Origin of the sequence: Alcaligenes sp. Me129, assembly GCF_050487245.1 — a bacterium.
In the GTDB taxonomy this organism is placed as follows: domain Bacteria; phylum Pseudomonadota; class Gammaproteobacteria; order Burkholderiales; family Burkholderiaceae_B; genus Alcaligenes; species Alcaligenes phenolicus.
The window spans coordinates 1-57,671 of the sequence record NZ_JBKQGX010000013.1 but is presented as its reverse complement, the minus strand read 5'-3'; the positions used below and the strand labels follow the sequence as shown (position 1 = coordinate 57,671).

General features: G+C 56.3%; 46 protein-coding genes (1 of these 46 running past the window's edge). 22 read left to right on the top strand and 24 right to left on the bottom strand.

From position 1 onward, the window contains the following. A protein-coding gene (locus ACLPGZ_RS13850) for an amidase (RefSeq protein ID WP_137431185.1) crosses the window boundary here: on the top strand, positions 1 to 1,263 show its 3' portion. It extends 150 nt beyond the left edge of the window; the window shows 1,263 of its 1,413 coding nt (coding positions 151-1,413); the start codon falls outside the window, past its left edge; its stop codon occupies positions 1,261 to 1,263. A gap of 372 nt (positions 1,264 to 1,635) precedes the next feature. On the opposite strand, the gene ACLPGZ_RS13845 is transcribed toward ACLPGZ_RS13850, so the two are convergent. Continuing rightward, a complete protein-coding gene (locus tag ACLPGZ_RS13845; RefSeq protein WP_137431186.1) occupies positions 1,636 to 2,982 on the bottom strand; it encodes an aminotransferase-like domain-containing protein in 1,347 nt (448 codons plus the stop codon). 219 nt (positions 2,983 to 3,201) lie between these two features. Between ACLPGZ_RS13845 and ACLPGZ_RS13840 the strand changes: the two genes are divergently transcribed. From ACLPGZ_RS13840 to ACLPGZ_RS13830, 3 genes are all read left to right on the top strand, one after another. Continuing rightward, positions 3,202 to 4,398, top strand: a complete 1,197-nt coding sequence (locus tag ACLPGZ_RS13840; protein ID WP_035272025.1) for an MFS transporter — start codon at positions 3,202 to 3,204, stop codon at positions 4,396 to 4,398. A 327-nt stretch (positions 4,399 to 4,725) separates the two neighbouring features. Then, positions 4,726 to 5,088, top strand: coding sequence for a hypothetical protein (locus ACLPGZ_RS13835; protein WP_060186354.1), 363 nt, complete (start codon positions 4,726 to 4,728; stop codon positions 5,086 to 5,088). Next, positions 5,085 to 6,344, top strand: coding sequence for an FKBP-type peptidyl-prolyl cis-trans isomerase N-terminal domain-containing protein (locus ACLPGZ_RS13830; RefSeq protein ID WP_429641554.1), 1,260 nt, complete (start codon positions 5,085 to 5,087; stop codon positions 6,342 to 6,344). Before ACLPGZ_RS13835 ends, ACLPGZ_RS13830 begins: the two co-directional genes overlap by 4 nt. Positions 6,345 to 6,548: 204 nt before the next feature. Here ACLPGZ_RS13830 and ACLPGZ_RS13825 read toward each other — a convergent pair whose 3' ends face one another. The 11 genes from ACLPGZ_RS13825 to ACLPGZ_RS13775 all read right to left on the bottom strand — a co-directional run bounded on the left by ACLPGZ_RS13825 (position 6,549) and on the right by ACLPGZ_RS13775 (position 21,816). Next, entirely contained in the window at positions 6,549 to 7,301 is a 753-nt protein-coding gene (locus ACLPGZ_RS13825) for an SDR family NAD(P)-dependent oxidoreductase (protein ID WP_021446930.1), read from the bottom strand. A 109-nt stretch (positions 7,302 to 7,410) separates the two neighbouring features. Further along, the gene (locus ACLPGZ_RS13820) at positions 7,411 to 8,163 is read right to left on the bottom strand and encodes an SDR family NAD(P)-dependent oxidoreductase (RefSeq protein ID WP_060186352.1); all 753 of its coding nucleotides are present in this window, start codon (positions 8,161 to 8,163) and stop codon (positions 7,411 to 7,413) included. Positions 8,164 to 8,200: 37 nt separating this feature from the next. Continuing rightward, positions 8,201 to 10,948: a DUF3141 domain-containing protein gene (locus tag ACLPGZ_RS13815; RefSeq protein ID WP_429641552.1), complete on the bottom strand. Its 2,748-nt coding sequence runs from the start codon at positions 10,946 to 10,948 to the stop codon at positions 8,201 to 8,203. A gap of 25 nt (positions 10,949 to 10,973) precedes the next feature. After that, on the bottom strand, positions 10,974 to 12,158 hold the full coding sequence (locus ACLPGZ_RS13810) for an acetyl-CoA C-acetyltransferase (protein WP_429641550.1): 1,185 nt from the start codon (positions 12,156 to 12,158) through the stop codon (positions 10,974 to 10,976). A gap of 70 nt (positions 12,159 to 12,228) precedes the next feature. Further along, positions 12,229 to 12,975, bottom strand: a complete 747-nt coding sequence (phbB, locus tag ACLPGZ_RS13805) for an acetoacetyl-CoA reductase (protein ID WP_270116767.1) — start codon at positions 12,973 to 12,975, stop codon at positions 12,229 to 12,231. Positions 12,976 to 12,980: 5 nt separating this feature from the next. Next, positions 12,981 to 13,421 (bottom strand): phasin family protein, encoded by a 441-nt coding sequence (locus ACLPGZ_RS13800; RefSeq protein WP_230940634.1) that lies wholly within the window; start codon positions 13,419 to 13,421, stop codon positions 12,981 to 12,983. A gap of 54 nt (positions 13,422 to 13,475) precedes the next feature. Then, positions 13,476 to 14,600, bottom strand: coding sequence for an ABC transporter permease (locus tag ACLPGZ_RS13795; RefSeq protein ID WP_353639703.1), 1,125 nt, complete (start codon positions 14,598 to 14,600; stop codon positions 13,476 to 13,478). A gap of 1 nt (position 14,601) precedes the next feature. After that, complete coding sequence (gene rbbA, locus ACLPGZ_RS13790; protein WP_035272018.1) at positions 14,602 to 17,340, bottom strand: ribosome-associated ATPase/putative transporter RbbA; 2,739 nt, start codon at positions 17,338 to 17,340, stop codon at positions 14,602 to 14,604. A gap of 3 nt (positions 17,341 to 17,343) precedes the next feature. Continuing rightward, a complete protein-coding gene (locus tag ACLPGZ_RS13785) occupies positions 17,344 to 18,423 on the bottom strand; it encodes an HlyD family secretion protein (RefSeq protein ID WP_009459316.1) in 1,080 nt (359 codons plus the stop codon). Then, the gene (locus tag ACLPGZ_RS13780) at positions 18,420 to 19,925 is read right to left on the bottom strand and encodes an efflux transporter outer membrane subunit (protein ID WP_083053180.1); all 1,506 of its coding nucleotides are present in this window, start codon (positions 19,923 to 19,925) and stop codon (positions 18,420 to 18,422) included. The genes ACLPGZ_RS13785 and ACLPGZ_RS13780 overlap by 4 nt, the downstream gene beginning before the upstream one ends. A gap of 136 nt (positions 19,926 to 20,061) precedes the next feature. Further along, positions 20,062 to 21,816: a PHA/PHB synthase family protein gene (locus ACLPGZ_RS13775; RefSeq protein WP_239054557.1), complete on the bottom strand. Its 1,755-nt coding sequence runs from the start codon at positions 21,814 to 21,816 to the stop codon at positions 20,062 to 20,064. A 466-nt stretch (positions 21,817 to 22,282) separates the two neighbouring features. Here ACLPGZ_RS13775 and ACLPGZ_RS13770 point away from each other — a divergent pair, with 466 nt between their 5' ends. The 3 genes from ACLPGZ_RS13770 (at position 22,283) to queC (ending at position 24,602) form a co-directional block, all read left to right on the top strand. Beyond that, entirely contained in the window at positions 22,283 to 22,948 is a 666-nt protein-coding gene (locus ACLPGZ_RS13770; protein ID WP_429641547.1) for a TetR/AcrR family transcriptional regulator, read from the top strand. Positions 22,949 to 23,199: 251 nt separating this feature from the next. Then, on the top strand, positions 23,200 to 23,874 hold the full coding sequence (locus ACLPGZ_RS13765) for a 7-cyano-7-deazaguanine/7-aminomethyl-7-deazaguanine transporter (RefSeq protein WP_022983354.1): 675 nt from the start codon (positions 23,200 to 23,202) through the stop codon (positions 23,872 to 23,874). Then, positions 23,871 to 24,602, top strand: coding sequence for a 7-cyano-7-deazaguanine synthase QueC (queC, locus tag ACLPGZ_RS13760; protein WP_429641545.1), 732 nt, complete (start codon positions 23,871 to 23,873; stop codon positions 24,600 to 24,602). Before ACLPGZ_RS13765 ends, queC begins: the two co-directional genes overlap by 4 nt. Before the next feature lie 89 nt (positions 24,603 to 24,691). Here queC and glyA read toward each other — a convergent pair whose 3' ends face one another. Beyond that, positions 24,692 to 25,981 carry a serine hydroxymethyltransferase gene (gene glyA, locus ACLPGZ_RS13755; protein WP_026484641.1) on the bottom strand — a complete coding sequence of 430 codons (1,290 nt, stop codon included), beginning with the start codon at positions 25,979 to 25,981 and terminating at the stop codon, positions 24,692 to 24,694. A 73-nt stretch (positions 25,982 to 26,054) separates the two neighbouring features. Further along, the gene (serC, locus tag ACLPGZ_RS13750) at positions 26,055 to 27,137 is read right to left on the bottom strand and encodes a 3-phosphoserine/phosphohydroxythreonine transaminase (protein WP_429641543.1); all 1,083 of its coding nucleotides are present in this window, start codon (positions 27,135 to 27,137) and stop codon (positions 26,055 to 26,057) included. A 126-nt stretch (positions 27,138 to 27,263) separates the two neighbouring features. Here serC and pdxR point away from each other — a divergent pair, with 126 nt between their 5' ends. Further along, entirely contained in the window at positions 27,264 to 28,769 is a 1,506-nt protein-coding gene (gene pdxR, locus ACLPGZ_RS13745) for a MocR-like pyridoxine biosynthesis transcription factor PdxR (RefSeq protein WP_429641541.1), read from the top strand. 11 nt (positions 28,770 to 28,780) lie between these two features. Here pdxR and ACLPGZ_RS13740 read toward each other — a convergent pair whose 3' ends face one another. After that, positions 28,781 to 30,076, bottom strand: coding sequence for a serine hydroxymethyltransferase (locus tag ACLPGZ_RS13740; RefSeq protein ID WP_429641539.1), 1,296 nt, complete (start codon positions 30,074 to 30,076; stop codon positions 28,781 to 28,783). 665 nt (positions 30,077 to 30,741) lie between these two features. Between ACLPGZ_RS13740 and ACLPGZ_RS13735 the strand changes: the two genes are divergently transcribed. From ACLPGZ_RS13735 to ACLPGZ_RS13715, 5 genes are all read left to right on the top strand, one after another. Continuing rightward, positions 30,742 to 31,695 carry an AurF N-oxygenase family protein gene (locus ACLPGZ_RS13735; RefSeq protein WP_429641537.1) on the top strand — a complete coding sequence of 318 codons (954 nt, stop codon included), beginning with the start codon at positions 30,742 to 30,744 and terminating at the stop codon, positions 31,693 to 31,695. Further along, the gene (locus ACLPGZ_RS13730) at positions 31,692 to 32,744 is read left to right on the top strand and encodes a 2Fe-2S iron-sulfur cluster-binding protein (protein WP_239054561.1); all 1,053 of its coding nucleotides are present in this window, start codon (positions 31,692 to 31,694) and stop codon (positions 32,742 to 32,744) included. Before ACLPGZ_RS13735 ends, ACLPGZ_RS13730 begins: the two co-directional genes overlap by 4 nt. Before the next feature lie 32 nt (positions 32,745 to 32,776). After that, on the top strand, positions 32,777 to 33,499 hold the full coding sequence (locus ACLPGZ_RS13725) for a glutamine amidotransferase (protein WP_021446939.1): 723 nt from the start codon (positions 32,777 to 32,779) through the stop codon (positions 33,497 to 33,499). Further along, positions 33,496 to 34,365, top strand: coding sequence for a pyridoxine/pyridoxal/pyridoxamine kinase (pdxK, locus tag ACLPGZ_RS13720; protein WP_239054562.1), 870 nt, complete (start codon positions 33,496 to 33,498; stop codon positions 34,363 to 34,365). Before ACLPGZ_RS13725 ends, pdxK begins: the two co-directional genes overlap by 4 nt. An 85-nt stretch (positions 34,366 to 34,450) precedes the next feature. Next, entirely contained in the window at positions 34,451 to 36,442 is a 1,992-nt protein-coding gene (locus ACLPGZ_RS13715) for a BCCT family transporter (RefSeq protein ID WP_035271998.1), read from the top strand. Here the strand turns inward: ACLPGZ_RS13715 and soxR are convergent. Then, positions 36,439 to 36,915, bottom strand: a complete 477-nt coding sequence (soxR, locus tag ACLPGZ_RS13710; RefSeq protein ID WP_009459330.1) for a redox-sensitive transcriptional activator SoxR — start codon at positions 36,913 to 36,915, stop codon at positions 36,439 to 36,441. The two genes, ACLPGZ_RS13715 and soxR, sit on opposite strands and share 4 nt — an antisense overlap. A 102-nt stretch (positions 36,916 to 37,017) precedes the next feature. On the opposite strand from soxR, the gene ACLPGZ_RS13705 reads away from it, so the two are divergent. Genes ACLPGZ_RS13705 through ACLPGZ_RS13690 form a run of 4 tightly spaced genes read left to right on the top strand, consistent with a single transcriptional unit; the run spans position 37,018 to position 42,813 of the window. Beyond that, a complete protein-coding gene (locus tag ACLPGZ_RS13705; RefSeq protein ID WP_143241159.1) occupies positions 37,018 to 37,200 on the top strand; it encodes a hypothetical protein in 183 nt (60 codons plus the stop codon). After that, complete coding sequence (locus tag ACLPGZ_RS13700) at positions 37,197 to 38,270, top strand: efflux RND transporter periplasmic adaptor subunit (RefSeq protein WP_009459332.1); 1,074 nt, start codon at positions 37,197 to 37,199, stop codon at positions 38,268 to 38,270. Before ACLPGZ_RS13705 ends, ACLPGZ_RS13700 begins: the two co-directional genes overlap by 4 nt. Further along, positions 38,267 to 41,383, top strand: a complete 3,117-nt coding sequence (locus ACLPGZ_RS13695) for a MexW/MexI family multidrug efflux RND transporter permease subunit (protein WP_035271993.1) — start codon at positions 38,267 to 38,269, stop codon at positions 41,381 to 41,383. The genes ACLPGZ_RS13700 and ACLPGZ_RS13695 overlap by 4 nt, the downstream gene beginning before the upstream one ends. Continuing rightward, entirely contained in the window at positions 41,380 to 42,813 is a 1,434-nt protein-coding gene (locus tag ACLPGZ_RS13690) for an efflux transporter outer membrane subunit (protein ID WP_060186341.1), read from the top strand. Before ACLPGZ_RS13695 ends, ACLPGZ_RS13690 begins: the two co-directional genes overlap by 4 nt. A 2-nt stretch (positions 42,814 to 42,815) precedes the next feature. On the opposite strand, the gene ACLPGZ_RS13685 is transcribed toward ACLPGZ_RS13690, so the two are convergent. The 4 genes from ACLPGZ_RS13685 to ACLPGZ_RS13670 form a co-directional block, all read right to left on the bottom strand. Then, positions 42,816 to 43,244 carry a hypothetical protein gene (locus tag ACLPGZ_RS13685; RefSeq protein WP_429641534.1) on the bottom strand — a complete coding sequence of 143 codons (429 nt, stop codon included), beginning with the start codon at positions 43,242 to 43,244 and terminating at the stop codon, positions 42,816 to 42,818. 170 nt (positions 43,245 to 43,414) lie between these two features. Continuing rightward, positions 43,415 to 44,104, bottom strand: coding sequence for an ANTAR domain-containing response regulator (locus tag ACLPGZ_RS13680; protein ID WP_026484656.1), 690 nt, complete (start codon positions 44,102 to 44,104; stop codon positions 43,415 to 43,417). A 3-nt stretch (positions 44,105 to 44,107) separates the two neighbouring features. After that, positions 44,108 to 45,283: a transporter substrate-binding domain-containing protein gene (locus ACLPGZ_RS13675; protein WP_429641532.1), complete on the bottom strand. Its 1,176-nt coding sequence runs from the start codon at positions 45,281 to 45,283 to the stop codon at positions 44,108 to 44,110. A 111-nt stretch (positions 45,284 to 45,394) separates the two neighbouring features. Continuing rightward, positions 45,395 to 45,877 carry an AmiS/UreI family transporter gene (locus ACLPGZ_RS13670; protein ID WP_429641530.1) on the bottom strand — a complete coding sequence of 161 codons (483 nt, stop codon included), beginning with the start codon at positions 45,875 to 45,877 and terminating at the stop codon, positions 45,395 to 45,397. A gap of 677 nt (positions 45,878 to 46,554) precedes the next feature. Between ACLPGZ_RS13670 and ACLPGZ_RS13665 the strand changes: the two genes are divergently transcribed. Further along, positions 46,555 to 47,415, top strand: coding sequence for a DMT family transporter (locus tag ACLPGZ_RS13665; RefSeq protein ID WP_429641528.1), 861 nt, complete (start codon positions 46,555 to 46,557; stop codon positions 47,413 to 47,415). A gap of 1,089 nt (positions 47,416 to 48,504) precedes the next feature. Here the strand turns inward: ACLPGZ_RS13665 and ACLPGZ_RS13660 are convergent. From ACLPGZ_RS13660 to ACLPGZ_RS13650, 3 genes are read right to left on the bottom strand one after another with little or no spacing between them, the layout of a single operon-like run. Beyond that, the gene (locus ACLPGZ_RS13660) at positions 48,505 to 49,095 is read right to left on the bottom strand and encodes a c-type cytochrome (protein WP_137431200.1); all 591 of its coding nucleotides are present in this window, start codon (positions 49,093 to 49,095) and stop codon (positions 48,505 to 48,507) included. Beyond that, positions 49,092 to 49,700: a cbb3-type cytochrome c oxidase subunit II gene (locus tag ACLPGZ_RS13655; RefSeq protein WP_035271983.1), complete on the bottom strand. Its 609-nt coding sequence runs from the start codon at positions 49,698 to 49,700 to the stop codon at positions 49,092 to 49,094. The genes ACLPGZ_RS13660 and ACLPGZ_RS13655 overlap by 4 nt, the downstream gene beginning before the upstream one ends. A gap of 4 nt (positions 49,701 to 49,704) precedes the next feature. After that, positions 49,705 to 51,357, bottom strand: coding sequence for a cbb3-type cytochrome c oxidase subunit I (locus ACLPGZ_RS13650; protein ID WP_376910620.1), 1,653 nt, complete (start codon positions 51,355 to 51,357; stop codon positions 49,705 to 49,707). A 233-nt stretch (positions 51,358 to 51,590) separates the two neighbouring features. Here ACLPGZ_RS13650 and ACLPGZ_RS13645 point away from each other — a divergent pair, with 233 nt between their 5' ends. Both ACLPGZ_RS13645 and ACLPGZ_RS13640 read left to right on the top strand, forming a co-directional pair. Beyond that, the gene (locus ACLPGZ_RS13645) at positions 51,591 to 53,018 is read left to right on the top strand and encodes an aminotransferase-like domain-containing protein (RefSeq protein WP_226349819.1); all 1,428 of its coding nucleotides are present in this window, start codon (positions 51,591 to 51,593) and stop codon (positions 53,016 to 53,018) included. 116 nt (positions 53,019 to 53,134) lie between these two features. Continuing rightward, positions 53,135 to 53,551 carry a lipocalin-like domain-containing protein gene (locus tag ACLPGZ_RS13640; protein WP_035271977.1) on the top strand — a complete coding sequence of 139 codons (417 nt, stop codon included), beginning with the start codon at positions 53,135 to 53,137 and terminating at the stop codon, positions 53,549 to 53,551. Between the two features lie 50 nt (positions 53,552 to 53,601). Here the strand turns inward: ACLPGZ_RS13640 and ACLPGZ_RS13635 are convergent, their stop codons facing one another. Further along, complete coding sequence (locus ACLPGZ_RS13635; RefSeq protein WP_088450695.1) at positions 53,602 to 54,525, bottom strand: LysR family transcriptional regulator; 924 nt, start codon at positions 54,523 to 54,525, stop codon at positions 53,602 to 53,604. Between the two features lie 100 nt (positions 54,526 to 54,625). Between ACLPGZ_RS13635 and aptA the strand changes: the two genes are divergently transcribed. After that, a complete protein-coding gene (gene aptA / locus ACLPGZ_RS13630; protein ID WP_257112249.1) occupies positions 54,626 to 55,972 on the top strand; it encodes an omega-aminotransferase AptA in 1,347 nt (448 codons plus the stop codon). Between the two features lie 163 nt (positions 55,973 to 56,135). Next, a complete protein-coding gene (murI, locus tag ACLPGZ_RS13625) occupies positions 56,136 to 56,972 on the top strand; it encodes a glutamate racemase (RefSeq protein WP_429641524.1) in 837 nt (278 codons plus the stop codon). Positions 56,973 to 57,671 lie beyond the last annotated feature (699 nt).

Below are 57,671 nucleotides of genomic sequence, written 5' to 3'. Positions count from 1 at the left end.
GAGCAGGCCAGAAAAAGTGCCAAGCAAGCCGAACAGGACATCATGGCCGGCAAGTACAAGGGCGTGTTCCATGGTGTGCCCCTGGCGCTGAAAGACAATATCTACTTTGCGAACGAGGTCACCACCATGGCCTCCAAGATTCACAAGGACTTTGTCTCCAAGGACGACGCCACCGTTGCCACCAAGCTGCGCGATGCCGGGGTAATCTTCACCGGCAAGCTGAACATGCACGAATATGCCTGGGGCATTGACAACAACAACCCGCACTTTGGTGCCGTGCATAACCCCTGGAACCCTGATCGCGTCCCCGGCGGTTCCAGCGGTGGCTCCGGCGCCGCCGTTGCCTCCCACAGCTCTTACAACACGCTGGGTACTGACACAGCCGGTTCCATTCGCATCCCGTCGGCCGCTTGCGGCATTGTGGGCCTGAAACCCACGCACGGACGCGTCAGTAAATTTGGCGTCTATCCGCTGGCCTGGACCCTGGACCACGTTGGCCCCATGTCCAAAACCGTAGCGGACGCTGCCGCGATGCTGGAAGTGATTGCCGGTTTTGATCCCCGCGACCCGACCTGCGCCAATGTCCCTGTCGGCTCCTACCTGAGCGCTCTGAACGGCAACGTCAAAGGTCTGCGCATCGGCATCATCGAAGACTACTTCTTCAAGAACGTCGACTCGGGAATTGAAAAAGTCATTCGCGACCGCCTGGCCGACCTGGAAAAACAGGGCGCCAAGGTCATCCCCCTGAACGTGCCTGCCCTGCGCTACTCCGAATGGGCCGAGTTGGCCGTCAGCCTGACCGAGGCGGCGACCATCCACCACCAGGACCTGATCAAACGCCCAGAGGACTTTGGCGGTGACATTCGCTTCCTGTTTGAACTGGGCGAACTGTTCAGCGGCATCGACTACCTGCAAGCCCAGCAAGTACGCCGCGCCCTCAAACAGCAATTTACCGGCACCTTCAGCGACGTAGACGTCATCATCGCCCCCACCCTGCCTTGCCAGGTACCGGACATTGGCGTGGATACCGTCAACATCAACGGAAAAACGCTGGACTTCATCGACGAAGGCATCCGCTTTACCGGCCCCAGCAACCTGACCGGTCTGCCGGCCGTCACGGTGCCCGCCGGTATCTCCAACGGCATGCCCGTAGGCCTGCAAATCATCGGCCCTGCCTTTGAGGAAGCACGCATCCTGAACGTAGCCTACGCCGTAGAAGCGATGAAACCCCTGGCAGGACACCAACCCGCTCTGAAGCCTTAAGCCGACCCCGGCCCCACCTGTATGCATAGGCAGCCGGGGCCGTTTTTTTACACCACAAGCCAGAACTCCAATTTGGGATTCTGGCTTGCTCTTTATGTATTTCCCAAGCCCCTCAAGCCCGCCGCCCGACCAATCGGCGGGTCAGAGTCCTTGCCGCCGGCGAACCATTGCGTAGGGATGCAAGCGCCCTTCTGTTTGACGGGGACGCTTGTGGCTGGTCCGGGGGACCAGTCACCCCCGGAGTTAAGGGCGCGCCCGGAGCAATGGTACGCCAAGGGCACCGGTGCGCAGCACCGGCAAGGGCTCAGCCGATTGGTCGGGCGGCGGGCTTGAGGGGCGTCTTGGCAAAAAAACCCAGATACTGACCAAGAATCAAGCTCCCACACTCACATCCAGACAATCAAACACCGCAGGCATCAAATGCGCCACATTCAATCGCGTCCTGTCCTTGAACTCCTTGCTGACGGCAAACGCACTTCCCGGCATCAGCAAGACCCCTTTGCTCTCCAACCGCTGAATAAAATCCGCCAAATCCGGCAGATCCGGATGCCGAACCCACAAGAACATCCCACCTTGCGCCTGTACCTCGAACTCCCAGCCATATTCCTTCAGCACCTTCTGCGCAATTTGCTGGTGCGTCATCAACTGGCGTTGAATCGCCTGCGTGTGCTTGGCATAAGTGCCATCGGCCAGAATCGTATTCACAAAACGCTCGCAAAACCCCGGTACGGCCACACTGGTCAACAATTTCAGACGCAGCAAGGACTCCATCAACTTCGGCCCACAAACCAGATATCCGATACGCAAGGAAGCCGACAGCGACTTGGAGAAACTGCCTATATAGACCACATGCTCAAAATCCCCCAACCCCGCAAACGTCTGACGCACACCAGGGAAAAAATCCCCATACACATCATCTTCCACAATCAGAAAATCGTGTTCGGCTGCGCGCTTCAGCACTTCAAAAGCCACCTTGGGACTTAAACCCGCAGCAGTTGGATTATGAAAAGTGCTATTGCAGAAAAAAGCCCGCACTTTGTGAGTCTGCAAAATACGATCCAGCACCGCCACATCCGGCCCATCCGCCAGACGAGGCACCCCGACAGGTATCCCACCGCACAAACGAATCAGCTTGATCAAATTACTGCTGCAAGGCTCATCCACCAGAACATGATCCCCGGCGCGAATCACCGTGCGCGAGATCAGATCCAAGGCTTGCGTTGCTCCCAGGGTCGTCAAAATCTGCTGAGGGGAAACCTGGATCAAGGTCGATTGACGCAGCAAGAGGGACAACTGCTTGCGTAACGGCAGATACCCATGAATATCGCCATACTCCACCAAACCACTACGGCCAGATCGGGCCGTTTTGCGTATGGCCTTGGCCAGCATATCCGTATCCCGCCAAGGCAGGGGCAACCAACCACAGCCCAGCTTGCACTGCTCGGGCCTGGCCTGCAGCAGTTTAAACAAGGGATCCATCGGGGCTTCGGACGGCAGAATGGGCAGGTCCTCGTTCAAACCGGACCAGCGGGCCACAAAATAACCGCGCCCTTGCAAGGCCTCCAGCATGCCCTCACCCACCAGACGGGTGTACGCACTGACGACTGTGTGATGGCTCAAACCCTCCCTTGCCATCATCTTGCGAATCGAAGGTAACTGCTGCCCTACCGCCCACTCGCCCTGGAGGATGGCGTCCTTCAAACGCTCATGAAAACCCATACCTGCCTGCTCCCCAAACACTGTTAGAAAAAATTAGCTAACAGTTTTCAGGATAGTACACCGACTGTTCGAGACAGGGGCCCCCGACAAGGCCAAAATCCCCACCAGCATGTGCAGGCGTGACCAGCATTTTCTCCTGCACATGCAGAACGCGTTGCATCACACTTCCGCTGTTCCTGACTGCACGATCAGCCTCAATATCCCTCGCCACGTAGCACCATGACTGCCACCCACCTTCCTTACAGAACCTACCTTTACTTTCTGGCCCAATCCATCAACCTGACCACTGCCGTCATGTCTGTCACCATGGCTGCTTTGGTAGGTGGCAGTTTGGCCCCCGAGCCCTGGTTATCCACCGTGCCCTACGGTTTTCAGTTCCTGTTTGTGATGCTCTTTACCTTGCCCGCCTCCAGATTGATGGCTGCCATAGGTCGCAAGAAATCCTTTCTGCTGGCAAGCCTGCCTTTGGCTGTATCGGGGGTGGTGGGATATTGGGCGATAGAAATGAAGCTGTTTTCCTGGCTGGTGGCCTCACACGCCCTGCTGGGAATCTATATTGCCTTTGCCAACTTCAATCGCTTTGCGGCCACGGACGGACTGAACAACAGATTGAAACCACGCGCCATTTCATTAGTTGTGGCTGGCGGGGTAGTTGCCGCCGTGTCAGGCCCAATGCTGATACGGGGTTTGAAAAGCAGCAGCTTCGGACAGGAATTTGCCGCCTGCTATGCTGCCTTCACCGTTCTGGCCCTAGTGTCGCTGATGCTGAATCTGCTCATCAAAGAAGTACAACCGAGTCATGGCGCGGCACCCGGGGAAAAAAGCCGTGGCCAGGCACTTGGACTGGTGCTGCACAACAAAACCCTGGCCATTGCCATCTGCATTGCGGCCATAGGTTACGGCATCATGAATCTGCTGATGATTCAAGCTTCCATGCATATGTCCCATCTTCATGTGCATTTCTCGGATATCAGCACCGCCATTCAATGGCATGTGCTGGCCATGTTTGCCCCCTCCTTTTTCACCGGCTTTCTGATTCAAAAATTTGGCCTGAAAACCATTGCCATCAGCGGCATCGTGCTCTTGCTGCTCAGCAGTCTGGCCAATATCGTGGCTCATACTTATACGGCGCTGAGCCTGTCCCTGTTAACGCTGGGGCTGGGATGGAACTTTACTTATGTCGGTGGCAGTGCCTTGCTGAGCAACTGCCTGGAAGGCAAGCCGCAAGCTATGGCGGTACAGGGCTTGAATGATCTGGGCGTCTCCATCTTTGCCACACTGGGTGCCTTTGCCCCTGCCTTCCTGTTCAGCTTTGCTGGCTGGAGCGGCACCAATATTCTGGCCGGACTTATCTGCCTGATGCTACTGCTTCTGTCGCTGATCTATATTCCGCCCCAAACATCAGGCAAGCCATAGATCCGGACCTTACCCACTGAACACGCTAGCGGGCTTTCAAGCCCGCCCCTGCACAATCACGGCTTCCTATGAAAAGCGGCAGGATTTTTGTACTCCTGTCGATAATCGCGAACCGTGAAAATCAGATAGTTCTTAATTTTCTGCCCGCATCTGCATGGTCCAATTCCCGTGCAGCACAAGCCCAGACACTCTGATCACGCCACGCAAGGCTATCACTTACCACAGGCAGCGATGGCCTGCATGTCCCAACTTGGCTGCAACGCTCGAACTCAATGCTCGTCCCCTAAAAGAATCTGAATAAAGATAGTCGAACGTCTCGAGGTGTTTATGCGATTCGCTGTTCCCGGCGCGGCCATCCTGGTCGCTCTTTTTCTTTCTGCTTGCCAAGCTAGCGCCCCTGTTCGGCCCACCCCGGAATCCGCCGCGTCGGGCAAGGAAGACAAGTGCTATCAGGAATTCGCGGCGCTAAAAGAGCTGGACCCCGTCTCTTATGAGAAATATCGACAGCAAATGCAGACCATTGATGAGAACTTTGGCATCTACAAGGCCAATGCATCTCTGATTGATGAAAATGCGTCTGAAATCATGCTGACCGAAGTGAATAAAATGCTTTCCCTGGTTTGCATCCGGATCAACAACGCCGTCTATTCCAATATGGTCGATCGCGTTCAATCCCTGAACAAGCTATGAAAAAGTACTTCAATGTAGCCCTGTGCTGCACCTTGCTGATTTTCTATGAGGCCTCTCACTCGGTTGGAACAGGTTTACTGGACCGCCTGGCCCAGGAAAACATTATTGGCGACGGCCTAGCTCGCCCCCAATCCGCCTCAAATCCAGTAAAGCGAAATACCGTCCCCTCTTTCGCTGTCGATTCTGATCAGGACAACAGCCACGCCTTGCTCCGCAACGAACTGCATCAAGCCAATACTCAGTTGATCGCCTTGCAACAGCGCCTGTCGGATGCCGAAAACCTGAATAGCCAGCTGCAACAACAACTCCAGCAGCTACAGGCAGAACCGGATGGAGCTCTGGTCCTGGCGCCCATTGCTATCGATCAGGAGCAGAACCAAGCACGGATCAAGGAATTGAGTCAGCGTCTGGAAGAAGAGCTGAGTCAGAAACATGCTTTGGCATCAGAACTGGAAAGCCTGCAAAGAGACCGAAGCCTGGAGCTGTCTAATGGCCAGTCACAAGACAGCAGACTGGCTGCAAATGCGGCTGAAATCACCACCCTCAAAAAAGAAATTGATGGTCTGAAGGAAACAAAACAGGACTTGCAGCACAGACTGGTCGCGCAGGCTCTTACTGCCAGCAAGGCAGAATCTGGCGGAGCCCCCAGGCGCATGATTGTGAATGATGCAGCCTCGTCAGATATCCGCCTTAGCTATGCCATCGGAGCCTGGTATGCGGACAGTGCGCCGCACGAGACACAGAAGCTGGCATCCATTGGCAAAACACTGGATTTGCAAGCCTTCTCACAAGGCTTCAGCGACAAGATCGATCAACGCCTGCAGCTGTCCTCCAGCATCATTTCTGTGGAGCTGGCCAACGTAGACAAGTTATTGGAGCAAGCCATGCTGTCCAAGAACGAGAAACAGGCTAAGTCTGTTCTTGCGGCGGCTGGAGCCGAAAAAGGCGCAATCAAAATGCCTGATGGTGTGGTCTACAAAATCTTGAGCAAGGGCAAGGCGCCCATGGTAACCGCTAGCAGCGACATTCTGTTTGAACTGGATGAGGAACTGGCCACAGGTGAGGTGCTGGCGGCCAGAGAAACCAAAACCAGTCTCACCACGAACTTGCCGCCCCTATTCCAAGATATCGTCAAACAACTGGGTATTGGCGGTTCGGCAAGAATCCATATCCCTATCACCGAGGCTCATGCTGCTACTGGTGTGCTGCCGGGCTCGGTATCGATCACTACCATCAAAATTATTGGTGTGAAATAAGACTGGAATAGAGGTGCCCCATTCCTCCGCATCAAGGATCGAGCCGGATATCAGGTATCGGATGTCGGATGTCGGATGTCGGATGTCGGATGTCGGATGTCGGATGTCGGATGTCGGATGTCGGATGTCGGATGTCGGCATCAGTATATTTTCCAACACAGGATGGCGGCTCCAACACAAAAAAAGAGCCGCCAAACCTGTCGTTTAACGAGCGGTATAGCCCCCGTCGGCCACCAGACATGCTCCCGTCATGAAGCTGGCCCCCTGCGACAGCAGGAAGGCAATGGCATGGGCAATTTCATCTGAATGCCCCAAGCGGCCAATAGGATGCTGAGTCACCAGATCAGCCCGCGCCGCCTCGTCGTAGTCCGACAGAATCGGTGTATCCACATAGCCGGGGTGAATCGTATTGATGCGTATGCCTTTGGAGGAGTATTCCAGCGCAGCGGCTCGGCTCAACCCCACTACCCCATGTTTCGCCGCGTTATAGCCGGGCAAACGGGCATTGGACACCAGGCCCATGATGGACGACATATTCACAATCGCCCCACCACCCGCTGCCAAAATAGCCGGAATCTGATAGCGCAAGCCATAGGCTACGCCATTCAGATTGGTATCGATCAGGCGATGCCAATCATCCAGATCCATCTCCCCAACCGGCTTGGAGCCGCCCAGAATGCCTGCATTATTGACAGCAAAGTGCAAAGCGCCGAAATGCTCAATGGCACAATCCACCAAGGCTTTCACTTGCTCGGGCTTGGTCACATCGGCTACTTGGGCTACCGCCTTGCCACCCGCTTGTTCGATCTCCTTGACCACCTCCTCCAGGGCACTACGATTTCTACCGGACACCACCACAGACAAACCATTCGCAGCCAGCACACGTGCGGTTGCAGCGCCAATACCTGACGTTGCCCCCGTCACCAAAGCAGAGTGACCAGAGAATGAATACTTCATTGTGGAACTCCTAAAAAATAGGCCCCAGTAAAAGTGGGGCCCGGATTTTCGCTGGCTAATTTTGGATTGAAATACTGATTTTGTTCTCGCAGCGACGTGATCCCCCAACTCAAATAGAGGTGTAGCCCCCATCGGCCACCATGCAGGCGCCCGTCATGAAGCTGGCACCATCCGAAAGCAGGAAGGCAATGGCATGGGCGATTTCATCCGCATGGCCCAAACGACCAATCGGGTGCTGGGCCACCAAAGCAGCACGCGCGGCCTCATCAAAGCCCGACAGAATGGGGGTATCCACATAACCGGGGTGGATGGTATTGATGCGTATGCCTTTGGAGGAATACTCCAAAGCCGCAGAACGGCTCAGGCCGACGACTCCATGCTTGGCCGCGTTGTAGCCGGGCAATGTCGGATTGGCAACCAGGCCCATGATGGAAGACATATTCACAATGGCGCCGCCCCCTGCCGCCAAAATGGCGGGGATCTGATAGCGCAGGCCATAGGCTACGCCGTTCAGATTAATGTCGATCAGGCGACGCCAGCCATCCAGGTCCATTTCGCCAGCCGGGCCGGAATCCCCGCCCACACCGGCGTTATTGACGGCAAAGTGCAAGGCCCCGAAATGCTCAATGGCGCAATCAACAGCCGCCTTTACTTGATCAGGCTGGGTGACATCGGCCACATTGCCCACGGCCTTGCCACCGGCCTGCTCAATTTCCTTGACCACGGCCTGCACGGCATCAGCCTGTACGTCGGACACCACGACCGACAATCCATTGGCCGCCAGCATGCGGGCCGTGGCGGCACCAATGCCGGAGGCTGCACCCGTTACCAGAACAGAGTGGCCGGAAAATGAATACTTCATACTCAAAACTCCTTCAAAAATTCATTCACGCCAAATCTCAGGACTTGCGCTGACGAGTCCTGGACGGAGCGCCCGTGCTGGCAGGCTGAGCTACAGCCTTGCTCTGTCCGGATGCTGGCGATGGGCTCATGGCAGGTTTAGATACTGGCGATTTGCTTGTAGCAGGAGCTGCCGAGCTTGAAACGGCGGAGGCTGGAGTCCCAGCAACGGGGGTCGCTTTACCCGTTTCCTTGCTGGGCTCCGCCGATTTGGCCTGGGGTTTGGCCGCTGTATTACCCTCTGCTTTTGTCGTGGCGCCAACCTTGGTATCACCCATGGAGCGAGCAACAGGCTTGTCAGCTGCGGGCTTGGCGGCTGCTTTCACTGGTGCTGTTGCCGCTGTTTTAGCGGTCGTAGCTGGTGACGATGTACCAGTCGATTTCACGACCGTTTTCTGTACTGGCTGGGCCGCCGTTGGCTTTACTGACGCAGGAACAGCCGACTTCTTGGCCACTGCAGGCGTCGTTTTAACAGCTGCTTTCGTTGTGACCTTGCTTGCTGTTTTGGCGACGGGCTTGGTGCCTGCACTGCTCGATTTCTCGCCCTGCTCCTGCTGTTTGGCGGCCGACTCGAACAAGCCAAGAACTTCTTGGGAAGCTTGAGTTACCGCCTCGGAGGCAGGGTCTTGTTCGTCGATGGCGCTGATCAATTGCTTGATCAGGGATGCCACCAGACGAATTTCCTCGGGCGTCTGCCTGCTAAGCAAATGGGGAATCGCTTCCACGGCCTTATGACCGTGGTGCGCCAGCACCAGGGCCTGCTCGCGAATCGCAGCACGCATTTTTTCAATATCAAAATTGCCCGTGTCGTATTGCTCGCGCAAACGCATGGCGGCATGGTGATAACGCTCGTCCACGCTGTTGCGCTGCTTGGCTATATGGAACAAACCACGCAGTGCTGCTTCCAGCAAACCGCCTTCGTTCAACAAGCCATCCAATCTGTGCATTTGCTGGCGTACAAAGGCCAGATGCTCGGGCGAACTACCAGGATGGGGACGCGCCGGGATGGAATCGCCCGGTGCATGACCGGCCAGGGCCATCAGCAAAGGAGAGCCATAGACGGTGTCGAACCAGATCTGATAGATGCTGTCGCGGCGGTCACGATAATTATTCAAGACCCGTTCCATGGCCTGGGAGAAATTCTCCTGCGCCTCCAGGAAAGGATTATCCTCATCCACAGTCTGACGCTGCTGTGCGATATTCTCGGCCCATTGGTGGATCGTTGCGGCCCAGGGATGGGCGCTGGTCCAGGACTCGTAAGACAAGCGCATGGGATGCAATGCTTCCAGCAACGCGGCGGTATAAGGCGTAGTCAAAGCTTTTACCCAAGGCTGCAAGGTGCTCTTGTAAAAAGCCAGATTGATTTCCGACAGACGGGCAGCGGCAGCAAAGCGGCGATCAGATTCGGGATCAGGCTGCACAATCTCCGCAATTTCAGCCAGACTGCTTTGACGCACCGACATCAGATAGGGGTCATTCAATAAGGTGTCGTCGTCGGGCGTTTCCTCGACAGTGGCCCGATAAATTCCGGCGGGCAACAGGTCAATTTGATCAATCGTGCTGGCAAATTTGCGGTGCTCTTTACTGCCCACACTGCCCGACACAAAAATACCCAGGTGCCCGATACGATCATGGGTCGTGAACACAATGGTCTGGTCGTGACTGCGTACATCATCGTCGTCCAGATACAAGTCAGTAATCCAGCCCAGGGCCTGTGCAGGCGGCGTGATGTTGTCGCCAAAGGAACTGAACACCACAATGGGCGAGCGAATATTGCGCAGGTCGATACGGATGCCATCCGACGTCAACAACTGGGCTGTAGACAGCTTGTTGCCAATGAACAGGTTGTCCACGATGTACTGCATTTCCACATCATTCAAAAAGACATAACCCCCCCAGTACTTCTCGAAACCGATATAGCGCTCGGCCTCGGTGTCGGCCTTGGCGTACACGTTGTACTGCTTGGACCACAAGGTATTGGCCGGGTCCAGGTTCTCGAAATTCTTGACCAGCCACGCACCATCAAAACGGCCATTGCCCAGGTCGCTGGTCATAGCAGTCAGCCAGCTGCCGCCCAGCAGACCTCCGGCATAACGCATGGGGTTGCGACCGGCCCAATAGGACACGGGCGTACCGGCCAGAATCAAGGGGCCAAACAGCTCCGGCCAGACGGCGGCGGCCATCATGACCTGCCAGCCCGCCTGACAATTGCCAATCACCACCGGCTTGCCCTGACTTTCCGGATGCAGCTCTGCCGCCTTGCTGACAAAGGCAGCATGGGCACGCATCACGTCCTCGACGGTCTGACCGGGAACAGGGTCCGGTAAAAAACCAACAAAGTAACAAGGGTGCCCGGCTTGCAGCGCAGCACCGATTTCACTGTCGGACTTGAAGCCACCGATCCCCGGTCCGTGCCCTGCCCTGGGGTCCACCACCAGGAAAGGACGTTTGCTGGGATCGGTAGGCTGATCTTCCGGTGCCAGAATGCGCACCATCAGATAGTTAACGGGTCGGGGAAGACTCAGGCCCGACATGACCAGTTCAGCCGGGAAGTTCAGCACATTGGGCACCTCAACCTTGCGTTGAGCCTGGTACTGATCCCCGACCTGACGCTCGATATCGGCATACAGAATGGCGCGCTGCCAGGCGTCCACCAGGTACGAGGAGACGGTCTGACCCAGGTTCCAGGGATTCATCATCCAGGAGGACCAGGCCGTGCTGTCGTCACGAGACTTATCTGTCATCATCTTCTCCCTTCCATCAGCTATCTGTTCAAGCGGCCTCAATGGCAATCGCTACGCCTTGACCACCGCCAATGCACAAAGTGGCCAGACCCTTCTGGGCACCACGGCGACGCATTTCATGAACCAAAGTCACCAGCACGCGCGCGCCGGAAGCGCCAATGGGGTGACCCAAAGCGATGGCACCGCCATTGACGTTGACCTTGTCCATATCCCACTGCAAGTCTTTAGCCACCGCCAGCGATTGGGCAGCAAAGGCTTCATTGGCTTCGATCAGGTCCAGTTGCTCCAGTTCCCAACCCACCTTCTTCAAAACCTTGCGGCTGGCCGATACAGGGCCAATACCCATGATGGCCGGATCTACACCCGTGCTGGCCCAGCCACGAATCCAAGCCAGAACGGGCAGGCCCAATTCCTTGGCTTTTTCTGCGCTGGCCAGCAATAGCACGGCAGCGCCATCGTTAATAGTGGACGCATTGCCCGCCGTCACCGTGCCCTCTTTCTTGAAAGCAGGGCGCAGCTTGGCCAAAGATTCCAGTGTGGTTTGAGCACGTGGTTGCTCGTCGGCCTCGACACGGACTGGATCACCTTTGCGCTGGGGAACCTCGATCGGGGTGATCTCATCCTTGAAGCGTCCGGCTTCCATGGCGGCTACGGCTTTACGCTGAGATTCCACCGCAAAAGCATCTTGCTGCTCGCGGGTAATGCCGTAACGCTCGGCCAGATTTTCTGCCGTGATACCCATGTGATAGTTATGGAAAGCGTCGGTCAGACCATCACGCAGCAAGGTGTCGTCCATCATGGCGTGGCCCAGGCCCAAGCCGGTACGCGCCTTGTGTACAACAAAGGGAGCCAGGCTCATGCTTTCCTGACCTCCAGCCAGCACCAGATCGGCATCGCCCAAAGCAATAGCCTGAGCCGCCAGATGCACGGCTTTCAAGCCCGAACCGCAAAGCTTGTTCAGGGACATGGAGGGAACCTCATAAGGCAGACCGGCATTCACGGCAGCCTGACGGGCCGGGTTCTGACCAGCGCCGGCGGTCAGAATCTGGCCCAAAATAACTTCATCAATCTGTTCGGCGGCAACGCCCGTACTCTGGAGCACGGCACGAATCAGTTGTGCGCTCAAATCGTGGGCGGGCACTGTAGACAGCCCTCCTTGAAAACGGCCGATGGGACTACGAGTCGCAGCAACAATGGCGATATCTTTGTGCATATCCATTCCTTTCATAAGTCGCAGGCCCGACAAGCGGGCCCATACAGGCAGCAGCCGAACCGGATCTGGCTTAATACATATGCTGGCCGCCATTCATGGCGACATTACTACCTGTCATAAATCCAGCTGCTTCGCTGGCAATAAAGGTGACCAGAGCGGCAATTTCCTCGGGCTTGCCCAGACGGCCAACCGGGATGCCCGCGATAATGCTGTTACGCACATCTTCAGGCACGGCCATGACCATTTTGGTGGCCAGATAACCGGGGGAAATTGTGTTTACGGTCACGCCCTTGCGCGCCACTTCCTGAGCCAAGGCCTTGGTGAAACCATGCATCCCTGCCTTGGCGGCCGAGTAGTTGGTTTGACCGAACTGCCCCTTGCTGCCATTGATGGACGAGATATTGATCACTCGGCCCCAGGTACGCTCCAGCATGCCGTCAATAAAGGGCTTGGTCACGTTGAACACCGAGTCCAGATTGACGCGCAGCACATCGTCCCACTTGTCTTTGCTCAGCTTGCGGAACGTGCCATCACGTGTAATACCGGCGTTATTGATCAGGATGTCGACCTGCAGGCCGTCCTTCTCAATGGCTTGCGCCATTTGCTGGCACGATTCGAAATCGGCCACATCAACGTGATAGCCCTGAAACACATAACCTGCATCGGCCTGCTCTTTAAGCCAGACCTGGGCATCGGCCTCGCTGCGCGAGTGAGTCACCAGGACTTGGTGGCCCGCATCATGCAGGGCACGGGCGATCTCTTGACCCAGACCGCCCATCCCACCTGTCACCAACGCCGTGCGTTTAACCGTAGACATACCGCTTATGCTCCCTTTTTAGTGTCAGAGGCGCTGGCAGCGTTTGCCCAAGGTGCGCCCCACTGCTTGAAAATATCCATCATCGGCACGGCTGCACTGGTATTGCTGACCACCGCCATCACCGACTTTTGCCAGGCTTCCAGCGCTTCTTGCAAACCGGAGGTGAACTCGGTCTGGTTCTGGATGGCTAGTTGATTGATGGTCTGGCTGTCATTGACGCCGTGCTGGAACAAGCGCCAGAACGTGTCGGCGGGCAAGGTAGCCAAAGATTGCCAGTTACCCGTTTGCAGCAAGCCTTCAATCTCGGCCGTGGTCTGCTCCATGCTGCGCAAATTGCTTTTCTGTACGGACTCCAGCCAGCGATGACCGCCTTCCTGCAGCAGGCGCGTGATACGCAGTTGCAACTCAACATTGGCCTTGTACAGATCCAGGGGAAGTGTTTCCATGCTCATCGAAATCTCCTTAAAGGAAAAAAGTGCCCCCTGACGGGGCCCAGTCCATCAAGCCATCTGAGAGATGGTGTTACGAAAACGCCGCAGTGACAGAAGGAACAACGCTGTCCCGATCACCAGCAGGGCTAAAAAGGGTTGCCATACGGTTTCAATCCCAGCACCGCGGAACAAAATGGCCTGCCCCAGGGACACGAAGTGCGTGGTGGGAGCCAGCTGCATCAGGTTCTGAACAATTTCAGGCATGCTTTCGCGGGGGGTACGTCCGCCCGAGAGCAAATTCATGGGCAGCAAGGTCAGCATCAACAACAAACCAAACTGCGGCATGCTGCGCGACAAAGTAGCCAGATAAATCCCCATGGAGGTCATGGCAAACAGACACAGGACAGCGCCGCACAGAAACAAGGGAATGGAACCTTCGATAGGTACGCCCAGCAGGCCTCGCACCACAAAATTCAGCGAAGCCGCCGTCGCCACCAGAACCACCAACCCCATGGCCGTGACCTTGGACGCCATGATCTCGCCGGGTGTGACCGGCATCACCAGCAAGTGTTCGATGGTGCCGTGCTCGCGCTCCCGGATCAGAGCAGCGCCAGTCAAGATGATGGACAGCATCGCCACCGAGTTGATGACCTCGGCAATACTGCCGAACCAGGCTTTTTCCAATGTGGGGTTAAAACGCACCCGCAAGGCCAGATCCACCGGCAAGGTGTCAATGCTGCGATACCGCCGCACAAACTCGTTAACCTCGCCCATCACCACCTGCTGGATGTAGTTATTACCGGTAAAGGCCTGACTCATTCGGGTGGCATCAATATTCAACTGCACTTCGGGGCTGCGTCCGGCCAGCACATCACGCTGAAAGTTCGGTGGAATGTTCAGCACAAAGGTGAAAGCCCCGGTGTCCATGCCCGAGTCCATTTCCCCGTATTCGATCATGTGCGGGTGGATGAATTCAGGCGGATAAAAAGCCGAAGTAATGCGCGCCGACAAGGGGCTTTGGTCCTGGTCCACAATCGCGATAGGCGCATTGTTCAAGGTTTCGGGCTGCGCGGTCGCGGAGGTGTAAATCGAGACCGAAAACACGTACACAATGAGCAGCAGCATCATGGGGTCTCGCGCCAGACTCCAGAGTTCCTTGCGGCCCAGCAACAGTACATTCTTGAGTTTTCTCATCTCACTTCTCCTGCTTTTTCAGCAGCATGACCGCCGCACCCAACACCACCGGAATGGCCAGCAACAAGGCAAACAAGGCCCCGTGCAGATCCGAGAAGGTCAGTGCTTTGTTAAATACCCCGCGACTGATGTTGAACATATGCGTAGCCGGATAAATCTCGCCCGCCCAACGGCTGATCCCTTCCATGGAGGACACCGGGTTCAGCAAACCGGACAATTGCGTGGCTGGCAGCATGGTGCCGATCATGGCAAAGAACATGGCCGCGATCTGACTTTTCGTCACCGTGGAAGCCACCAGCCCCATGCCGGTAGAAATCACGCAAAACATCAAGGTGGCCACGCTCAAGGTCAGGAAGCTGCCCTTGATGGGTACATCGAACACCGTGATGGCCAAGAGGCACATGCACAGAAAGTTGATCATCGCCAGGCCGATATAGGGAATCTGCTTGCCCAGCAAAAACTCCACTCGGGTGACCGGCGTAACGTACAGGTTGATGATGGAACCCAGTTCCTTTTCACGCACCACGGACAATGCCGTCAACATCGCAGGCAACATCAGCAGCAGCACCGGAATCACGGCAGGCACCATGGCCGGCAAGCTCTTGACGTCCGGGTTGTAGCGGTAACGGTCCTGAATACTGGCGGGTACGACCAAAGCCCCTGCCCCCAGACGCTCCTTGGCTTGAGTAATCAGCCATTGCTGATGCATGGCCTTCACGTAGCCTTGAATGGTTTCGGCACGGGTAGGCATGGAACCGTCCACCCAGGCGGCGATTTCCGGCTTGCTGCCTCGCAGAACATCACGTCCAAAACCGGGCGGAATTTCGATCGCCAGCGCAATCTTGCCGCGCCGCATTCTGTCGTCCAGATCCTGGTAATCCGTTAAGGGGGCCTGCTCCAGAAAATAGCGCGAGCCGGACAGGTTCAAAGCGTAGTTCTGGCTGATACTGGTCTGGTCGCGGTCCAGCACGGCGTAGCGCAAATCCTCTACGTCCAGCGTGATACCGAAACCCATCACAAACAGCAAAATCAGGGAACCGGCCAAGGCCAAAGTGGCTCGCACCGGATCACGACGCAGCTCCAGCGCTTCGCGCCAGGTGTAGCTCAGCAAACGCTGCAAGCTGAAGCGTTCGCGCTTTTCGCTATGAGCTTCGTTTGCCACCACCGCCTGTTCTGTCGCCGGTTCCACTTCAGGCTCGGGGCCACTGGCTTCCAGCAAGTAACCGATAAAGGCTTCTTCCAGATCAGCGGCGCCGCGCTTTTTCACCAGGTTCGCAGGCGTATCGCTATCGAGCACTTTACCGGCATGCATCATGGACATGCGGTCGCAACGCTCGGCCTCGTTCATGAAGTGGGTGGAGATAAAAATCGTGACCTTGTCGCGGCGGGACAACTCAATCAGCAAGCGCCAGAAATTGTCGCGAGCCACTGGGTCCACACCGGAAGTGGGTTCGTCCAGGATCAGCAGCTCTGGCTTATGCACCATGGCCACCGCCAAGGACAGGCGCTGGCGCATCCCCAAAGGAATGGCATCGGGCAAACGGTCCAGAATCTGGCCCAGCTCAAAACGCTCCACCATTTCCGCCACACGGCCTTCCACCTCGTCCTCGGGAACATGGAACAACTGGGCGTGCAGCACCAGGTTTTGCCGGACCGTCAGCTCGCTGTACAGGGAAAAAGCCTGTGACATATAGCCCACACGACGGCGGGTATCGATGTCTTTGGGATCGACCTCGTGGCCAAACAACCAGGCCTGACCTTCGGAGGCAGGCAACAGCCCCGTCAGCATCTTCATGGTGGTGGATTTACCGCAGCCGTTCGAGCCCAGAAAGCCAAAAATTTCGCCACGACGTATCCGGAAGGACACATTGTCAACGGCGGTAAAGTCGCCAAAGCGAATCGTCAGCCCTTCGGCTTCAATGGCAATATCGTCCGCATCCACATCCAATGGCGGGATTTCTACAGCCTTGTGGCCTTGACGCTTGTCCTCGGGCAAGAGGCGAATAAAGGCCTGCTCCAGACTCTTGCTTTCCGTGCGCTCCAGCAGTTCTTTGGGCGAACCTGTTGCCAGAATCTGGCCGTCGTCCATGGCGACCAGCCAATCAAAACGCTGGGCCTCGTCCATATAAGCGGTGGCGACAATCACGCTCATGCTGGGACGTTCGATGCGAATACGCTCGATCAGATCCCAGAACTGCTTGCGGGCCAAGGGGTCCACGCCGGTGGTAGGCTCGTCCAGCAGCAAAAAGTCCGGATCGTGAATCAATGCGCAGCACAGACCCAACTTTTGCTTCATACCGCCCGAAAGCTTGCCTGCAGGCCGTGTCAGAAAAGGATGCAGGCCCGTGCTGCGCGTCAAATCGTCAATTCGGCGACGGCGCTCGGCAGCATCGTGCCCGAACAATCGACCAAAAAACTGCAGGTTTTCTTCCACCGACAAGGTGGGATACAGGTTCTTGCCCAAGCCTTGAGGCATGTAGGCAATGCGCGGGCAAATCTGGTCGCGATGGCTTTTTTCCGCCATATCGCCACCCAGCACTTCAATACGGCCTTCCTGAATCACACGGGCGCCCGCCAGCAAGGACAGCAAGCTGGACTTGCCCACGCCGTCAGGACCAATCAGTCCGACCATGCAAGCGGCAGGCACATCCAGGCTTAAACGATCCAGTGCGAGCGTGTCGCCATAACGCTGGCTAAGTTCAACAACGCGAGCAACCGCCGCCGCTTGCTGCTTGGGCATGGTTTACTCCGTCAAGGTGGAAGTCAGCGACTCAGGCCAGCTGGCATTGGGGTCCAGCTTTACCCAGGCCACGCCGGGCAAGCCGGTCTTGACTTGCTCCAGGTGCTTTTTCAACAGCTCGGGGGCAATCTGGGCCTTGACGCGGAACATCAGTTTTTGGCGCTCCGAGGCCGTTTCCACACTCTTGGGAGTGAACTGGGCAGAGCTGGCCACGAAGGACACGGTGGCTGGAACCGGGATGTCCGGAATGGCATCCAGCACCAGACGCACCTCGGTACCCAACGCCACCTTGCCGGCCACTTCGCTGGGCAGGAAGAAAGTCATGTACACATCGGACAGGTCCAGCACGTTCAGCACACGGCCACCCGCACCCAGTACTTCACCGGGCTGGGCGACACGAAACTGCACGCGACCATCGCGGGGGCTGACCAGCTCACTGTCGCGCAAGTCAGCTTCGATACGGGCCACAGCAGCCTTGGCGGCTTCCACGGCAGATTGGGCACCGATCAGCTGAGCTTTGGCAGCATTAATGGCCGCTTCTGCGGCATTGGCCTGGGCCTTGGTAGCAGCTACCGCAGCCTGGGCACCACGCACGCGGGCACGGTCATCATCCAGTTCCTGTGCCGAAGCGGCACCTTCTTTGGACAAGGTAGTGGAACGCGCCAGACGACGTTGGGCTGCGTCCAGTTCCGACTCACGTTGACCAATCAAGGCTTTAGCAGCGATGGCATCGCTTTCACGCAAGGCCACTTGGGCCTGAGAGGCCGCCACATTGTTTTCAGCTTGACGCAAACCAGCCACAGCTTCATCGCGGGCCGCTTCCAGACTGTCTTGCTGCATGATGGCCAGCACTTCACCTTCTTTCACGAAATCGCCCTCGTGGGCGGCGATGCTTTGGATACGTCCGGCAAACTTGGTGGAGATATCAATCTCGGTCGCCTCGATACGGCCATTACCGCTGACAAAGCCAGCGCCAGGGCCGGTATTGGACATTTTCTGCCATGCCCACCACCCCAGGCCCAGAACACCGGCAACGATTAGGACAGGAACAAGATTTTTTTTCAAAGAGGATTGTTTGCTCATAGCTGGCTCGAGGATGGATCCGAATTAGAGGAGTTATGGGTGTTGGTCAGGGGCTCGGAGGGGTCCAGCCCACCGCCCAAGGCGCTATACATGGCAATCTGGCTAGCCAGGAGCGCACGACGCGTTTGCACCACTTGCTGCTCCACATCCAGCAAGTCACGCTGCGCATCCAGCACTTCCAGATAGGCAGCCGAACCGTTGTCGTAACGCATCTGCGCCAGACGGGCGCGCTCGGTCTGGGCGCTGCGGGCGACCAGCTGAACGTCCAACTGCTGGCTTAACCAGTGGCGTGTCGACAAGGCGTCCGACACTTCACGAAAGGCGGTTTGAATAGCTTTCTCGTATTCCGCAATGCGCATGTCGCGACGCACATAGGAGGCGTCCAGATTCGCGCTGCGGCGGCCACCATCAAAGATGGGCAGGGAGATGGTTGGAGCAAACATCCAGGCCTTGCTGCCGGAATCAAACAAACCATCCAGCTCGGCGCTGGCGGTGCCAAAATTGCCAGTCAAGGCAATACGGGGGAAGAAAGCGGCACGGGCAGCCCCAATATTGGCATTGGCGGCACGCAACTTGTGTTCAGCCGCAATAATGTCGGGACGCCAGACCATCAGGTCCGAAGGCAAACCGGGGGACAGCTCGGCCAACATGATGTTTTCATTCAAAGGCGCACCGGTTGGAGACACGCCCGGATCGGCCCCCAGAAGCTGTTGCAAGGCATGTAGTTGCACCGCACGTTGCTGTTCCAGCTGGGCCAGCATGGACTGAGCCTGCGTCAGCAAGGTTTGCACCTGCGTCACATCCAATTTGGACGTTGCGCCAACTTCATAACGACGGGAGAAAATGCGGTAAGACTCCTGACGAGTCTCTACACTTTTGCGGGCGATCTGCACGCGTTCGTCCAGCTCGCGCACCACAATATAGTTATTGGCCACTTGCGAGACCAAAGCGACATGCACGGCTTGTCGGCCTGCCTCGGTAGCCAGCCAGCCTTGCAAGGCAGCATCTTCCAGGCTACGTACGCGGCCCCATAAATCCAGCTCCCAACTGGTCAAACCGACCTGGGCGCGGTAATCACCACCTGTCACCGCCTGGCCGCTGGGGTTCATGTCTCCAGGCACACGCGAGCGAGCAGCTTGCCCCCCTACGGTAAATTCAGGAAAGCGTTCGCTGCGCTGCAAATTCAGCATGGCACGGGCTTCGTCCACCCGTAAAACAGCCACGCGCATATCGCGGTTATTTTCCAGCGCAGTCTCAATGAGCTTGCTCAGAACCGGGTCTTTAAAGTATTCGCGCCAACCCAGATCACGCGCTCGCACCGCATTGGCCGGGCCTGCGGACAGGTCCGAGTAAGCCTGTGGAACGGGGGAAGCGGGCTGATCGTAATCGGGTGCCATCGAGGCACAACCCGCCAGGGCGACCAGCAAGGCAGCCAGCGCGAAATGAGGGCGACGCGCAGCGCTTCGGTGCTTGAGACTCAAATCGTAGGTCTGTGGGGCCATTGGAAAAAATGCCTAATGAGAAAAAGGGAACTGCCGTCAAGGCAAAACAGCACGTCAGCGATGGGCTTTGCGCCTATCGCCGACATCAAACAGAGCGACAAGCTCACCATTTAGCGAGCTTGTATGAACTGACTGCTTACTTCACTAATACGTATTGACCGGGAGCCGGGCCGATTGGGACGTAGTCCTGTTTGGCGGCACCCATTTGCGGTGGTTTCACCTCCGCTCCCGAGCGCGCCTTGAGCCATTCCGTCCAGGCGGGCCACCAGGAGCCCTGATGCGAGGCGGCTTGTGCCTGCCAGTCGTCCACCAGAACAGGCGCAGTGCCTGCTGCGCGGGTATGAATCTGATATTTGCGACGCGGATGGCCCGGTTCGCTGACAATCCCGGCGTTATGCCCACCTGTGGTCAAGACAAAGGTGATTTCGGCAGGCACCAGATAATGCAACTTGTAAACAGAGCGCCAGGGGGCAACGTGATCGGAAACAGTACCGACACAAAAAATAGGCAAATTAACTTGCGCCAGAGAAACGATACGGCCTTCAACCGGATAACGGTTTTGACTTAAATCATTATTCAAATACATGCGGCGCAAATATTGCGAATGCATGGTGGCGGGCATACGCGTGGCGTCTGCATTCCAGGCCATTAAATCGTTCAAGGGGCGGCGTTCGCCCAATAAATATTTATTAACCATGGGCGCCCACAATAAATCAGCGGAGCGCAGCATTTGAAAAGCGGCTTCCATCTGATTGGCGCGTAAATAGCCCTCGTCGGCCATCTGAGCTTCCAGCAGGCTGACCTGACTTTCGTCAATGAACAGGGACAAATCGCCCGGCTCGGAAAAGTCGGTTTGGGCCGCAAAGAACGTCAGGGAGGCAAGCCTGTCGTCTCCATCGCGTGCCATGGCAGCCGCGGCAATCGCCAGCAAGGTGCCGCCCAGGCAATAGCCGGTGGCGTGGATTTTCTGGCCGGGAACAATGGCGTTGACAGCATCCAGGCTGGCCTTCCAGCCCAGGCGAATGTAGTCGTCCATCCCGAAGGCATGATCTTCGGCAAGCGGGTTTTTCCAGGACAGGCAAAACACCGTGTGGCCTTGATCCACCAGGTATTTGATCAGGGAATTTTGTTCGGACAGATCCAGAATGTAGTACTTCATGATCCAGGCCGGAACGATCAGCACAGGCTCTGGATGGACCTGCTTGGTAGAAGGCGTGTACTGGATCAGTTCGACCAGTTCGTTACGTAGTACCACCTTGCCCGGCGTGGCCGCCACATCCTTGCCGACCACAAAATCTTCGGTGCCTACGGGCGGTTCACCCGCGAACTGGGCCTGCATATCCTGCTGCCAGTTCGCCAGGCCACGGCTGAAGTTATCCCCCTGTTCTGCAAGGGTTTTATCCCACACCAAGGGGTTGGTCCAGGCAAAGTTGCTGGGGCTGAGCATGTTCAACCATTGCTCAGCACCAAAGGCAATCAGTTTTTGATGATGAGGCTCCACACCGGCTACGCCTTCCGTGGCACTTTGCCACCACTGCTGCTGCGCCTGATAGGTTTGTCGCAGCAAATTAAAAGGCCAACGATCCCAGGCGGGGTCCGAAAAGCGGCGGTCGGTATAGGCAGGCGCTGCAGCTTGCTCTGAGGTTTGCAAAGACGACTGGGCCGATGCGGCCAGCTCCTCGCTCCATTCACGAAATAGCTGTTCCCATTGGCTTTGCGCCAACTGCCGCAACTGTTCTTGTTTGCCAGGGCTAAGGGCCAGATGACGTATCCAGTCCATCCAGGCAAGAAACTGCGATTCGGGGGAGATGGAACTCCAGATACGAGCCCAGGCGGCTCGTGCGGATGCGTCTAACTGCTCAGTCTGATCAAGGGACTGCCTGCTAACCATTGCCACTCCGCAAAAAGTACATACAAAAAGCAGATACGACTGCTTGGTCTTTTTAATAATACACCAGTTTACATCTAAACTTTTTGTATGCAGGCCTTTTAATAAAGAGCCATAAAAAACCTTTGCGTTAGATCAAGTTCAGGGCAGATAAAAAACAACCAGCCCCAGCCGCATTTGTTGTTATACCGTGCCTGTTATGGAATAGGGAAATAAAAACAGGCAAAAAAACAAATAAAGCTTTTCTAAAAAATGAAGACTTTTAAAAAAAACAAAAACGATGCAATCCAGTGAAACAAGCGGTAACTCAGATTCATGGCACAACTATTATTTCTGCAACCATGTGACAAAACAAGCACAGCCCCTCGTCAAGCCCTCAAGCCGCAGCCAGGCTGGCTTGCCATCAAGCCTGGGACAAGTGGCCTGATATACTGCAAGCCCCATATCTTGCCCATCCACACAGGATGACATGACAGACACGCACCAAAATAAACCTCCAAAAAACGAAAGCACAAACAAGCGACGTTACCTGCCATCGGCCGAGCGAAAACGCGAAATCCTGAAAGCCGCTTTTGAAGAGTTTTCCCATCGGGGATTTCTGGGTACGTCGCTGGAGCGCATCGCCGCGCGCGCCGGGATCTCCAAGTCCGGTATCTATGCGCACTACAGCAGCAAAGATGAAGTGTTCGAGGACATGCTCCACAGCACACTGCTACCACCCGATGGCAATACATTTGAGTTATCCGATACCTCCGAGGCAGACACCCTGTCCTGTATCGTGGATGAGTACCTGCACCAGTTGTATGAACGCCTGTCCAACCCGGACGTGCAAGCCATGTTCAGGCTCTTGATGACAGAAAGCGGCCGCGTGCCGGATCTGGCCCATTACTGGGGCAAACAGCTTCTGAGCCAGAACTACACGGCCAATCAGGCGTTTTTTGAACTGGGTATCCAGCGAGGTCTCATCCGCCCCGACGTCAGCTCCTCCGACTACATCCTGGCCGCCTCCCCCTCCCTGATGTGGCTGATGGTTTTGCTGGTTCTGGGACCACAGAACTCGCCCGTGCCCTTTGAAGAAGTGCACCAGTTGCACAAGCGCTTGCTGATAGAGTGCCTGCAACCCACATCGACCTAAACGCTGCTCATTCAGATCGGGCCGCACAAGTTCGTTTGCTTCTTGGCAAGCGAGCTTGTTTGAGCCTCTGCAAGCCCCCTCCCCTTTGTTGTGCCATAAGCCTCATCAAGGCAGACGTATAAGCGCGTTTGATACGCACGCTACACTTGCGGGCAACAATCATTCCATCGAACCGCAACTGACCGTACAATAGTCGGTTGCAGTCCATTTTCAATGGGTTCCCTCACCCCATCCACCAAAAAGGTCCAGACATGACTCTGCCTACCGTGCCGTCTTCACGGCTGTCGTTCTACGTACGACTTCTGATTGCCTTTCACATTTTTATTGTGATTGCCAGCAATTATCTGGTTCAACTTCCTATTGAACTATTCGGCTTTCATAGCACCTGGGGAGCCTTCAGCTTTCCCTTTGTTTTTCTGGCTACCGACCTGACCGTCCGCTTGATGGGCAAGTCCGAAGCGCGCCGCGTGATTACCCGCGCCATGTTTCCGGCCTTGATCGCCTCTTATGTGGTCTCGGTACTCTTTAATGAAGGCCAGTTCAATGGTTTACAGGCACTAGGCGAATTCAACAGCTTTGTGTTCCGTATTGCCTTGGCCAGCTTTGCCGCCTATGTGTTAGGGCAACTGCTGGATGTACAGGTCTTTGATCGCATCCGTCGCGACTACAAACAATGGTGGCTTGCTCCAGCGGCCGCCTCGATCTTTGGGCAGGCACTGGATACCTTGGCCTTTTTCGGCATCGCGTTCTGGCACAGCAGCAATCCCTTCATGGCCGAACACTGGGGCGAAATCGCCGTCGTCGATTACGTCATCAAACTGGGCGTCAGCCTGCTGCTGTTTGTACCTATGTATGGCGTACTGCTCAACTCCCTGATCAGCACCATGAAGCGCCGCGCCCTGAGCACCGCACAGGTCAAAGCATGAAGCCACACACTCCCCGCCGCCGGGCCCTGGTTCTCTTTTCGGGCGGACAGGATTCAGCCACCTGTCTGGCCTGGGCTTTGGACCGCTTTGCCTTTGTAGAAACCGTGGGCTTTGACTACGGCCAACGCAACCATGCGGAATTGCAGTGTCGACAAACACTAAGAGACAAGCTCTGCCAGCAGTTCCCGCACTGGGCAGAGCGCCTGGGGCAAGACCATGTGCTCGATGCCAGCGTACTGGCTCAGATAGGCGGCAGCGCCATGACTGAATCCATGACTATCGCCATGCGGGAAGATGGTCTGCCCAATACCTTTGTGCCGGGTCGAAACCTGCTGTTCTTTACCCTGGCTGGCGCCCTGGCCTACCGTCGGGGACTGGATACGCTGGTTGGCGGCATGTCTGAAACCGATTACTCGGGCTACCCGGACTGCCGCGACAACACCCTGAAAGCACTGCAAGTGGCATTGAGCCTGGGGATCGAGCGCCCACTGACCGTGGAAACACCACTGATGTGGCTGGATAAGGCAGATACCTGGGAGCTGGCCCACCAGTTGGGATCGGATGCTTTAGTGAAGCTGATTCAGGAAGACAGCCATACCTGCTACCAGAACGAGCGGGAAACCCTGCATGACTGGGGATATGGCTGCGGGCAATGCCCGGCTTGTGAGCTGCGGGCTAAGGGATATACAGACTGGCAAGCGCAAGGCAGGGCAACAGACCAGCCATAACGCCTATATTCAATAAGGCAGCCCTGCGTTCCAAACAAAATGAATACAGAAAAGCCCAAGCGTTAAAACGCCTGGGCTTTTTCTTTGAATTACAGCTGCGCTGGCTCCGTCTGCACCTGATACACCGGATAGCTTCGGCACAAGCTCACAATTTTCTCCCGGATCTCGTGCTTGACCTTATCTAAAGTGCCAGCCTCATAAGCATCAAGCACATCACACAAGTAATGCGCCAGCTGCTCGCAGTCCTCCACCGTAAAGCCACGTGTCGTTACAGCCGGCGTTCCGATACGAATACCCGAGGTCACCATGGGCGAGCGGGGATCGTTGGGCACCGAGTTCTTGTTTACGGTGATGTAGGCATCTGCCAAGGCATCGCTAGCCTCTTGCCCGGTGTAGGGCTTGGTCGACAAGTTGATCAGCATCATGTGGTTATCCGTCCCGCCTGACACGATGTTGTGACCGCGCTGCATCAGTACCGCCGCCATGGCGCGGGCATTACGCACCACGTTTTGCTGATAGGTACGGAATTCCGGCTGCAGAGCCTCTTTGAAAGCAATGGCTTTGGCCGCAATCAAGTGCATCAAGGGGCCGCCTTGCACGCCTGGAAATACAGCGGAATTCAGGCGTTTGTAGAAATCTTCGCTTTGCCCTTTAGCCATGATCACGCCACCACGTGGACCGCGCAGGGTTTTATGCGTTGTGCTGGTAACTACATGGGCGTGTGGCAAGGGGCTGGGGTACTCACCCGCCGCCACCAGACCAGCCACATGGGCCATATCCACCCAGAACCAGGCACCGACCTTGTCAGCAATCTGGCGCATACGCGCCCAATCCTTCACACGCGAATAGGCAGAGAAACCCCCAATCAGCATTTTGGGCTTGGTCTCGATGGCAATGCGCTCCATTTCGTCGTAATCGATCAGCCCGGTTTGGGTATCAACTCCGTAAGGAACAATGTTGTAAAGACGCCCGGAAATATTGATGGGGTTACCGTGGGTCAGGTGACCACCCTGAGCCAGGTTCATCCCCATCACCGTATCGCCCGGTTTGAGCAAAGCCAGGAATACAGCAGTATTAGCCTGCGCTCCAGCATGAGGCTGTACGTTGGCATAATCACAATCGAATACAGCTTTCAGACGCTCGATAGCCAGACGTTCGGCTACATCTACAAATTCACAACCGGCGTAGTAACGCTTGTCCGGGTAACCCTCGGCGTATTTGTTGGTAAACACGGAGTTCTGAACCTGCATAACCAAAGGGCTGGCGTAGTTTTCCGAGGCAATCAGTTCTACGTGATCTTCCTGACGGCTTTCTTCGCCCTGAATGGCCTGAGCCAATTCCTTGTCGAATTCAGCCAGGCTGAGTGTGTTGTCGTACATCGCTTTTCCTTAAAAAAATTTCTACCCTCGTCGCGGCTACTTACTTGGCCGCCTTGCAAAGCAGGCGCACGCCCTAACCATGCGTGCGCTTGAACTCGCGCATGAACTCTTCCAGCGCCTGTACCGCATCCAAGGTAACGGCGTTGTAGATGCTGGCGCGCAAGCCCCCCGTTGACTGATGGCCCTTCAAGCCGTGAAAACCATTCTTTTGCGCTTCTTCAACAAATAAAATATCTAAATCAGTTTCAGCAATATGAAATGGGACATTATTGATGGATCGATAGTCAGGCAAAACATTGTTGATATAGAAACCATCACTGCTATCAATAAGCTCATAGAGCAGCTGCGATTTTTTCTTATTTATTTTGTGCAATACTTCTATTCCACCAACACGCTCTATCCATTCCAGCATCAAACCCAGCACATACCAGGAAAAGGTTGACGGTGTATTTAATAGCGATTTCTTTTTTGCTTGAATGGAAAAATCCAAAGCGTGTGGCGTATTTGCCAAAGGCCTGTCTAAAATAGCGGGATTAAGTAATACCAGCGTAACACCGGCAATTCCCATATTTTTCTGGGCCGAGGCATAAATCAAATCGTGAGCCGAGACATCAATCGGTTTTGACATCAAGCTGGAGCAAGCATCACACACCAAGGGAATAGGTGAAACAGGTGGTTTTGAAAATTGCAAGCCCTGTGCAGTTTCGTTCTCTGTGTAATGCAAGTACGCTGCATCCCGATTAATATTAGATTCATTAATCTCGGGAATACGATCAAATCCAGTTTCATAAGAACTGGCTACGATTTCGACATTCCCATATTGCTTGGCGGCATTAGCCGCCTGTTCCGACCATAAACCCGTATGTATATAGTCCGCTGTGTTTGCTTGATGAAGCAAGTTCATCGGTATTTGAGAAAACTGCAGGTACGACCCTCCTTGCAGGAGCAAGACGTGATAGTCCGTTGGCACGGCCAGAACACGACGCACAGCGGCGTCGGTACGATGGGCAAAATCCATGAAAGGCTGGGAACGATGGCTGATTTCCATCACGGACACCCCTGTGCCCGCAAAATCAAGCAGCTCATCACGTATTTGCAATAGAACATCCATTGGCAAGGTGCTGGGCCCTGCGCTGAAATTAAAGGGTCGGGACATACTTGCTGAGATCCTGTACAAACCTGAACGCCGGAACAGGCCCCCCCTATTTCGGCAATGACAATCAAGTCTACGAGCACAATGGTCTGACTAGTCAGACCATTAATATTCTCTGGAGCAGACCGCATGACGCGTTCGTTTGAACTGGACACCTTGAAGATGCGTCTTAACGATGACGAACTTCAATCCCTGGATCTTCACCAGCGCATTCAGCGTGCCTTGCGGGCATTGATTCTGGATGGCGCCCTGGGTCCGGGGGTCAAGCTGCCTGCCACACGCTCGCTGGCCAAATCCTTGGGCATGGCCCGCGATACGGTTGAAAACGCCTATGTTCAACTGCATCGCGACGGCTTTATCGTGCGGCGCGAAGGCTCGGGCAGCTATGTTTCCGAGTCGGTCGGCACGGAGCTGCGCGGCAGTGCCTATCGCCGCATCAAAGCCCAGGATCTGAAACGCAGCGTAATGGAACCCGGTACGGGCTTAAGCCGTCGGGGTCGCGCCGTGTTTGAAAGTGGCGGCATTGCCGATCAACAGACCATCAAGGCCTTTGCCACTGGCCTGCCGGAAACCCGCAACTTCCTCACCGATGTGTGGGAACGCCTGCAGCGTCAGGCCATGAAAGACTATCGAGCCAACATCCTGCTGCATGGCGATCCGCAAGGCACCGAGTCCCTGCGTAAAGCGATTGCCGTGTACCTGAATCTGGAGCGTGGTGCGAAGGTCTCCGCCGATCAAATTTTGATTCTGAGCAGCACGCGCCAGGCCTTGTTCCTGTGCGCGCAATTACTGGTCGATGCTGGCAAACCTATTCTGGTTGAAAATCCTGGCTACTTTGGCGCCCGCAAAGCCTTTGAAGCAGCCGAGGCCCGTGTCGTACCAATTGGCGTGGACGAGCAAGGCTTGCGCACCGATCTGCTGAATGAAGATCGCAGCGGCGCGAACTGCATTTACGTGACGCCCTCGCACCAGTACCCCACCGGGGCCACCATGTCCCTGGAACGTCGTCTGGAGCTCATACACTGGGCGGCTGAAAATGGCCGCTGGATTATGGAAGACGACTACGACAGCGAATTTCATTACGACGGCTTACCCACGGCGTGTGTGCAGGGGCTGGATAAATACCAACGCACAATTTACTTGGGCACTTTCAGCAAAACCCTGTATCCAGGCCTGCGCATGGGCTATATGGCCCTGCCACCCGAGCTGGTCAAACCCTTCACCCAGGCACGCAGCATCATGGATGGTCACACACCGCAAATCCTGCAGCTGACGCTGGCGCGTTTTATGGAAGACGGACATTACAACTCGCATATTCGCGCTATGCGCAAGCTGTATGCCGGGCGGCGGGAGATCATGCTGGAAGCCATCGAGCAGCACTTGCAAGGAATCGTTCGTGCGGCCCGACCTGAAGGCGGTTTGCAGATTCCCTGCTTTCTGGAGCCGGGCTGGTCAGAAGAACACACGCTGCGCCGCGCCTTGAGTGCTGGCGTTCAACTGCCGGGTTTGAGCCGTCTGTACATTGGTGAAGAAAAACAACAGGGCTGGCTGCTGGGCTATGCCTCCCTGACCGCCTACGAGATCGAGTCCGCCATGTTGCGTCTGGCCAACGCTCTGCGTCAGGGCAAAGGCTGAGCCGGGAAAAATCAGTACATCAAGGGATATCGCCGGTTCAGATCGGCGACCCCTTCCAAAATGGCATTCTCGGTGCGGGGATTGCGCGAACCACTGCGCACCCCGCCCAGCAAGGCCAGAATCATGTCGCCAATTTCCTTGAAATCATCTTCACCCAAACCGCGAGTCGTACAGGCGGCACTGCCGACCCGTACCCCCGAGTAGGCGCCAGAGGCTTGCTCATACGGCACACGGTGTTTACTCAAGCTAATGCCCAGCTGAGCCAGAACCTGCTCCACCAAAGGCCCGGACAGCCCCCAAGGGCGCAAATCCACCACACCAAAATGACAGTCTGTTCCCCCTGACACCACCGTCAGTCCACCTTCGGACAAGCGGCGACACAAGCTGCGCGCATTGATGATGACGGACTGGGCATAGGCCTTATAGGATGGGCTCATCGCTTCACCCAAAGCCACCGCCTTGGCGGCCAGAATGTTCAGCAAAGGTCCGCCTTGCAGCCCTGGATATACGGCCTGACTTAAGCGCTCGGCCAGCTTGGGCTCATTGCTCAAGATAATCCCACCCCGCGGTCCGCGTAAGGTGCCATGTGTGGAAAAGGTCGTGACATGGGCATGTTTGACAGGTGATTCCATCAGACCGGCCGCCACCAGCCCCGCGCCGTGGGCCAAATCCACCATTAAATAAGCGTTGATTTCATTGGCGATATTTCTGAATTCGGCAAAATTCGGCGTGCGCGAATAGGACGAGCCTCCGGCAATGATCAGCCGTGGCCGCTCCTTGTGGGCCAGGGTACGAACCTCGTCCATGTCGACCCATTGCGTCTGACGATCCACCCCATACGAGCAAGTCTGAAACCAGCGTCCGGACACATTGAAATGCGAACCGTGGCTAAGGTGCCCACCCGCACTTTGATCCAGCGCCAGAATCGTGTCGCCCGGCGAAAGCAAGGCCAGATACACCGCCAGATTGGCCTGACTGCCCGAGTGCGCCTGCACATTGGCGTAAGAGGCTCCAAAAACCGACTTGGCCCGCTCGATAGCCAGTTCTTCGGTTTGATCGGCTTGTTCGCACCCGCCGTAAATCCGTTGCCCAGGATAGCCTTGCGCCTGCTTGTTGCTGAGCAAGGAACCCTGCACGTCCAAAACGGAGCGGCTCAGGTAATTCTCGGAAGCAATCAGTTCAATGGTGTGTTGTTGGCGTCGCCGTTCGGCTTCGATGATGTCCCAAAGATTGCGATCGCTTTGCTGTAGAAATTGCGACCCCACCAGAGGCAGGTGGGGGGTGTCGCCACCGGCAAGACTCTTCATGGGAGTTCCTGTTTAGAGATTGGCCACTTTATGGTTGTGGCTATTTGCCAGATATCAGGCAAAAGCACGGCCCTGGACATGTCGATTCCCAGAGCGAAAGATAAACATCCTATTCTGTTTAGCGCTCTATAAAACAGTCCATTAAAAATTAATTCACCAGACCACTTTTAATTATTGTTATTTGAATAAATATTCAAAGCATAAAGAATCAAAAAACCTCTGAAACACAGAGAGAAAGCCAATTCCGATTGTTCTTGTCAAGAATTAAAACAAGATTCAAATTTTTATTCTTAAGTGGTCTGTTAATTGGCCTTGAAATGGTCTGTCATTTATTGTCATAGGATCATTAGAATGCAGCCAACAAATACTCAACACCCATACTTCTAAACGCTCAAGCAGATTATCACTTATTTCAATCTGTGCACGATAAAAACATCCCCATTTTTCCCATGACTACAGGAAACGCCATTGCTTTAACGGCAGTTCAACCACGCTGATCCCCACGGTTCAAGAAACCCGGCAACGGGATTTTTTTGGGCCTTGTCCATAAGAATCGGCAAATCCTTTTAAGCCTGCGAATTTCCATTTGGAAATAAAGATGGGTGGCATAAAGAAACGACCTGTTCATTTCGAACAGATCGCAATCAACAGCAAGGAAGTTTGAAATGACAATCAAAAACTACGAAACTGATGACGCCGTACGTAATATGCTGCAAAAGCTGTCTGTACTTTGGAAAAACCGGGCTGCCGTGAATCAGGAACTGCCTGACTACAACAATCTGGCTTTCGATCCCAACAAGGCCGATTTCAGTGAATGCCTGCTGCCTTTTCGCGAGCATCAGGCCTGGCTGGAAGCTCCTGAAGAATTGAAATCGCAGTGCTTGTCCTATGCCTGGGGCATTTACAACCTGAAGACCATTTACGTTGAGTGCAACGTGGTCACGCCTTCTTGCGAAGACATCATCAAGACCCCGCCCCCAAGCGCCAACCGCAATCTGCTGCAAGACGTGATGTCCCAGGCCTTGCTGGACGAGGCCCTGCACACTCGCATGTCCATCATGGCCTGCAACTACATCTACTCCATGCGTGGTCTGACGCCCCTGGATTTCACCAATTTCAACCTGGTGCAGTGGCGCAATGACATCCTGAGCCAATGCGGTTCCGAATCCGAGCGTCGTCTGACCCGCTTTGCCATTGCCTGCGCATCCGAGACCCTGATTACCGACTACCTGAAGACCATGGCCGAGGACAAGAGCATCCAGACCGTGTGCCATGAAGTTACCCGCACCCATGCCATGGACGAGTGGAGCCACTCCAGCGTGTTCAGCTTTGTAGCGTCGGACATCATTCACGGACTGAGCCAGAAAGAGCGCGAGCATATGCGCGCCGTTATTTTGCGCACCGTAGAAATGTTCGCCAACAATGAAATGGGCGCCTGGGAAAAAGTCTTCTCCATGGTGAATTTCCCCCATGCCCGCGACATTTTGCACGACACCGGCGACTCCAACGAAATTGGCGTGTACACCGGCTCGGTAGAAAGCCTGATCGAGCGCATTGGCCTGAACAGCAAGTCCGGCAAGGCTCCTGCCGAGGCCGAACAACAGGAGGCGCTGCAATGACAGCCATGATTCAGGCGCGCTGCGAGACCGTTCGCCCCGAGGCCGGAAACGTCAAAGTGTTTACCTTGCGGGTGCAGGGCGGCCATTTTGATTTTCTGCAAGCCTTGCAGGCAGGCAAGCACGTCGCCCTGAGCTACCCCGATACCGGCGGCACCATTCAACAGCGTATGTATTCGATCACTCGTATGGCCGATCCAGACCTGATTGAAATTGCCGTAAAAGGGTCGGGGCGCAATAGTGTTTCCGATCACTTGCACGCCACCTTGCGCGAGGGCATGAGTGTGCCCCTGCAATATGTGGCGGGTGAAATCTCGGTGAACTCTATTGTGGGTTACGAGCGTATCGCCATGATCGCAGGCGGCATTGGCATTACCCTGCCCATTGCCTTGCTGCGTGAGTTGGCGGCGCGAGCCCAGGACGGCTTGCCTGTACCACAAGTACATTTGCTCCTCAGTATTGCCCGTATTGCCGACATTCCCTTCCTGCATGAACTGCTGCAACTGGATCTGGGCACCAGCTGGTTCACGCTGACCGTGTTTGTCACGCAGGAAAAGATTCGCGAAAGCGCTCATTTCAAAGTGGGTCGCCCCTCTTTTGAAAATATGGAGCAATTGAAAGACCCGCAGGCCGTGGTGATTTGCGGCAGCCATGGGTTTGCCCAGGCCTTGCGCGAATACACCCTTCAGGCTCACCCCATCTCGCACATGTTGATCGAGGCTTTTTCCCCGCCCGCCAGTTCCGGCGTGGAAATCCTGCCTGAAGCAGGCAGCGCGCCCTTGCAAATCAATGTGCGCAGCACCGGGCAAACGCTCTCGCCTGAACCGGGCAGCAGCTTGCTGGAAATGCTGGAGGCCGCCGATGTGCCTATTCGCAGTCAATGCCGCTCGGGCATTTGCGGCGCGTGCCGGGTACAGATTTCGGAGGGCGAGTACCGCTCTGAACCGGATTTGTGCCTGAGCGATCAGGACAAGGCCCAGGGCCATGCACTGGCATGTTGCACCTTCCCCTTATCGGGTGCCATTAATGTAGACATCGGTACCACGAGCTGACATCCTTACCATCTGGATTGAAAGAACCTCTTATGAAGAAAGTCATCGCACTGCGTCATATCCATTTTGAAGACTTGGGCACACTGGAACCTGTTCTGATCGAACAGGGCTACCAAGTTCAATACATTGACCCTTCCGTCGAGTCACTGCGTCACGTGGGTGAACAGGACGCTGACCTGCTGGTTGTATTGGGCGGGCCAATCGGCGCCTACGACGAAAAGATTTACCCCTTCCTGTCTGATGAGCTGGAACTGATTAACAAGTTCTTGCTGGCAGGCAAACCTTTGCTGGGCATTTGCCTGGGCGCACAACTGATTGCGCGCGCCCTGGGCGCCAATGTCTACCCCCTGGGTGTGAAAGAAATCGGTTTCTCTCCGTTGAAACTGAGCGAAGCGGGCAAAGAATCGCCCCTGGCCGCCGTTAGCGGCATTCCCGTCCTGCACTGGCATGGGGATCAGTTCGATATTCCAGACGGAGCCATTCACCTGGCCAGCACGGACGTAGGCCCCAATCAGGCCTTCTCCTTCGGAACCCAAGTACTGGGCCTGCAATTTCACCTGGAAGCCGACACCAGCAAGCTGGAACGCTGGCTGGTTGGTCATGCCAACGAACTGGGACAAGCTGATATCGATCCGCAAATGCTGCGTCTGGAAGCCATGGCGGTACAAAAACGCCTGCACGCCGCTGCCGCTACGGTCCTGACCAGCTGGCTCAGCCAACTTAAACAGGCCAGTTCCGCTGATTGCGCTGCATGAACACTGCTGCTGTAACGTTTGTCGATCGTGAACGACATCCCTACCATGTGGATGTCGTTTCGATTCAGTCTCAAGTCGTCTACGGTCGGGTGGGCAACAATGTTGCCGGCCCGACTTTGCGTAGACATGGCTTTAAAGTGGCCGCCGTTCCTACCGTGTTGCTCAGCAACAACCCGCAATACCCCACGGTGCACGGCGGTGCTGTCCCCGATGAATGGCTGGAAGGCTTTCTGAATGATCTGGTCTTGCGCGGTGCGCTGGACAAGGTACGCGCTGTCCTGATCGGTTATCTGGGCAACGCCAACCAGGCCGTCATCATTGCGCGCTGGTTAAAAACGTTGCTGCAAGAGCATCCTGACACTCTGGTGATAGTGGACCCGGTCATCGGCGATCTGGATGTAGGCGTCTACGTAGACCCGGCGCTGATCCCCGCCTATCACGAAACCTTGCTGCCGCTGGCCACGGGCCTGACCCCCAATAATTACGAGCTGTCCTTGCTGTCCCAACAGCCTTGCGACACCATCCAGGGCAGTTCCAGTGCCGCGCACGCCTTGCTAAATGGCCGGACCGAATGGGTCATTGCCACCAGCGCCGCCCCCGACTCCTGGCAGGATGGTCAGATCAAATTATTGATGTCCCGCAAGGAGCCGCGTGCCGACACCCTGCTTAGCCATCCACGCGTGGATTGCGCCGCCAAAGGCACCGGAGACCTGTTTGCCTCCACCTTGCTGGCCCATCTGATTTTGGGTGCAGACCTACATTCTGCGGTGCATACGGCCAGTGCCAGTGTGCTGCATCAGTTGGAATTAACCCGCCAGGCCGGACATCAGGAATTAATTTTGCCAATAGATCCTTTCCGAGCCTGAGCAAATATTTCCTAATCTAACAAACCTTTCAACCGGCAGTCGTTCTCGTTAAGCTGTGCCCTCTTAGTTACAAACGGAGCATGACATGGGGCTGCCTTTTAAAAGCACGCTACATCCACGGGTGTTCTGGGGATCTACCTTTATCGTCCTGGTCTTTTTGCTGATCGGGATTATTTTCCCTAAAGACGCCGCACTTATTTTTGAGCAGTTACAAAACTGGGTCATCAAAAGTTTCGGCTGGTTCTATATCCTGGCTGTGGCCCTGTTTTTCTTTGCCGTCGTCTATCTGGCATTAAGCCGCTACGGCAATTTGAAATTAGGGCCAGACGACTCGGAGCCTGATTACCCCTATCTCACCTGGATGGCGATGCTATTTGCTGCCGGTATGGGGATTGGCCTGATGTTCTTTGCCGTGGCCGAGCCACTGCAACACTTCTCGGCCCCGCCCTCGGGCCTGGCCAGCACAGTGGAAGCCGCCCATCAGGCGCAGATCATCACCTTCTTTCACTGGGGCGTTCACGCCTGGGCCGTCTATGCGGTCGTTGGCTTGTCGCTGGCTTACTTTTGCTTTCGCTACAACCTGCCTTTGACCATTCGCTCGGGCCTGTATCCCTTATTTGGCAAGCGTATCGAAGGCTGGATTGGCGATAGCGTGGATATTTTCGCTGTTTGCGGCACGCTATTTGGTATTGCTACCTCCATGGGTTTGGGCGTACTTCAAATCAATGCTGGTCTGGAGCATTTATTTGGCTGGCCGCAGGAAACCTGGCTACAAATTATTTTGATTGTGGTGGTTACTTCGCTGGCTACCCTATCTGTTGTCAGCGGATTGGATGTTGGCATTCGTCGCCTGTCCGAACTGAATTTGCTGGTTGCCATTGCCTTGATGCTGTTTGTGCTCGCCGTCGGCCCTACAGCCTTTTTGATGAATGCTTTTGTACAGAATATCGGCGGTTATCTCGATAACTTCTTTGCACGCTCATTTAGTACACAAGCATTCCGCGGGCAAAGCTGGATGAAAGCCTGGACCCTGTTTTACTGGGCCTGGTGGATCGCGTGGTCGCCCTTTGTCGGCATGTTCATCGCCCGCATCTCGCGTGGCCGCACCGTACGTGAATTCGTACTGGGCGTCTTGCTGGTGCCCACCGTCTTCACCTTCTTCTGGATGACCGTTTTTGGCAACACCGCCATCTTCCTGGATATGGGTGTGGCGGCGGGCCAACTGGCCCAGGATGCTGCCGCGAATGCATCCGTGGCCCTGTTCGAGTTCCTGGAATACCTGCCTTGGTCCAATGTAACCTCGACCTTGGCAATTATTCTGGTAGCCATTTTCTTTGTGACCTCGGCCGACTCGGGCTCTTTGGTTATCGATACCCTGGCCGCCGGTGGGGTGGAAGACGCTCCAGTCTGGCAACGCATTTACTGGTGCGCGTTGGAAGGCACCGCTGCCTCCCTGCTCTTGCTGGCCGGTGGTCTGACAGCCTTGCAAACCGTCACGCTGGTCAGTGCCCTGCCCTTTGCCATCATCATGTTCTTGCTGATTCTGGGGCTGTTCAAAGGCATGAAGGCAGATATGTCACGATTGCGTCGTCAAGGTCCCATGTCCGGCCCGGCTCCCGGCTCGGAAGTGTCCTGGCGTCGACGCCTCTCGACGATCCTGCACACGCCCAACCAGCGGGACGCCCGTCGCTTCATGGGTGAAACCGTGGTTCCCGCCTTGCAGGCCGTGGCCGACGAGCTGGGCAAACGCAACCTGAATGTCAGCCTGGAGACCAGCGAGCAGGATACGGCCCAACTGACCATTCAGGCCGACAACCAGCGTAACTTTGTCTATGGCGTCGAGTTGCGCGCTCGTCGGGTTGCCAGCTTTACCGCGGCAGCAGCACGCAACGAACAGGCTCGCCCTCAAGAATGGCAAGTGCGTACTGTCTTTGCCGATGGCAGTCGGGGTTATGACTTGATGGGCCTGTCCTCCAGTCAGGTCATTAACGACATCCTGAACCACTTCGAGCGCTATCAGTCCCTGGTCACTTCCGAAGCCACCGCGCTGTACGCGCAGTCGCCCGACCCGAGCTAAGCCTCTGTTCCGGTCTCCAGTTTTCTTTCCAGAATCTGGGGACCGGGCCCTTGCTGGCCCAGAATATCGGCCGGATTACGCAAGGGACACTCACTCATGGACAAGCACCCACAGCCAATACAGTGGGTCAGCTCATCGCGCAGTCGCGTCAACTGCTCAATACGATCATTCAAACTGGCCTGCCAACGGCTGGACATGGCTCGCCATTGCTTGCTCGATGGCTTGCTGCCTGGTGGCAAACCACGCAAGGCCTCGTGGATTTCCTCCAGGGGAATCCCGGTACGCTGCGCCACTTTGATGATCGCAATATAGCGTAAAACCACCGAATCAAAACGACGCTGGTTCCCGCTATTCCGCGTACTGGCAATCAAGCCCTTGGCTTCATAAAAATGCACGGTCGAGACAGGGACACCACTGCGTTTGGCCACTTCCCCCACCGTCAAGGCACGACTGAAATCCACTGTTTTTGCCATCTTGACACCCCTTGACCTCAAGTTAACTTGAGGTTTTATAGTCCAGGTACCTAATTAAGGCAAGCCATGTTGGCTGCCTCTTTGTTGTCACAGGAACCTGCCATGCCTCCCCTCATTTGGATTCTGTTTGCCGGACCTCTGTCATGGTTACGGCAAGCCCAGCTTGTGTCAGCCACCTACTTCAAACCCGAAGACTGGTCGCAAAGTGATCAGCGATTCGGCTGGACTCTTCCCAACAAACAGCCTTTGTGGCCCTCTTCCCTGACAGGAGGGTCGGCAGCATGAGTTCGCGTCGTACTTGGATCATGATTCCCGTTCTGGCCGGCGTATTGGCCATAGGCTGGCGTTTGCTGCCAGCCTCGCAAGAAGCTCAAGCAGGGGGAGCCTATCCGCCTGCCGTCGTCGAACTATCCAGCGTCGAGTCCCAGACCGCTCCTCGTCTTTTGCATGCCGTCGGTGCACTGGAAGCCTGGCAGCAAGTGCTGCTCAGTGCAGAGACCAGCGGCCGTATTCGCAAGATTGATTTCACCTCCGGACAGCAAGTCAAGGCAGGCCAGCCACTGGTTTTGCTCAATGACGAACTGGAACAAGCCAGCGTGCGCCGCGAGCAGGCACAGGTCAAGCAGGCCGCCATTCAGCTCACCCGTGTACGCAAGCTGAAGGAACAGCAAGCCGCTACCCAGGAGCAGTTGGATCAAGCCCAGGCCGATCACGCTGTGGCCCAGGCCCAACTGCAATATCAACGCGCTGAACTGGCCTTGAAACAGATTGCCGCCCCCTTCTCGGGTCGCATCGGTATCACCAGCTTGCATCAGGGCCACTACTTGCAACCCGGCCAAGCCATCGCCAGCCTGGTCGATGACAGTCAACTGCGTGTGAATCTGACCGTGCCAGAGCAAAGCCTGCCGGACCTGAAGGTGGGCCAGACACTGCACGTACAGGTGGACGCCTGGCCAGGCGAGAACTTCCAGGCTGAAATCAGCGCCATCGATCCCTTGATTGGAGATTCGCGCACCGTGCGCCTGCAAGCGCTGCTGCCCAACCCGGACAATCGCCTGAAAGCGGGGATGTACGCCCGTGCTCAATTGAAGCGCCCCGCCGAAGCGCCCGTCCTGACCGTGCCCGAAACCGCATTGACCTACACCGCCTACGGCCAGACCGTGTTTGTGGCCTCCCCCACGGATCAGGGTCTGTGGCAGGTCAAGCGCGTGGCCGTACAAACTGGCGAGCAATGGGATGAGCGTGTCGAAATCATTGATGGCTTGAAAGAAGGCGACAAGGTTGTGAGCGCCGGCCAGATCAAGATTCAGGACGGCTCCACAGTACAAACCGCCAAGGACAAGGAGCCCGTATGAACACCACCTCCCGTCCCGGCTTTACCGACTTGTTCGTTCGTCGGCCGGTACTTGCCCTGGTGGTCAGCGCCTTGCTCCTGATGTTGGGGCTGTTCTCCTTGGACAAGCTGCCCATCCGGCAGTATCCCCTGCTGGAGAACTCCACCATCACGATTACCACCGAGTACCCCGGCGCCTCTGCACAACTGATGCAAGGCTTTGTCACCCAGCCCATCGCCCAGGCTCTGGCCTCGGTGGAAGGGGTGGATTACCTGTCCTCCAACTCCGTGCAAAGCCGCAGTGTCGTGACCCTGCGCATGGAGCTGAACCGCGACTCTACCCAGGCCCTGACCGAAGTCATGAGCAAGGTCAGCCAGGTGCGCTACCGCCTGCCTGAAGGCGCCTATGACCCGGTTGTGGAACGTTCCTCCGGGGACTCCACTGCGGTGGCCTATGTGGGCTTTTCCACGACGTCAATCTCCATCCCGGAACTGAATGACTATCTGTCCCGCGTGGTGGAGCCTATGTTCTCCACCATTGATGGCGTGGCAAAAATCCAGACCTTTGGTGGTCAAAAACTGGCCATGCGACTGTGGCTGGATTCGGATCGCATGGCGGGCTATGGACTGACGGCTGCCGATATTGCCCAGGCTGTGCGTGCCAACAACTATCAGGCCGCCCCCGGCATGGTCAAAGGCCAGCATGTCTTGAGCAATATTCAGCTCAATTCGGACCTGACCAGCGTGGCCGAATTTCAGGACCTGATCGTGCGCGAAGACGGCACCTCGCTGGTAAGACTGCGCGACGTAGGCAAGGTAGAGCTGGGAGCAGCAGCGACGGAAACCAGCGCCCTGATGGATGGCCTGCCCGCGATTCACCTGGGCTTGTTCCCCACTCCCGGCGGCAACCCCTTGCGGATTGTGGAAGGCATTCGTGATCGCCTCCCAGCCATTGAGGCCACCTTGCCTCCCGGCGTGGAAGTGGCCCTGGCTTTTGAAACCGCCCGCTTCATCCAGGCCTCGATTGATGAGGTGCTCAAGACCCTGACCGAAGCCATGATTATCGTGGTGCTGGTGATTTATCTGTGTCTGGGTTCTTTCCGCAGCGTGCTGATTCCGCTGGCTACCATTCCCTTGTCCATGTTGGGAGCAGCCGCCTTGATGCTGGCCTTTGGTTTCAGCATCAATTTGCTGACCTTGCTGGCCATGGTGCTGGCTATCGGACTGGTAGTGGACGATGCGATTGTGGTGGTTGAAAACGTACACCGTCACATTGCCGCCGGACGCTCACCCGTGGTGGCGGCTTTATTGGGCGCACGTGAAGTGGCCGGCCCAGTGATCGCCATGACCCTGACCCTGGCCGCCGTCTATGCCCCGATTGGGCTGATGGGTGGCCTGACTGGAGCACTGTTCAAAGAGTTTGCCCTGACGCTGGCCGGTGCCGTGCTGGTATCCGGGGTCGTGGCCTTGACCTTGTCCCCAGTGATGAGTTCCTTGCTACTGCCCTCACAGCAAGATGAAGGTCGCATGGCGCACCTGGCAGAGAGCTTCTTTGGTGGTCTGTCGGCCCGCTACGGTCGATTGCTGGCCCGCTCCTTGCGCCATCGCTGGATCACGGGCGCCATGGCCTTGCTGGTCTTTATCAGCCTGCCCGTGCTCTATCAAATGACGCACAGTGAGCTGGCTCCCATTGAAGATCAGGCCAGCGTGCTGACAGCCGTGAAAGCTCCGCAAAATGCCAACCTGGCCTATGCCGAGCGCGACGGCAAGCTGCTGGATGACACGTATCGTGAAGTGGCCGAAACCGAAAGCACCTGGTTGATTGTGGGGACAGACGGCCCGGCTGCCAGCTTTGGCGGGATCAACCTGAAGGACTGGAGCAAGCGCGAGCGCGATGCCAGCGCCGTACAGGGTGAGCTGCAAGGACGTGTCAGCGCGATTCCCGGCAGCAGTATCTTCGCCTTCCAGCTTGCCCCCTTGCCCGGTTCCAGCGGCGGTCTACCGGTTCAACTGGTACTGCGCAGCCCCGGCGACTACCGCACGGTGTACGACACGATGGAGTGGGTCAAACAGCAAGCCCGTGAAAGCGGATTGTTCGTCGTGGTAGACAGCGATCTGGACTACAACAAGCCCGTTTCCCGCGTGGAAATTGACCGCAGCAAAGCGGCCAGCATGGGGATCAGTCTGCGAGATATTGCTGATTCCCTGGCCGTACTGGTGGGCGAGAATTACCTGAACCGCTTTTCGCTGGATGGTCGCTCGTATGACGTGATTCCACAAAGCCAGCGTGAACTGCGCCTGACGGCTCAAGCACTGACACGTCAGTTTGTACGCAGCGCCAATGGCGAGCTGGTGCCCTTGTCGGCCATGGTTCAAATCCACAGCGAAGTGGAGCCCAACAGCCTGCGCCAATTCAACCAGCAAAACTCGGCCACGCTGCAAGCCATTCCAGCACCGGGTGTCACGCTGGGACAAGCGGTGGGCTATCTGGACGACATCGCCCGTCAATTGCCTGCAGGATTCACGCATGACTGGCAATCGGAGTCGCGCCAATTCACCCAGGAAAGTCAGTCTCTGGTGTGGGCCTTCCTGGCCGCACTGGTGGTGATTTACCTGGTACTGGCCGCGCAGTACGAAAGCCTGGTGGACCCCATCATCATTCTGGTGACGGTGCCCTTGTCCCTGTGCGGTGCCCTGCTGCCTTTGGCCCTGGGATTTGGCACGCTCAACATCTACACCCAGATAGGTCTGTTAACGCTGGTCGGCCTGATCAGCAAACACGGCATTCTGATGGTGGAGTTTGCCAATGAACTGCAATTCAAAGAGGGCCTGAAAAAGCCCGAAGCCATCTTGCAAGCCGCCCGCATTCGTTTGCGCCCTGTGCTGATGACAACCGGGGCCATGGTCTTTGGTCTGGTGCCTCTTCTATTTGCCTCCGGTGCGGGTGCTAACAGCCGCTTTGGCCTGGGCGTAGTGCTGGTCTCGGGCATGTTGATCGGCACAATATTCACCCTGTTTATCTTGCCGACTTTGTATACCTTGCTGGCGCGTGATCACGCCCATCAAGCAGACACCCCGCGGGCGCGCGATTTGGCGCAAGCCCTGCGCCCTTCGACTGGAGAACACTCATCATGACGCCACAACTATCAAACAGGCTAGCGCCTGTGGCGCGTGCTCTGCGACTGGTGATCCCCAGCCTGATCCTGAGCGGTTGCGCTGTGGGGCTGGACACCTCCATTCCCACCGCTCCAAGCTTGACCGACACCAACTGGAACAGCCAGTTCGCTCAAGCCACCGAGCAACGCGAAAACTGGTGGACCTTGCTGCAAGACCCGCAGCTGGACGCCTTGATTGCCAAGGCCCTGGATCACAACCTGGATATTGCCCAGGCACAGGCCCGCTGGCGGGCCTCCCGCGCCCTGATCGACGAGCGCCAACACGACCGTCTACCCGCCATCACGGCCCACGCCAGCTATAACCGTAGCGGCTCACAGTTTGCCGCGCCCGACGGCTCCATTGATCACGGTATTACCGAGAACTGGCGCCTGGGCATGCAGGCCACTTGGGAGATCGATCTGTTCGGTCGTCTGGAGCAACTGGCCCGTTCTGCACAGGCTCGCAGCGAGGCCAGTGCAGACCAACTGGATCTGACTCGCCAGGCTATCGCGGCTGAACTGGCACGCCAATACGTGCAAGCCCAAGGTTTGCAACGGCAACTGGCTCTGGCTGAGGATGACGTACGCAGCTGGGAGCATACGATCAGGCTGGTGCAGGCTGGCGTCTCGCTGGGTCGGGAATTGCCGGAGAATCTGGACAATGCCCAGGCTGGTCTGGAGCGTGCCAAAACCCTGGTGCCCCAACTGCGCAGCGACCTGGAACTGGCTCGTTTGCGCATCCAGGTGCTAAGCGGCGGGCAAGCCGGGAGCATTGATACGCCATTGCCCAGCGCCAAGGCACCCTTGGCCGCTTCCTTGCCCTTAGGCGATGTGAACGCCATGCTGTTCAACCGGCCTGACGTACGCGCCGCCCGGCAAGAAATCCTGGCCAGCTCGCACGAAGTGGCCGCCGCCACCGCCGAGCTGTACCCCCGCCTGGATCTGGCTGGCTTTATTGGCTTTTTTGCTTTGCGAGGTAGCGACCTGGGCCATGCTGCCCGTGCCTTTGATGTTTCACCTGCCATGCAATGGCCTGCCCTGCGCCTGGGCCATGCCAAAGCGCGCTTGCGTGGCATGGAGGCGGTGGCCGATGAATCACGCCTGCACTATCAACAAGTGCTGTTGCAAGCTCAGGAAGAAATTCAGGGCTCTTTGCAAAGGCTGACTCAACATCAGGAAAGCCTGCTTAGCCTGACGCGGGCAGCGTCACATCTGGAAAATGCCCATGAGCGTGCCTTGACGCGTTATGAAGTGGGAGCCGGTGCCTATCAGCAAGTGCTGGAAAATCAGCGCAGCCTGAACCAGACCCGGCAAGAGCTGGCAATAGCGGAAACCGGCTCGTACCTGAATGTAATTGCCTTGTATCAGGCCTTGGGTTGGGGAGTGGCGACACCAAGCTCCACTGAGTAACTTCAAGCTTGATCGGATTGGGGGTGGTCTGTCTCGAAGATAGGCCGCCCCTTTTCTATTTGTGCATCAGTCTGTTGCAAAAACTCGGATAGATTCGCAATCTTGCTCTGCATCAGCCGATCCAGCAGCTTTCCGCCAAACCACAACAAGGCGCAGCAGAAAAACGTAATCGGCAATACATACCAACGCAGCCAGACCGATGCATCCAGCAACCAGCCAAGCGCGGTAAAAATCACCACTAAAGTGCAGGCAATCCAATTATTGCGTTTGGCCTTGAGCAAGAATTTCCTTAAGTCCAGATGACCACGTTCCAGAGTCTCTAATTGTTCGTAAAGCTGATCGCGGTCTTTCTGCAGTTGCACCCAGGCAGCGCGCTGCTCTGATGTCACCGCAAGGTCAGACCGGGGCTGTTCATATTCCTGATGGCTCATTATCTCTACGCTTGGGCAGCGGCGTACTCTAGAAAAACGCTATTGTAGGAGGAATGAAAACGGGGAGTGTTTCTGCCTTTTTCTCTTTACCAAGCTAGCCTATGCCTATCGCTTCACTCACGCGCCTGCTCTAGCCAGCCACCGTACATCAGCATAGCCAAAACGCCTTGTTAGTTCCCCAGCAAGGACGAACCTTTCTGCCCCAGAGACAGCACTTCACTGGCATTCACAATGGCGATCGAAATATCCTCAATCGTGCTGCGTTTATTCATGGCCTGCTCACGAATCAAATCATAGGCCTGATCTTCGGACACCTGATGGGTACGCATCAAGATCGTCTTGGCTTGCGCCACATGCCGCTGCCCCATCAGTTTGGTTTGCAGCTTGCTAATCAGCCGACGTTGCTGGCGTAGCTCTTTATGGTATTTGCGCGCCAGCACTACCGTGGACAACAAGCCAAAAGAGCGAATGGGCGACGGCAGGATCGCCTGAATATTCAAATCCAGCACGGCCGACACGATCGTGGGGTTTTCATAATTGACCACGGCAATAATCGTGGGGGCTTCCTCCTCGCAGACCCAATCCAGGCGCAGGTGCAAAAGATCAGGCTGCACGGCCAGAAACACCAGATCCGTTCCTGAAGGCAGGTTTTGCGTGGGCGGCCAGATCGTCTGGACCGAACACCCGATACGCTGCAGTTGCTGGGTCAGCAAGCGGCCATCGCTATCGTCCGGATGCATGACCACCATCGTCAATTGCCGCAGTTCCTTGAGTTGCGGCGAGGTGGCATGCGGAAAACGATTCCGCACTCGCAAGGGCTTGTTTGCCGGCTCATCACCGTAGGAAGAGGAGTTGGCCACGCTTTATGTCTCCAAAGTATCCAGCTTGGCAGTCCAGTCGCCCAAGGAATGGGTAACCAGATACGGGTCGGGCGAGACCGGGCGCGTTGCCTGGCGCACAATCGCAAACTCGCCGTCGGCATTGATGCGGCCAATCCGTGGATAAAGCCAAGTATGGTGATTATTGGGATCGATCTTGATCCGCCCCTGAGGTGCATCCAGTTCACTGCCCAGCAGGTAGGGCAGCAGATCTCCGATCGCATCACTGGCGGATTGTCGATACGCATTGGCGAACAAATGCATCTGTGAATAGGCAGCTTCCCAGCACAGATTAGGGTGGCAGTCGGCCCCAAAGCGCTTGCGCAAACTGGCCAGACAACGCGCATTGACCTCCGACTCGATGGACTGAAAATACGGTGCGGCGGTGAAGTGTCCACAGGCAATTTCCGCGCCCATCTGGGCAATCTCGGCCTCGGAGGTCGTCAAACTGGCAATGGGCATGGTTTGCGGATTAAAGCCCGCATTGGCATAAGCGCGATACAGATTGGCAGTGGAGTCCCCCACCACGGTGGAGAAAATAAAGTCCGGCTGCTTCTGGCGTATGTCTTCCATGATCAGGCTGTAATCGCTCTCGCTGGCATCCAATGGCAGATAGTGTTCGCCCAGCACTTTGCTATCGGGATGCTGCATGACCAGCTCGCGCATGATGCGATTGGACTCATAGGGGTAGATATAGTCCGAGCCAATCATGTAGACCCGCGCGCCAAAATTGCTGGTCATGAAATGCGCCAGCTGCACACTGTTCTGATTGGGTGCGGCCCCGGTATAGATCACATTGCCCGAGAACTCGAACCCTTCGTACAGAGTGGGATAGAACAACAGCTTGTTCCACTTCTCCACAATCGGGATCACGGCCTTGCGGCTGCTGGACATATAACAGCCAAAGATCACATTGACGCGATCCTGCACAATCAGCCGCTCGGCCTGTTCAGCGTAGCAAGCGGGCTTGGACGCCGGGTCGTAGCACACCGCCACCAGTTCACGCCCCAGCAGGCCACCAGCCTCGTTGATTTCCTCAATCGCCAGTTTGGTGCCCTGCCATTGCGACTGACCAATGGTAGAGGTCATGCCGGTTGCGGAATAAAGAACGCCGACGCGTACGGGTTCGTTGTGAGCCAAAGTCCATCTCCTGTCTAGCATGGTAGGGGCGCAGGTCGACGGACCTGCCGGTAAACACTACGAGCGAGCATCAGGTTACTCCAAAAAACTGCATTACTCTGGCTCCCCACCACGCTTGCACTCCTATGAAAACTACCAGGCATCTATCATGATCAGGGTGCCGGGCAACCAGCAGGTCAAGGCCCCGATCAAGACGGTATACGCAGGCAAGATACGCAAGGACCGTCCCAGTCCCAAGGCCAGGAAAAACAGAAACCACAGGCTGGACCACAAAAGCCACATGGTGATCAAGCGCGGATCGCTGGCAGACCCGGCAAAGGCCAGTGCGCTGATGGCAACAAACAGGCAATACCAGCCAAAGCCCACTCCTTTCAGCCCATACCACTGCACCACAGCCAGATACAGATAGGTGAAGGCAAACAGCAGCCCGCCAGCAACGGCAAAGTAATCCGCCATTTGCTCGCCGCGCTGCAAGCCCAGCAAATTGATGAACAAGGCCAACAGCCCCACCAGCAAGTTAAAGGGGGCCAGGTCTCGACGTTCAATACGTCCAGTCAAACCCACGCCATTCACAATCAGCACAGCCCCAATAAAGAAAAGCGCAACACCCAACATGGCATAAGCCTCCAAAACAAGGTGACGATTCCGGCCTGGCTGGCGTCAGATCTTGCTGACGCTGCGTGAGCTCTGTGTATCGCGATGGCATCGTGCCGCGAAGCAGGGTTCCAGATAGTTCGCAACCTAACTACGAGGTCGGATTTATTTCAGGCAAACAAAAAGGCCCAGACCGGTTCAAGCATTGAACCGGTCTGGGCCTTTTTGCCCGGCATCGGCGCTGGCAGCATTGGCAGCGGATGTCGTATCTATTTGGAAATGTCGCAGCGATCTGAAATCGCGATCGGTGCAATTCTTACATAGCCCGGACTATCGCCTGTACTAGCGATTACCCTAGCGGCTGATGATTGGCGTGCTGAATATATTTTGTGCTACAGTACTTCATCGATTTAACGATCTGATTCTTATTTCATGAACCGCCCCGCATCCTCTTTGCCAAGCACTCTGCCCCTGTCGCGGGCCGCGTCGCTGCGGGCGGGCTCCCCTCCATCTGTCTTGCTGTTGACTGTCGTCGCCCCAGGCGTCGTCAATCAAGCCGCAGTCGTGTCCGACGTCGTCGTCGACACACGCGTCTACAGCGTCTGCTCCTAAGACCTCTTTTTCTTTTCCTGCGCCATTGATGCGCCTGGAATGTCTTTGCAGACAAACCTAATTTATTTAGACAGATAAAGAACATCATGATTTCTTCTTCTCGCGCCCAAGCGGGTGCTATTGCCTTGTTCGTGCTGCTTTGGGGCAGCGCGGGTATTTTCACGCGTATCGGTCTGGATCATGGCTCGGTTATGGCCATGCTGATCCTGCGTTTTGCCATTGCCCTGCCGATGGTGATCATGCTGGGGCACTTCAATGGCGGCTGGCTACCACCCAAAGGGCAACGTCTGCTGCCAGCTATCAGCGGTTTGCTGATGATCGGGCTGTATTCGTTTTTCTATTTTGAAACCCTGGCTCAAGGAATCACGCCGGGTCTGCTGGCGACGATCCTGGGTGTGCAGCCAATTCTGACCTTGGCTTTGACCGAGCGGCGTTTTTCCCTAACCCGTGTGGCCGGTTTGGCTCTGTCCCTGACCGGGCTGATTCTGGTGGTATATCAAAGTCTGATTGTCAGCCGCTTGTCCGTAATGGGTCTGGTGTTTGCGATTGCTGCTTTGTTAAGTATTACCGTCGGGACGATTGTTCAAAAGCGTCAGCCTGTGGGGGCGTTGCAGGGTATGCCCTTGCAATACTCCTTGTCTCTGGGCTTGTTTATTCTGGTGTCCCTGGGTTTAGGACAGGAAATCCGCTGGGAGAATACGTTGGGCTTTTGGGGGCCTGTTATTTGGCTTGGCCTGGTGATTTCTGTGCTGGCCCAGTTGCTGCTGTATCGCATGATTCGCAGCGGGAATCTGGTCAATGTCACTAGCCTGTTTTATCTGGTTCCTGTGGTGACGGCGGGATTGGATTTCCTGATTCTGGGGAATACCTTGGCAGCTCGCGCAGGGCTGGGACTGGTGGCTATCTTGGCGGGTCTGTGGCTGACATTACGGAAGAAGGCGGCGTAAGTCTGCTTTTTATAAGTGGGGTTTCACGGAGAGTTAAATCGGTCTTTGAATGATGAGATCGGTCTCCGTGAAGCCACCACTTGGGGCCCTCTGCAGGGATTGGGCTGAGCACTTGCCGGTGCTGCGCACCGGTACCCTTGTCAGGAGATAGCTACGGGCGCACCCTGAACTCCCGGGGTGGTTCGTCCCCCGGACGAACCACAAGCGCCCCGGTCAAACAACAGGGCGCTTGCATCCCTACGCTATCTCCTGACCGCGGCAAGTACTCTGATCCGCCCAATCCCTGCAGAGGGCCCCAAGTGGTTCACAGTGATGCAACTCCACGACTCAAGCCGGTTTGCTTCCAAGATCCAAGTGCTGCATACACAGATCCAATGCCTGGATCTCCATTTTTAAGCAGCAACCCTCAAAGCCCCCTCTAAAAGCCCCTGGTTTACAAGTTCTCGCTACAGATTGATGCCAATCATCAGTGTGTGAGTACTGCGAGCACGTTGATCATCAGTAATGTTTACTTTTGGGCTTTTTCAACTAGCCTCACTGCGCTCAACCGCAGTGCCTCTTCAATCCATCTCAACAACTTGGCCGACAACAGACCCAGCCTACCAAGCGCCAAGCCTAGAAACGGTACACAGCCCCCGTCCCCTCTACAACCAGCACTTTCTCCCGTCCAAAATCGGTTTTTCTATATTTCTCCGTTGTGAGCCGCTTGGGGGCCGGGCCCAGGGGGGTGGGCGATTCAGACTGCTTGCCGCAGGCGGTTCTGATATCCGGGATGCAAGCCCTGTGCTGTTTGAGCCCGACGCTTGTGATTGGTCCGGGGGACCAATCACCGGGCGAGTTCACAGGGCGCCCGGATATCAGAATCGACAAGGGTACCGATGCGCAGCATCGGCAAGTAGTCAAGCCCGCCCCCCTGGACCCGGCCCCCAAGCGGCGTCCCCACAGAGACACTAAACAAAAAAAACCGACATCTCCAACCCTGGGGTCGGGCGAGATATCGGTTCAAAAGCCGGGGGCCTGTTCCCGGCGTGCTACCGTTTCAAAACGTGCTTCTAATTATTAATTCCAGAAGAACTCATCGCAGCCACCTCAATGCGCCGCAATCCACTCCAACAGTTCCTTCTCCCCTTGCCAAGGCTGACTACGATCCCCACTGGCAGCCCGCTCCTCAGCAACAAACTCGGGGGTAATGGCATCCTCCTCATTCCCCCACTCATGGCGAATAAAGCTCAACACAGCCGCCAGCTCCGCATCACTAAACTGCTCTGCAAATGCAGGCATCGCCCCCTGATATTCCTGGCCTTTCACCGTGATAGCTCCCGTGACCCCGTGCAGCACCAGTTGCGCCAGTACCTTGGGGTCACCCTTCACCCACTCTGAATCCGCCAAAGGCGGGAACACCCCTGGCAAACCTTGCCCCGTCGCCTGATGACACGCCACACAGGCATTGGCATATAGCTGCTTGCCATCCGCAGATACACTGCCAGGCGCAGGAGCCAGAACCGCCAAAGGACGCTGATCCCCCAAACGCGGAGAGCTGTTGGGCTGAGCCGAGACGATGTAATACACAGCCCAGGCCAGCAAGGCCAAAATCACCAGAATCACTATGCGCGGAATCGGGTTGTACTGCTCGTGGGGATCAGCATTCTCGCTTTGACGACTTTGAACAGGCCGGTTCATTCCTCACTCCCCACCACATCAGCACTCAAGATCGGATACACATGCTTGAGTGACTGCAAATACACCACCAGATCCAAGGCCTCCGGACGGGCTACCACCACCTTGCCCTCCGGTGCCACACCCGGCGGCAGACTCACGACGCGCTCGTCAGGCTGCACCTGATCCGGGTTCTTGGCTTCAAACAAGAAACGATAGGGAGGCATATTGCTACCCGGCGAGTAAGCGCGCGGATCGTACAAGTGCCCCAAATGCCAATCCTGACTAGGCTGACGCACACCAATATTGAACAGATCCGGCCCGGTACGCATGGTGCCCAGCAAAGGTGGGTCGTCGTAGTGATAATCCCCGGCGACCGAAGCACGCCCCCAGCCACGGCTGGCATCCGCTACACCCGCGCCCGTTGTACTGGGCTGCTGCGTGTGACAAGTAATGCAGCCATTGCCCCGATACACCGCCCGACCCCGCACTTCCTGACTGGTATAAGGCGACAAACCTTCAGGAGCAGGCTCATCCTTCAACTGCAAAAAAGGCACCACAATCATGGCGGCCGTTGCCAAGGACAAGGTCACCATGGACCCGATGATCAACTTCAGTTCGTTTTCCATGACCTTAAACCTCCAGCTCAGCGGTACGGCCCACTGCAGCCGAGCGGGACTCGGTCAAGGCAAACGCACCCGACTTCACAATCATCAGCAATACGTGCAGGGCGAAGACCAGATGGCCCAGCGTCATCATGGCGCCGCCAATAGAACGGCCTTGCAACCAGGGCATGGTGACTGCCACCGACTCCATAAAACCACGGGCAGGATCCAGCAAGGCCAAACCTTGCAGCACGCCACCAATGCTGAGCGTGATCATGTACACAGCAAAGCCAGCCACCACCAGCCAGAAGTGCCAGGAGATCAAGGCAGGCCGGGGCCAGGCCGTGTTCAGAATGCGAGGCAAGGCAAAGTACACTCCGCCGAAAATCACCATGGTCACAAAGCCGTACATACCCAGATGAGCATGAGCCACCGTGAAGTGCGTGAAGTGTGTAATGGAATTCAGCGAACGCAAGGCTTCAGCAGAACCTTGCAGGGACGCGACGGTGTACATCATGGCGCCAAAGACAATAAAACGCAGAACGGGCGAGTGACGCAGCGCACTGAAATGCCCCTTCAGCGTCAAATGCTGGTTAGCCGAGAAGGCCAGCACCGGAATCACCATCATCACGCTTTGCACGATGGACAAGGTAATCAGCCATTCAGGGATAGGACCACCAATCAAATGGTGCGCACCGACCTGCCCGTAGAAAAAGGCCAGCGTCCAGAAACCCAGCAGCGACAAGTTGTAGGAGCGCACAGGGCGTCCAATGACTTTGGGCAGGAAGTAGTAAATAGCGGCAATCGACATGGGGGTATAGAACAAGCCCAGCACGTTATGCCCGAACCACCAATTCATGGTGGCTTGTTCCACCCCGAAGTGCACGCCAGGAACCTTGGCGACCAGATACAGAATGGGGAACCAGAACAGCGCCGCGCCGATGTACCACACCGACACGTACAAGTGCTTGACCTTGCGTTGCGAGAGCATCAAGGCCAGCGGCATACCGATCATCATGCCGCCAAAGGCGAACAGCACACCGATTTGCCAGGGGATTTCCAACCACTCCAAACCCGCATTCAAGCCAATGGCCAAAGCACCAATCCCCGCCACCAGCGCAGCATTCCAGACCAGACCGCCCACCATCACCAAACGGCCACCCAGCAAAGGGGTCTGCAGCAAGCGCGGCAACATCCAGATTGTTAGCCCCAACAAGCCCATGGGTGCCCAGCCATATGCCACGCCATTCAGGTGAATCGTGCGCAGACGGCCAAAGCTCAACCAGGAAACGTCACCCAGAAACTCGGGCCAGTGCAGTTTCAAGGAGCTGATCAAACCCGCAAACGAGGCCACCACCAGCCAGACCACCGCACAGACAATCAGTAAGAACGCAGGCATGGAACTGGAACGGTCGGCCTGTTCACGCGCCGCCATTTCAAGCGCGCTGGTTTGCTGACCATGGTTCTCTGCAATATGGTCAGCCGCCGCTAGGCTTAGCGCCTGCCGTTGGGCAGCATCGGCCGAGGGTTCTTCGGGCTGGCCGATTTCGCCCTTGTGAAAAATAGTGCGCGCACCACTGACGTCAGCATCGAACAGGCCCTTGCGCAAGGACCAGATAAAGGCAAAAAGCCCGGCAATCGACAGGATGAATGCGGCAAGCAAAAGCGCCGTCGGGTTCATGGTATTCCTCTGATTAGATAGGCCCGCAGCCCACACGGGCACGGACGAAAACACCCGGCAAGGCTACCTGTCGGCACAGAGCATTCCAAGAATCAGTTAAAGCTTAAAAAACCCTATCAGTTGTCCTGAAAGCCCCGCAAATTGCCGTTTGCTTGTGCTTGAAGACATACCCATCAGATAATAAAAAAACCACATTTATTGAAATTACCGTATCAGATGGAGCACAGAAGGACATGAAACTGTACGAGACGCTGGCCAAGGAACTGGCCCAGGCCATTCTTGACGGCACAGTTGCCGCAGGCGAGCGCATGCCCTCTGTGCGTCAATTGATGGATAAGCACAAGATCAGTGCCTCGACGATTTTCCAGGCGTATTACCGACTGGAAGCACAAGGCTTAATCAAGGCGCGTCCTCGTTCGGGCTACTACGTCTGCTCCAGCCTGGCGCCTCATACCTTGGAGGCGGACACGGCCTCCCAGCCACCGCTGCAAGCGACCAGCGTTAACAATAGCGACCTGATCATGGCGATCCTGCAATCCAGTTCAGAGCGCTCCGTAGCGCCTTTAGGCTCCGCTTTCCCCAGCCCTGTGCTCTTTCCTCTGGAACGCTTGGGCCGCTTCTTGTCTGCCAGTCTGAAACAGCAAGATCCCTGGGCCAGCGTGGACGATCTGACCCAAGGCCACGCTCCCCTGCGTCGCCAGATTGCCTTGCGCTATCTGGCTCAAGGCATGGCCATCAATGCCAACGATATTGTGATTACCAACGGAGCTCTGGAAGCGCTGAACCTATGTCTTGCAGCGGTAACTCAACCGGGTGACATTGTGCTCGTGGAATCGCCCACCTTTTATGCCGCGCTGCAATCGCTGGAACGCATGAAGCTGCAAGCACTGGAAGTGCCCACCCACCCGCGTGAAGGCATTGATCTGGAAGCGCTGGAACACGCGATCAAACATCACGCCCCCAAAGCCTGCTGGCTGATGACCAACTTCCAGAACCCGCTGGGCAGCCTGATGCCCGATGCGAAAAAAGCCCAATTGGTCGAGCTGCTGGCCCGCTATGAAATCCCCTTGATCGAGGACGATGTTTACGGCGAACTGTACTTCGACACGGAGCGCCCCCGCCCCGCCAAAGCCTTTGACCGTCAGGGACTGGTGATGCACTGCTCCTCTTTTTCCAAAACCCTGGCACCCGGCTATCGCATCGGCTGGGCTGTGCCGGGACGCTATATACGTGAAGTCGCCCAGGCCAAGTTGACTACTACCCTGACGTCTCCCGTGCCCACCCAATTGGCCCTGGCCAGCTACCTGGAAAAAGGTGCGTACGAGCAACACCTGCGCCGTTTACGCACTCAACTAAAAAACCAGTATGCGCAGTTCTCCAAAGCCTTGGGACGCTACTTCCCCGCAGGAACTCGGGCCACCCGCCCCGAGGGCGGCTACTTCCTGTGGGTAGAGCTGGAAAAAAGTGTGCAGACCTTGGAACTGCATCGCCTGGCCCTGTCACAAGGCATCAGTCTGGCACCAGGCTCCATCTTTTCAACTACCCAGAATTACAGCCATTGCCTGCGTCTTAACTTTGGCCATCCGTGGACAGAACACAGCGATCACGCGCTGGAAATACTGGGTAATTTATGCCGACCATTGCCACTTAAAAAGTCATGAAGCGTAGTGCCTGACGATAGAAAATAAGAATAGGCAAGTCATTGAATAACAAACGAAAAGACAGCACGATGACTCAGTTACATAACGCAACAACACTGTCTATTCAGGAGTTTTTGATGGCCCATACCTTACGTAGCAAGCTGATCGGTGTCTGGCAATTGGTGTCCTTTGATTTTGTCCCGGAAGATGGCTCGCCCAGCTATCCCGGACTGGGGCCTAATCCTATCGGTCAGCTGATCTATACAGAAACAGGTTATGTAGGGGCACAACTGGGCAGCAGCACCCGAACGGTACAAGACAGCTGCCAATCGCTACTGGATACGTATCTGGCCTACGCTGGGACGTTTGAAGTAGATGAGGCCACCCAGTGCGTTACCCACTTTGTTGATATGTCCCTGTACCCCGATTGGGTAGGGGTTCCCCAGCCACGACTGGCGCGCTTTACGCAAGGCGCTCTGGAACTGATCACCCGTGACCCCGTGGTAGTCGCCGGCAAATTGGGAGTGGGCACCTTGTTGTGGCACCGAGCCTGACCAGGCTAAGCAGACTCTCCCTCACTAGCGGCCAGCCCTTGCTGGCCACCTCAGTTTTGAGCCTCGTTATCGAGCAGGCCCAGAAAATAATCCACAATCGCGTGTGCACGCCTGTCCTTACGCATGGCCAAGGACAAGGGAATCGTGAACTGACGCTGCTGCGGGTCCACCGCAATCATCTGGCCCTTCTCTACCCAGCGAGCCGCCACGTGCTCGGGCAAGAAACCGATGTACTCCCCCGTCAAAATCAAAAAGGCGATTCCTTCCCGGTCACTGGCTGTGGCAACACAATTCAGATCCTGGTGTTGTCCGATCGCCTCCGGGCTCATGCGATAAGCAGGCGCAATGGCCGCAGCCCGGCGCAAGGCTTCCTGAGACACTGTCCCTTTTTGCACCGCGGCAAACAAAGGATGCTCCCAGGAGCAATACAGAAAATAAGGTTCGGCATAAAGCGTGCGATATTCCAGCCCGCTCAAGGCATTAGTTTCAGGCAGCACGCCCATATGCAAGCGGCCATCCAGTAAACCACGCTCAATCTCACCCGGCGTACTCATGCTGATATGGACGCGCACCGCCTCACTGCTTTGCCGCAAGGCACGCAAGGCCGAGGTGATGTGCATATGAGGCTGCGAGATCAGGCTATTCATCAAGCCTATATTCAAGTCCCCCCGCAAACTGGAATGCAGCTGGTTCACCTCACTGCGGAAATTCTCCACCGCCGCCATCAAGGTTTCACTGGCCCGCAATACCTGTCGCCCTTCTTCCGTCAAGGCAAAACCCGCCCGGCCACGCTGACACAGCCGGATTCCACCCAAACGTTTTTCCAGATCGCTCATATGCAAGCTAATGGCCGAACGTGTAATGCCCAGCACGCCTTCCGCGGCTGAAAAGCTGCCCACTTGCGCTACTGTTCTGAACACACGCAGTAGACGCAAATCAAAATCGGAAACCTGCAAGAGTCCTTTGAGTTGCATATAGGTGAGTAAAACAATAAGTGAAGTTAAATAAAAACGTATTTTACTCAACAACTTAGCTGCCTACACTGGGGGTATTCACCGCCTTGAGGAGGCCACCATGAACTCACCCTACTTTGCGCCACAGCAGATTGCCAGTGAACTCAATCTCCAGTCCCACTGGATGCCCTTTACCGCGAACCGACACTTCCAGCAGGACCCGCGCCTGGTGGTCAAAGCCGAAGGCAACTGGCTGTACGATCAGGATGGCCGCCAGATTTTTGACAGCCTGTCCGGGCTTTGGACTTGTGGTGCCGGACATGCTCGCCATGAAATCCAGGCAGCCGTGCATCGTCAACTTGGTCAACTGGACTACTCCCCTGCCTTTCAGTTTGGACATCCCGCCGCTTTTCAACTGGCCGACAAGCTGACCCAGCACACCCCTGACGGTCTGGATCATGTTTTCTTCACGAACTCCGGTTCTGAATGTACCGACACCGTCGTGAAGATGGTGCGGGCGTACTGGCGTATTAAAGGCCAGGCGACCAAAACCCGTCTGATTGGCCGTGCTCGTGGCTACCACGGCGTGAACGTGGCCGGCACCAGCCTGGGGGGCATAGGCGGTAATCGCAAGATGTTCGGGCAACTGATGGATGCCGACCACCTGCCCCACGTACTGCAAGCAGACTGCGCCTTCACGCGCGGCCAGCCCGAAACAGGAGGCCTTACCCTGGCCGACGAACTGCTGAAACTGATCGAATTGCACGACGCCAGCACCATCGCCGCCGTGTTTGTCGAACCCGTCTCCGGATCGGCAGGCGTACTGGTGCCACCTACCGGCTACCTGCAACGCCTGCGCCAGATTTGCGACCAGCACAACATTCTGCTGGTCTTTGATGAAGTCATCACCGGCCTGGGCCGCCTGGGAACCTATACCGGGGCCGAATACTTTGGCGTCACCCCCGACATCATGACCATGGCGAAGCAATTGACTAACGGTGCCATCCCCATGGGCGCGGTCGTTGCCAGCAAGGAAATCTACCAAACCTTCATGGGCCAGGACTTGCCACTGCACGCCGTGGAATTCAGCCACGGGCACACCTACTCTGCCCACCCCGTCGCCTGCGCCGCCGGACTGGCTGCCCTGGAGTTGCTGGAACAGGACAATCTGCTGCAACGCTCCGCTGAACTGGCTCCGCATTTTGAACAAGCCCTGCACCAGCTGCGCGACAGCCCGAATGTCATCGACATCCGCAACTGCGGCCTGGCAGGTGCCATCCAGCTCGCCCCACGGAATGGCGACCCCGCCATCCGCCCCTTTGAAGCGGGACTACAACTGTGGAAACAGGGCTTTTACGTACGCTTTGGTGGCGACACTCTGCAATTTGGCCCCACCTTTACCTCTACCCCCGAGCAACTCAACTCACTCTTCGATGCAGTGGGAGGCGTCCTGAAGAACCTGGCTTGAACGCAGCAACAGGGCGGTCATGGAAAGACCGCCCCACACACCAACCAAGACCTGGAACAGGGCCTAAAGGAGACAGCCGCTGTAAACCAGGCTGTAGCCTCTGCTCCAAACACGACAAAAGCGCCATAATAGAATTTTTGCCCCACAAGCATCGTTCAGCGCCATGAGTCCATCCCGCCCCACCGTTTTTGCACAAGCCCCTATTGGCGTGTTTGATTCGGGCGTGGGTGGATTGTCCATCTGGCGTGCCCTGCGCCAATCCCTGCCCAACGAGCATCTGCTCTACCTGGCCGATTCCCAATACGCTCCCTACGGAGACCGATCCCCCGAATGGATTGTGGAGCGTACCCTGCAAATGACTCAATTGCTGGTAGACCAGGGCTGCAAGGCGCTGGTCATCGCCTGCAACACCGCCACACTGGTAGCCGCCCCCGCCCTGCGCTCCAGGCTCTCCATCCCCATCATCGCCATCGAACCCGCCATCAAACCCGCTGCCACCTTGAGCCGTAGCCGTAGCGTCGCCCTGATGGCCACCAGCCGCACCCTGGACAGCAGCGGCCTGCAAAGCCTGATTGACCGCTATGCCAGCGACGTGGAAGTCATACGCATTCCCTGTCCAGGGCTGGCCGACCGGGTCGAGGCCCTGCAACTGTCAGGCCCGGAAATCGAAGCAGAACTCAAAGAACGATTGGCCCCCGCCCTGCAAAGCCAGGCCGATACCCTGGTCCTGGGCTGCACACACTACCCCTTTCTGCGTCCCACAATCGAAGCCATCAGCGGCTCGCGCTTCCATATCCTGGAACCCTCCTTTGCCGTCGCCGCCCAAGTGCACCGTCGCCTGGAGCAGGCCAACTGCCTGAACACACAAGCCCAGGCAGGCAACAGCGCCTTCATCAGCAGCGCCCCCGTGGACCAAGCCCAAAAAGTCATCCAAGCCCTGACAGGACTGAGCGAACCCACCATGCTGGCATTCCCCATACATTCGCTAAACGTGCTGTAAAAACGGCCTCTACTCAATCTCTCACCATGTTCAATAAGAGCAGCTTGAATTGGCTGCTCCAGCTAATTGACCACTAGCTTTAGCGGTCCACCGCCCCCCATTCACCCTCTCCACTCGACTCGACTCAGCGTTCGAACTGACGTGATGACATGACGCCCCTCCCCCCGGACGGTTTTAAAGTCAGCCCGAACAACAAGCCTGCCCCATCGCAACTCAAACCAGCAACCCACCCAAACAAAGACTCCAGGCCTCACTCTTGAAGCCTATGAAAGCTGCTCGGGGTGCTGGCACAGGGGCGCGGGGCGAGTCAGACCACTTGCCGCAGGCGGAGTGACGATCGGGGATGCAAGCAGCCTGCTGCTTGAGCCCGACGCTTGTGGATTGTCCGGGGGACAAACCACCGGGCGAGTTCAGGCTGCGCCCCGATTGTCACTCTGCCAAGGGGACCGACGCGCAGCGTCGGCAAGTGGTCCGCCCCGCGCCCCTGTGCCAGCACCCCGAGTAGCGGCCTACGAAGAGTGCTCTGCCCCCCACTCTGCAGCAACCAACGCCCCCAAGCCTGCTCCACCTTCAAGCTCAGCAAACAACAACAACAACAACAACAACTTTGAGCCTAAAGCATAAAAAAACGCCTAAAACCCCGCCAAACCACGCCACCGTAACAAACCATCTATCAAGCCGCCATATGCCTGCCAAGCC

Coding starts and splice junctions, on each gene's coding strand:
- ACLPGZ_RS13845 (WP_137431186.1), bottom strand. CDS start 2,982: ATGGGTTTTCATGAGCGTTTGAAGGACGCCATCCTCCAGGGCGAGTGG.
- ACLPGZ_RS13840 (WP_035272025.1), top strand. CDS start 3,202: ATGACTGCCACCCACCTTCCTTACAGAACCTACCTTTACTTTCTGGCC.
- ACLPGZ_RS13835 (WP_060186354.1), top strand. CDS start 4,726: ATGCGATTCGCTGTTCCCGGCGCGGCCATCCTGGTCGCTCTTTTTCTT.
- ACLPGZ_RS13830 (WP_429641554.1), top strand. CDS start 5,085: ATGAAAAAGTACTTCAATGTAGCCCTGTGCTGCACCTTGCTGATTTTC.
- ACLPGZ_RS13825 (WP_021446930.1), bottom strand. CDS start 7,301: ATGAAGTATTCATTCTCTGGTCACTCTGCTTTGGTGACGGGGGCAACG.
- ACLPGZ_RS13820 (WP_060186352.1), bottom strand. CDS start 8,163: ATGAAGTATTCATTTTCCGGCCACTCTGTTCTGGTAACGGGTGCAGCC.
- ACLPGZ_RS13815 (WP_429641552.1), bottom strand. CDS start 10,948: ATGATGACAGATAAGTCTCGTGACGACAGCACGGCCTGGTCCTCCTGG.
- ACLPGZ_RS13810 (WP_429641550.1), bottom strand. CDS start 12,158: ATGCACAAAGATATCGCCATTGTTGCTGCGACTCGTAGTCCCATCGGC.
- phbB (WP_270116767.1), bottom strand. CDS start 12,975: ATGTCTACGGTTAAACGCACGGCGTTGGTGACAGGTGGGATGGGCGGT.
- ACLPGZ_RS13800 (WP_230940634.1), bottom strand. CDS start 13,421: ATGGAAACACTTCCCCTGGATCTGTACAAGGCCAATGTTGAGTTGCAA.
- ACLPGZ_RS13795 (WP_353639703.1), bottom strand. CDS start 14,600: ATGAGAAAACTCAAGAATGTACTGTTGCTGGGCCGCAAGGAACTCTGG.
- rbbA (WP_035272018.1), bottom strand. CDS start 17,340: ATGCCCAAGCAGCAAGCGGCGGCGGTTGCTCGCGTTGTTGAACTTAGC.
- ACLPGZ_RS13785 (WP_009459316.1), bottom strand. CDS start 18,423: ATGAGCAAACAATCCTCTTTGAAAAAAAATCTTGTTCCTGTCCTAATC.
- ACLPGZ_RS13780 (WP_083053180.1), bottom strand. CDS start 19,925: ATGGCCCCACAGACCTACGATTTGAGTCTCAAGCACCGAAGCGCTGCG.
- ACLPGZ_RS13775 (WP_239054557.1), bottom strand. CDS start 21,816: ATGGTTAGCAGGCAGTCCCTTGATCAGACTGAGCAGTTAGACGCATCC.
- ACLPGZ_RS13770 (WP_429641547.1), top strand. CDS start 22,283: ATGACAGACACGCACCAAAATAAACCTCCAAAAAACGAAAGCACAAAC.
- ACLPGZ_RS13765 (WP_022983354.1), top strand. CDS start 23,200: ATGACTCTGCCTACCGTGCCGTCTTCACGGCTGTCGTTCTACGTACGA.
- queC (WP_429641545.1), top strand. CDS start 23,871: ATGAAGCCACACACTCCCCGCCGCCGGGCCCTGGTTCTCTTTTCGGGC.
- glyA (WP_026484641.1), bottom strand. CDS start 25,981: ATGTACGACAACACACTCAGCCTGGCTGAATTCGACAAGGAATTGGCT.
- serC (WP_429641543.1), bottom strand. CDS start 27,137: ATGTCCCGACCCTTTAATTTCAGCGCAGGGCCCAGCACCTTGCCAATG.
- pdxR (WP_429641541.1), top strand. CDS start 27,264: ATGACGCGTTCGTTTGAACTGGACACCTTGAAGATGCGTCTTAACGAT.
- ACLPGZ_RS13740 (WP_429641539.1), bottom strand. CDS start 30,076: ATGAAGAGTCTTGCCGGTGGCGACACCCCCCACCTGCCTCTGGTGGGG.
- ACLPGZ_RS13735 (WP_429641537.1), top strand. CDS start 30,742: ATGACAATCAAAAACTACGAAACTGATGACGCCGTACGTAATATGCTG.
- ACLPGZ_RS13730 (WP_239054561.1), top strand. CDS start 31,692: ATGACAGCCATGATTCAGGCGCGCTGCGAGACCGTTCGCCCCGAGGCC.
- ACLPGZ_RS13725 (WP_021446939.1), top strand. CDS start 32,777: ATGAAGAAAGTCATCGCACTGCGTCATATCCATTTTGAAGACTTGGGC.
- pdxK (WP_239054562.1), top strand. CDS start 33,496: ATGAACACTGCTGCTGTAACGTTTGTCGATCGTGAACGACATCCCTAC.
- ACLPGZ_RS13715 (WP_035271998.1), top strand. CDS start 34,451: ATGGGGCTGCCTTTTAAAAGCACGCTACATCCACGGGTGTTCTGGGGA.
- soxR (WP_009459330.1), bottom strand. CDS start 36,915: ATGGCAAAAACAGTGGATTTCAGTCGTGCCTTGACGGTGGGGGAAGTG.
- ACLPGZ_RS13705 (WP_143241159.1), top strand. CDS start 37,018: ATGCCTCCCCTCATTTGGATTCTGTTTGCCGGACCTCTGTCATGGTTA.
- ACLPGZ_RS13700 (WP_009459332.1), top strand. CDS start 37,197: ATGAGTTCGCGTCGTACTTGGATCATGATTCCCGTTCTGGCCGGCGTA.
- ACLPGZ_RS13695 (WP_035271993.1), top strand. CDS start 38,267: ATGAACACCACCTCCCGTCCCGGCTTTACCGACTTGTTCGTTCGTCGG.
- ACLPGZ_RS13690 (WP_060186341.1), top strand. CDS start 41,380: ATGACGCCACAACTATCAAACAGGCTAGCGCCTGTGGCGCGTGCTCTG.
- ACLPGZ_RS13685 (WP_429641534.1), bottom strand. CDS start 43,244: ATGAGCCATCAGGAATATGAACAGCCCCGGTCTGACCTTGCGGTGACA.
- ACLPGZ_RS13675 (WP_429641532.1), bottom strand. CDS start 45,283: ATGCTAGACAGGAGATGGACTTTGGCTCACAACGAACCCGTACGCGTC.
- ACLPGZ_RS13670 (WP_429641530.1), bottom strand. CDS start 45,877: ATGTTGGGTGTTGCGCTTTTCTTTATTGGGGCTGTGCTGATTGTGAAT.
- ACLPGZ_RS13665 (WP_429641528.1), top strand. CDS start 46,555: ATGATTTCTTCTTCTCGCGCCCAAGCGGGTGCTATTGCCTTGTTCGTG.
- ACLPGZ_RS13660 (WP_137431200.1), bottom strand. CDS start 49,095: ATGAACCGGCCTGTTCAAAGTCGTCAAAGCGAGAATGCTGATCCCCAC.
- ACLPGZ_RS13655 (WP_035271983.1), bottom strand. CDS start 49,700: ATGGAAAACGAACTGAAGTTGATCATCGGGTCCATGGTGACCTTGTCC.
- ACLPGZ_RS13650 (WP_376910620.1), bottom strand. CDS start 51,357: ATGAACCCGACGGCGCTTTTGCTTGCCGCATTCATCCTGTCGATTGCC.
- ACLPGZ_RS13645 (WP_226349819.1), top strand. CDS start 51,591: ATGAAACTGTACGAGACGCTGGCCAAGGAACTGGCCCAGGCCATTCTT.
- ACLPGZ_RS13640 (WP_035271977.1), top strand. CDS start 53,135: ATGGCCCATACCTTACGTAGCAAGCTGATCGGTGTCTGGCAATTGGTG.
- ACLPGZ_RS13635 (WP_088450695.1), bottom strand. CDS start 54,525: ATGCAACTCAAAGGACTCTTGCAGGTTTCCGATTTTGATTTGCGTCTA.
- aptA (WP_257112249.1), top strand. CDS start 54,626: ATGAACTCACCCTACTTTGCGCCACAGCAGATTGCCAGTGAACTCAAT.
- murI (WP_429641524.1), top strand. CDS start 56,136: ATGAGTCCATCCCGCCCCACCGTTTTTGCACAAGCCCCTATTGGCGTG.